The 56763-nt window shown below is 71.3% G+C and carries 55 protein-coding genes and 2 tRNA genes (2 of these 57 running past the window's edge); 41 read left to right on the top strand and 16 right to left on the bottom strand.

Annotation, left to right across the window (positions count from 1 at the left end; genetic code table 11):
- On the top strand, positions 1-133 hold the 3' portion of the coding sequence (locus PVE36_RS12155) for a VOC family protein (protein WP_277452695.1). It extends 227 nt beyond the left edge of the window; only the last 133 of its 360 coding nucleotides appear in the window; its start codon lies off the left edge, out of view; it ends in the stop codon at positions 131-133.
- On the opposite strand, the gene PVE36_RS12150 is transcribed toward PVE36_RS12155, so the two are convergent.
- Positions 134-775 carry a TetR/AcrR family transcriptional regulator gene (locus PVE36_RS12150; protein ID WP_277452694.1) on the bottom strand — a complete coding sequence of 214 codons (642 nt, stop codon included), beginning with the start codon at positions 773-775 and terminating at the stop codon, positions 134-136.
- 70 nt (positions 776-845) lie between these two features.
- Between PVE36_RS12150 and PVE36_RS12145 the strand changes: the two genes are divergently transcribed.
- From PVE36_RS12145 to PVE36_RS12130, 4 genes are all read left to right on the top strand, one after another.
- Positions 846-924, top strand: a tRNA-Gln gene (locus tag PVE36_RS12145).
- A 115-nt stretch (positions 925-1039) separates the two neighbouring features.
- Positions 1040-1948: a hypothetical protein gene (locus tag PVE36_RS12140; protein WP_277452693.1), complete on the top strand. Its 909-nt coding sequence runs from the start codon at positions 1040-1042 to the stop codon at positions 1946-1948.
- Entirely contained in the window at positions 1945-2580 is a 636-nt protein-coding gene (locus PVE36_RS12135) for a hypothetical protein (RefSeq protein WP_277452691.1), read from the top strand. The genes PVE36_RS12140 and PVE36_RS12135 overlap by 4 nt, the downstream gene beginning before the upstream one ends.
- A gap of 31 nt (positions 2581-2611) precedes the next feature.
- A complete protein-coding gene (locus PVE36_RS12130; protein ID WP_277452690.1) occupies positions 2612-3172 on the top strand; it encodes a TOPRIM nucleotidyl transferase/hydrolase domain-containing protein in 561 nt (186 codons plus the stop codon).
- Positions 3173-3187: 15 nt separating this feature from the next.
- On the opposite strand, the gene nagA is transcribed toward PVE36_RS12130, so the two are convergent.
- From nagA to PVE36_RS12115, 3 genes are read right to left on the bottom strand one after another with little or no spacing between them, the layout of a single operon-like run.
- Entirely contained in the window at positions 3188-4351 is a 1164-nt protein-coding gene (gene nagA, locus PVE36_RS12125; RefSeq protein ID WP_277452688.1) for an N-acetylglucosamine-6-phosphate deacetylase, read from the bottom strand.
- Entirely contained in the window at positions 4348-5592 is a 1245-nt protein-coding gene (locus PVE36_RS12120; protein WP_277455828.1) for a PTS transporter subunit EIIC, read from the bottom strand. Before PVE36_RS12120 ends, nagA begins: the two co-directional genes overlap by 4 nt.
- 17 nt (positions 5593-5609) lie before the next feature.
- Positions 5610-6359 carry a GntR family transcriptional regulator gene (locus PVE36_RS12115; RefSeq protein ID WP_277452687.1) on the bottom strand — a complete coding sequence of 250 codons (750 nt, stop codon included), beginning with the start codon at positions 6357-6359 and terminating at the stop codon, positions 5610-5612.
- 52 nt (positions 6360-6411) lie between these two features.
- Between PVE36_RS12115 and PVE36_RS12110 the strand changes: the two genes are divergently transcribed.
- The 7 genes from PVE36_RS12110 (at position 6412) to ptsP (ending at position 13093) form a co-directional block, all read left to right on the top strand.
- A complete protein-coding gene (locus PVE36_RS12110; RefSeq protein ID WP_277452685.1) occupies positions 6412-6735 on the top strand; it encodes a PTS glucose/sucrose transporter subunit IIB in 324 nt (107 codons plus the stop codon).
- 5 nt (positions 6736-6740) lie between these two features.
- Positions 6741-7190 (top strand): PTS glucose transporter subunit IIA, encoded by a 450-nt coding sequence (locus tag PVE36_RS12105; RefSeq protein ID WP_277452683.1) that lies wholly within the window; start codon positions 6741-6743, stop codon positions 7188-7190.
- Positions 7191-7308: 118 nt separating this feature from the next.
- A complete protein-coding gene (locus PVE36_RS12100; protein ID WP_277452682.1) occupies positions 7309-8070 on the top strand; it encodes a DeoR/GlpR family DNA-binding transcription regulator in 762 nt (253 codons plus the stop codon).
- Entirely contained in the window at positions 8067-9026 is a 960-nt protein-coding gene (gene pfkB, locus PVE36_RS12095) for a 1-phosphofructokinase (protein WP_277452678.1), read from the top strand. The genes PVE36_RS12100 and pfkB overlap by 4 nt, the downstream gene beginning before the upstream one ends.
- A gap of 23 nt (positions 9027-9049) precedes the next feature.
- Positions 9050-11053, top strand: a complete 2004-nt coding sequence (locus PVE36_RS12090; RefSeq protein WP_277452676.1) for a fructose-specific PTS transporter subunit EIIC — start codon at positions 9050-9052, stop codon at positions 11051-11053.
- Positions 11054-11126: 73 nt separating this feature from the next.
- Positions 11127-11399 (top strand): HPr family phosphocarrier protein, encoded by a 273-nt coding sequence (locus tag PVE36_RS12085; RefSeq protein WP_277452674.1) that lies wholly within the window; start codon positions 11127-11129, stop codon positions 11397-11399.
- Between the two features lie 5 nt (positions 11400-11404).
- A complete protein-coding gene (gene ptsP / locus PVE36_RS12080; RefSeq protein WP_277452673.1) occupies positions 11405-13093 on the top strand; it encodes a phosphoenolpyruvate--protein phosphotransferase in 1689 nt (562 codons plus the stop codon).
- A 21-nt stretch (positions 13094-13114) separates the two neighbouring features.
- Here the strand turns inward: ptsP and PVE36_RS12075 are convergent, their stop codons facing one another.
- A complete protein-coding gene (locus PVE36_RS12075) occupies positions 13115-13948 on the bottom strand; it encodes a peptidoglycan-binding protein (RefSeq protein WP_277452671.1) in 834 nt (277 codons plus the stop codon).
- Between the two features lie 233 nt (positions 13949-14181).
- On the opposite strand from PVE36_RS12075, the gene glmU reads away from it, so the two are divergent.
- Entirely contained in the window at positions 14182-15666 is a 1485-nt protein-coding gene (gene glmU, locus PVE36_RS12070; protein WP_277452668.1) for a bifunctional UDP-N-acetylglucosamine diphosphorylase/glucosamine-1-phosphate N-acetyltransferase GlmU, read from the top strand.
- Positions 15663-16634, top strand: coding sequence for a ribose-phosphate diphosphokinase (locus PVE36_RS12065; protein ID WP_277452665.1), 972 nt, complete (start codon positions 15663-15665; stop codon positions 16632-16634). The genes glmU and PVE36_RS12065 overlap by 4 nt, the downstream gene beginning before the upstream one ends.
- Positions 16635-16834: 200 nt before the next feature.
- Here PVE36_RS12065 and PVE36_RS12060 read toward each other — a convergent pair whose 3' ends face one another.
- The gene (locus tag PVE36_RS12060) at positions 16835-17377 is read right to left on the bottom strand and encodes a CGNR zinc finger domain-containing protein (protein WP_277452662.1); all 543 of its coding nucleotides are present in this window, start codon (positions 17375-17377) and stop codon (positions 16835-16837) included.
- 73 nt (positions 17378-17450) lie between these two features.
- Here PVE36_RS12060 and PVE36_RS12055 point away from each other — a divergent pair, with 73 nt between their 5' ends.
- The 3 genes from PVE36_RS12055 (at position 17451) to pth (ending at position 19984) form a co-directional block, all read left to right on the top strand.
- Positions 17451-18461: a DMT family transporter gene (locus tag PVE36_RS12055; protein WP_277452660.1), complete on the top strand. Its 1011-nt coding sequence runs from the start codon at positions 17451-17453 to the stop codon at positions 18459-18461.
- A 181-nt stretch (positions 18462-18642) separates the two neighbouring features.
- Positions 18643-19320, top strand: coding sequence for a 50S ribosomal protein L25/general stress protein Ctc (locus PVE36_RS12050; protein WP_277452659.1), 678 nt, complete (start codon positions 18643-18645; stop codon positions 19318-19320).
- A 76-nt stretch (positions 19321-19396) separates the two neighbouring features.
- Positions 19397-19984, top strand: a complete 588-nt coding sequence (gene pth, locus PVE36_RS12045; protein WP_277452657.1) for an aminoacyl-tRNA hydrolase — start codon at positions 19397-19399, stop codon at positions 19982-19984.
- A gap of 3 nt (positions 19985-19987) precedes the next feature.
- Here the strand turns inward: pth and PVE36_RS12040 are convergent, their stop codons facing one another.
- Positions 19988-20704: a PspA/IM30 family protein gene (locus PVE36_RS12040; RefSeq protein ID WP_277452656.1), complete on the bottom strand. Its 717-nt coding sequence runs from the start codon at positions 20702-20704 to the stop codon at positions 19988-19990.
- A 106-nt stretch (positions 20705-20810) separates the two neighbouring features.
- Positions 20811-22781 carry a TPM domain-containing protein gene (locus PVE36_RS12035; protein ID WP_277452654.1) on the bottom strand — a complete coding sequence of 657 codons (1971 nt, stop codon included), beginning with the start codon at positions 22779-22781 and terminating at the stop codon, positions 20811-20813.
- Positions 22782-22904: 123 nt separating this feature from the next.
- Between PVE36_RS12035 and mfd the strand changes: the two genes are divergently transcribed.
- The 9 genes from mfd (at position 22905) to PVE36_RS11985 (ending at position 34147) form a co-directional block, all read left to right on the top strand.
- Positions 22905-26540, top strand: a complete 3636-nt coding sequence (mfd, locus tag PVE36_RS12030; protein WP_277452653.1) for a transcription-repair coupling factor — start codon at positions 22905-22907, stop codon at positions 26538-26540.
- A gap of 49 nt (positions 26541-26589) precedes the next feature.
- Positions 26590-27111, top strand: a complete 522-nt coding sequence (locus tag PVE36_RS12025) for a hypothetical protein (protein ID WP_277452652.1) — start codon at positions 26590-26592, stop codon at positions 27109-27111.
- Between the two features lie 2 nt (positions 27112-27113).
- A complete protein-coding gene (locus PVE36_RS12020) occupies positions 27114-27878 on the top strand; it encodes a MazG nucleotide pyrophosphohydrolase domain-containing protein (RefSeq protein ID WP_277452650.1) in 765 nt (254 codons plus the stop codon).
- Between the two features lie 8 nt (positions 27879-27886).
- Positions 27887-29017: a GNAT family N-acetyltransferase gene (locus tag PVE36_RS16245; RefSeq protein ID WP_346780585.1), complete on the top strand. Its 1131-nt coding sequence runs from the start codon at positions 27887-27889 to the stop codon at positions 29015-29017.
- Positions 29018-29065: 48 nt separating this feature from the next.
- On the top strand, positions 29066-30691 hold the full coding sequence (locus PVE36_RS12005) for a polysaccharide pyruvyl transferase family protein (protein WP_277452648.1): 1626 nt from the start codon (positions 29066-29068) through the stop codon (positions 30689-30691).
- Positions 30692-30797: 106 nt separating this feature from the next.
- Positions 30798-32078: a phosphopyruvate hydratase gene (eno, locus tag PVE36_RS12000; protein WP_277452644.1), complete on the top strand. Its 1281-nt coding sequence runs from the start codon at positions 30798-30800 to the stop codon at positions 32076-32078.
- Between the two features lie 163 nt (positions 32079-32241).
- Positions 32242-32625: a septum formation initiator family protein gene (locus PVE36_RS11995; RefSeq protein ID WP_277452642.1), complete on the top strand. Its 384-nt coding sequence runs from the start codon at positions 32242-32244 to the stop codon at positions 32623-32625.
- Entirely contained in the window at positions 32622-33158 is a 537-nt protein-coding gene (locus tag PVE36_RS11990) for a DUF501 domain-containing protein (protein ID WP_277452640.1), read from the top strand. The genes PVE36_RS11995 and PVE36_RS11990 overlap by 4 nt, the downstream gene beginning before the upstream one ends.
- The gene (locus tag PVE36_RS11985; RefSeq protein WP_277452638.1) at positions 33155-34147 is read left to right on the top strand and encodes a Ppx/GppA phosphatase family protein; all 993 of its coding nucleotides are present in this window, start codon (positions 33155-33157) and stop codon (positions 34145-34147) included. The genes PVE36_RS11990 and PVE36_RS11985 overlap by 4 nt, the downstream gene beginning before the upstream one ends.
- A gap of 60 nt (positions 34148-34207) precedes the next feature.
- Here PVE36_RS11985 and PVE36_RS11980 read toward each other — a convergent pair.
- Positions 34208-34287: transfer RNA gene (locus tag PVE36_RS11980), tRNA-Leu, on the bottom strand.
- Positions 34288-34436: 149 nt separating this feature from the next.
- A complete protein-coding gene (locus tag PVE36_RS11975; protein WP_277452637.1) occupies positions 34437-35264 on the bottom strand; it encodes a siderophore-interacting protein in 828 nt (275 codons plus the stop codon).
- A gap of 68 nt (positions 35265-35332) precedes the next feature.
- Between PVE36_RS11975 and PVE36_RS11970 the strand changes: the two genes are divergently transcribed.
- The 5 genes from PVE36_RS11970 to PVE36_RS11950 all read left to right on the top strand — a co-directional run bounded on the left by PVE36_RS11970 (position 35333) and on the right by PVE36_RS11950 (position 41143).
- A complete protein-coding gene (locus PVE36_RS11970; RefSeq protein WP_277452636.1) occupies positions 35333-36715 on the top strand; it encodes a cystathionine beta-synthase in 1383 nt (460 codons plus the stop codon).
- Positions 36716-36717: 2 nt separating this feature from the next.
- The gene (locus PVE36_RS11965) at positions 36718-37902 is read left to right on the top strand and encodes a cystathionine gamma-synthase (RefSeq protein ID WP_277452634.1); all 1185 of its coding nucleotides are present in this window, start codon (positions 36718-36720) and stop codon (positions 37900-37902) included.
- A 104-nt stretch (positions 37903-38006) separates the two neighbouring features.
- Positions 38007-38921: a Bax inhibitor-1/YccA family protein gene (locus tag PVE36_RS11960; RefSeq protein WP_277452633.1), complete on the top strand. Its 915-nt coding sequence runs from the start codon at positions 38007-38009 to the stop codon at positions 38919-38921.
- Between the two features lie 6 nt (positions 38922-38927).
- On the top strand, positions 38928-39188 hold the full coding sequence (locus PVE36_RS11955; RefSeq protein ID WP_277452632.1) for a hypothetical protein: 261 nt from the start codon (positions 38928-38930) through the stop codon (positions 39186-39188).
- A gap of 176 nt (positions 39189-39364) precedes the next feature.
- Positions 39365-41143, top strand: coding sequence for an S-layer homology domain-containing protein (locus tag PVE36_RS11950; RefSeq protein ID WP_277452630.1), 1779 nt, complete (start codon positions 39365-39367; stop codon positions 41141-41143).
- A 59-nt stretch (positions 41144-41202) separates the two neighbouring features.
- Here PVE36_RS11950 and PVE36_RS11945 read toward each other — a convergent pair whose 3' ends face one another.
- On the bottom strand, positions 41203-42198 hold the full coding sequence (locus tag PVE36_RS11945) for an SGNH/GDSL hydrolase family protein (protein WP_277452628.1): 996 nt from the start codon (positions 42196-42198) through the stop codon (positions 41203-41205).
- Positions 42199-42330: 132 nt separating this feature from the next.
- On the opposite strand from PVE36_RS11945, the gene PVE36_RS11940 reads away from it, so the two are divergent.
- Together PVE36_RS11940 and PVE36_RS11935 are read left to right on the top strand one after the other, a co-directional pair.
- Positions 42331-44343 carry an NADPH-dependent 2,4-dienoyl-CoA reductase gene (locus PVE36_RS11940; protein WP_277452627.1) on the top strand — a complete coding sequence of 671 codons (2013 nt, stop codon included), beginning with the start codon at positions 42331-42333 and terminating at the stop codon, positions 44341-44343.
- Positions 44344-44365: 22 nt separating this feature from the next.
- Positions 44366-44854, top strand: coding sequence for a DUF1992 domain-containing protein (locus PVE36_RS11935; RefSeq protein ID WP_277452626.1), 489 nt, complete (start codon positions 44366-44368; stop codon positions 44852-44854).
- 9 nt (positions 44855-44863) lie between these two features.
- Here PVE36_RS11935 and msrA read toward each other — a convergent pair whose 3' ends face one another.
- The 3 genes from msrA to PVE36_RS11920 form a co-directional block, all read right to left on the bottom strand.
- Positions 44864-45553, bottom strand: coding sequence for a peptide-methionine (S)-S-oxide reductase MsrA (gene msrA / locus PVE36_RS11930; protein ID WP_277452624.1), 690 nt, complete (start codon positions 45551-45553; stop codon positions 44864-44866).
- Positions 45554-45682: 129 nt separating this feature from the next.
- Positions 45683-46177, bottom strand: coding sequence for a transcription elongation factor GreA (greA, locus tag PVE36_RS11925; RefSeq protein WP_277452622.1), 495 nt, complete (start codon positions 46175-46177; stop codon positions 45683-45685).
- 175 nt (positions 46178-46352) lie between these two features.
- Complete coding sequence (locus tag PVE36_RS11920) at positions 46353-46775, bottom strand: DUF4307 domain-containing protein (protein WP_277452620.1); 423 nt, start codon at positions 46773-46775, stop codon at positions 46353-46355.
- A 164-nt stretch (positions 46776-46939) separates the two neighbouring features.
- On the opposite strand from PVE36_RS11920, the gene mca reads away from it, so the two are divergent.
- The gene (gene mca, locus PVE36_RS11915) at positions 46940-47872 is read left to right on the top strand and encodes a mycothiol conjugate amidase Mca (RefSeq protein ID WP_277452617.1); all 933 of its coding nucleotides are present in this window, start codon (positions 46940-46942) and stop codon (positions 47870-47872) included.
- A complete protein-coding gene (locus PVE36_RS11910) occupies positions 47869-48147 on the top strand; it encodes a hypothetical protein (RefSeq protein ID WP_277452615.1) in 279 nt (92 codons plus the stop codon). The genes mca and PVE36_RS11910 overlap by 4 nt, the downstream gene beginning before the upstream one ends.
- Here PVE36_RS11910 and PVE36_RS11905 read toward each other — a convergent pair.
- The gene (locus PVE36_RS11905; protein WP_277452614.1) at positions 48094-48819 is read right to left on the bottom strand and encodes a hemolysin III family protein; all 726 of its coding nucleotides are present in this window, start codon (positions 48817-48819) and stop codon (positions 48094-48096) included. The genes PVE36_RS11910 and PVE36_RS11905 overlap by 54 nt on opposite strands.
- Before the next feature lie 127 nt (positions 48820-48946).
- On the opposite strand from PVE36_RS11905, the gene PVE36_RS11900 reads away from it, so the two are divergent.
- The 3 genes from PVE36_RS11900 (at position 48947) to PVE36_RS11890 (ending at position 52448) form a co-directional block, all read left to right on the top strand.
- On the top strand, positions 48947-49702 hold the full coding sequence (locus PVE36_RS11900) for an isoprenyl transferase (RefSeq protein ID WP_277452613.1): 756 nt from the start codon (positions 48947-48949) through the stop codon (positions 49700-49702).
- Between the two features lie 330 nt (positions 49703-50032).
- Positions 50033-51415, top strand: coding sequence for a PhoH family protein (locus PVE36_RS11895; protein WP_277452612.1), 1383 nt, complete (start codon positions 50033-50035; stop codon positions 51413-51415).
- A gap of 370 nt (positions 51416-51785) precedes the next feature.
- Positions 51786-52448, top strand: coding sequence for a hypothetical protein (locus tag PVE36_RS11890; RefSeq protein WP_277455826.1), 663 nt, complete (start codon positions 51786-51788; stop codon positions 52446-52448).
- A gap of 72 nt (positions 52449-52520) precedes the next feature.
- On the opposite strand, the gene coaA is transcribed toward PVE36_RS11890, so the two are convergent.
- On the bottom strand, positions 52521-53486 hold the full coding sequence (coaA, locus tag PVE36_RS11885) for a type I pantothenate kinase (RefSeq protein WP_277452610.1): 966 nt from the start codon (positions 53484-53486) through the stop codon (positions 52521-52523).
- Between the two features lie 58 nt (positions 53487-53544).
- Here coaA and glmS point away from each other — a divergent pair, with 58 nt between their 5' ends.
- The 3 genes in view from glmS to PVE36_RS11870 are tightly spaced (at most 27 nt apart) and all read left to right on the top strand, a layout consistent with a single transcriptional unit that may run on beyond the window.
- Positions 53545-55404, top strand: coding sequence for a glutamine--fructose-6-phosphate transaminase (isomerizing) (gene glmS, locus PVE36_RS11880; protein ID WP_277452609.1), 1860 nt, complete (start codon positions 53545-53547; stop codon positions 55402-55404).
- 16 nt (positions 55405-55420) lie between these two features.
- The gene (locus PVE36_RS11875) at positions 55421-55774 is read left to right on the top strand and encodes a holo-ACP synthase (RefSeq protein WP_277452606.1); all 354 of its coding nucleotides are present in this window, start codon (positions 55421-55423) and stop codon (positions 55772-55774) included.
- Between the two features lie 27 nt (positions 55775-55801).
- Positions 55802-56763, top strand: the 5' portion of a protein-coding gene (locus PVE36_RS11870; RefSeq protein WP_277452604.1) for a bifunctional ADP-dependent NAD(P)H-hydrate dehydratase/NAD(P)H-hydrate epimerase. The gene runs 505 nt beyond the window's last position; the window shows 962 of its 1467 coding nt (coding positions 1-962); its start codon is at positions 55802-55804; its stop codon lies off the right edge, out of view.

Genomic DNA, 56763 nt, shown 5'->3' with positions numbered 1-56763 from the left:
GGACGTTGATGCGGTGGCGAAGGGGGTGACCTCCGCCGGCGGCGAGGTCTGGTGGGACGACTCCATCCCCGGTGTCCGGCGCTTCCACACCGACGACCCGGTGGGCAACCGGGTGGAGCTGCAGCAGTCCTGACTAGCGGTGGGTGCGCAGGTCGGGCTCGGTCTCGAGGCCGCCCAGGCCGTTCCACGCGAGGTTGACCACGTGGGCGGCCACCTCCTCCTTGGCGGGGGTGCGGGTCTCGAGCCACCACTGTCCGGTGAGGGAGAGCATCCCGACGAGCATCTGCGCGTACATGGGTGCGTGCGTCGTGGCGATCGAGCGACGCTCGAAGGCGTCGGAGAGCATGTGCGACACCTGGGCGGCGACGTCGGAGAGCAGTGACGCGTAGGTGCCGGTGGGCGCGGTCCCGGAGACGTCCCGCACGAGGATGCGGAAGCCGTCGGGTGAGCTCTCGATGTAGTCCAGGAGGGCGAGTGCGGCCCGCTCCAGCGTCACGCGCTCGCTGCCGTCCGGGACCAGCGCGACGGTCACCGCATCGGTCAGCGCCCGCAGCTCACGATCGACGACGACGGCGTAGAGCCCCTCCTTGCCGCCGAAGTGCTCGTACACGATCGGCTTGGACACCTCGGCCGCTGCGGCGACCTCCTCGACGGAGGTGCCGTCCACCCCCTTCGCCGCGAAGGTCCGACGCCCCACGGCCACGAGCTGCTCGCGTCGCGCCGCCCCCGTCATGCGTGCTCGCCGTGGGCGCTCGACGTCCTCGTGTTCGGTCATGGACCCATTGTCCGTGACCGGCGCTGCACGCGCGTGGACTACCCTGTCCCGTGCCGCCGATGGGCGGCGTTCCCCGGTTGGTCTGTCGGCAGGGCCCGCCTGACTTTGAATCAGGACAAGCGACGTAGGTTCGACTCCTACCCGGGGAGCAGGTGTCAGCAGAGCCGAACTGCCTCGCCCCGATCGGTCGGTGCGGCCGTGGAACGGACGTAGCCTCAAGGTGAAGGCAATGCCCCGCAGGGTGGGGCAGAGGAGGGCATCCTGATGTCCCGAGACACCGCGTTCGACTCTTCCGACCATGCGACCCGGCCAGGCGGGGCCGCATCGAGCGGGTCTCCTCGGATGTTCGCGTGTGGTCTGTTCACACTCGCCGCCGTGCTCCTCGTGAACACGGTTGTCGGCCCGCTCGGTACCGAGATCATCCGGCACCCGGTCAGCGGGACACTGCTGAACCAAACCATCGGCCTGGAAGTGGTCACCCTCGGCCTCGTCGTACCGCTCACCCTGATCGCCGGTCTGGTGGCGCTACGAGGAGGTGCTGCGGCACCGTTCCTTGGTTTCGGGCCAGCGGCCTACAGCGCCTACATGTTCGTGCAGTACGTCCTGGGCCCCGAGTATGCCGGTTACACCAGCACGGTCCTCTTCCACACCGTCATCGTCACCCTGTCCGGTGCCCTCGGCGTGTGGGCGTGGGTCCTGGCATCTCGGCAGTCATTGCCGCAGCTGACCAACCGCAGGCGGCGCGCCTCCGGAGTGATCCTGCTGCTGCTCGGGTCGTTCATCATCACGCGTTACCTGCCCGTCCTCCTGGGCGGGGCGTTGCCGTCGGAGTTCGCCGACGCGCGCACCTTCTTCTGGACCATCTTCCTGCTCGATCTCGGAGTCGTCGTACCGGCGACCTTGGTGGCGGGCCTCGGACTGCTCCGCGGCACACGTCTCGCACACACGGCCCTGTACGGGCTGATGGGGTGGTACGCGGTGGTCCCCCCGAGCGTGGCCGCGATGAGCGCCACCATGGTCATCAACGACGACCCCCACGCTGTGCCCGGTCAGGCAATCATGTTCGGCGTGGTCGCCGTCCTCTTCGCGGGCCTCGCCGTGTGGGTCTTCCTGCCCTTGCTTCGCCCTCACCCAACCGCTCGTCAGCTGACACACACGGCCTGGTTCGAATGACTGCCCCACACGCTGCCCCGCACTCCGATGCCCGTGGCGCCGGGGAAGCGGGGGCGGTCGTGCTGTGGTGGCTCCCGGTCGGTGCCGGTGGGCATGTCGTCCGGCACACGAGCCGGTGGTGGGAGCTGGTCGACGCGTGTCGCGCGCACAGGGCACCGCAACCGCTCTTCCACGCCGCGCTGGAAGCATCGACCGACGGGCACCGCTACATCATCGAGATGGCTCCCCAATGGGCAGGGCCGAAGGACGAGGACCGAGGGGTCGTGGTGACCGGTCCCGTTGGGCTGCGAGTGCTCGGCCGATCGAGCCTCTTCCGCTACGAAGTGCGGTGTTGGCGCGACGGCACCCTCCCGGACCGGGAGTGGGCCGTGGGCGGCCCCGTCACCGTCGCCGACGACGAAGGGACCGCACGATCACTACTTCGACACACCCGCGAGGTCCCCGCGCTGACCTGGGGGCGGCAGGTACCGCCGACGAAGGACATGTGGAACTCGAACTCGCTGGTCTCCTGGTTGCTCCGGGTTTCTGGGGTTCCCCTCGCCGGCCTGTCCCCTCCAACGGGTGGGCGGGCCCCCGGCTGGGCCGCCGGACTCGCACTCGCGGCGGGCGAGCGCGCCGGACCGACCGATTGACACGTGAGGCAGGGCGACGCCAAATGGTCCGGTGAGCGCACCGCACGCAGTCGTCCTCGTCGAGGGCAACAGTGACCGGGCGGCCCTGCACGCCCTCGCCCGGCGCCTGGGGCGTGACCTGGCGGGCGAGGGAGTCGAGGTCGTCGCCATGGGCGGCATCGGCAACGTCCGCACGTTCGCGACGACGTACGGGCCGCGCGGACTCGATGTCCGCCTCGCCGGCCTCTACGACATCGGCGAGAAGCGGCAGCTGCGGGTGGGGCTCGCAGCCGCTGGCGTCACGCGCGAGCGTGAGATCGACGCCTTGGCAGCGGTCGGCTTCCACGCCTGCATCGTTGACCTGGAGGACGAGCTCGTGCGCTCCCTCGGAGTCGGGCATGCCGTGGCGGTGGTCGAGAAGGCGGGGGAGGGTCGCTCCCTGCGTCGTCTCGCGCACATGCCGGAGCACCGTGGACGACCCACCGGAGCGGTGCTGCGACGATTCCTCTCGGCGCAGTCGGGACGCAAGGCCAAGTACGCCGAGCTCTTCGTCGAGGCCATGGAGCTCGACGAGGTGCCCGAACCGCTCATGGCCGTGCTCGATCGCGCGTGAGCGCAGCGATCGAGGTCACCGGCGCGTGTCCCAGGCGCCGGCGCGCATCACGTCCGTGACCCCGAGATCGTCGTCGAGGACGACGAGGTCAGCACGCGCACCCGCCCGGATCTCGCCGACGTCGGTCAGGCCCAACGCCGCTGCCGGAGCCCGGGTGGCGGCGTCCACGGCCTGCTCGAGCGTGAAGCCGCTGGCCACGCTGTGCCGCACCGCTCCCGCCATGGTCAGCGTGGATCCCGCGATGGCGCCCGAGGGCGTGCGGGCGACCCCGTCGCGCACCTGCACGTGGATGGGCCCGAGGTGGTAGTCACCGTCGTCCGCTGCGGCAGCACCCATCGCGTCCGTCACGAGCATGATCCGCTCGGGTGCGGCCGCGCGGGCCAGGCGCAGCATCGCCGGGTGCACGTGGACGCCGTCGGAGATCAGCTCGATCCACACGCGCTCGTCCTCGAGCAGGGCCGCGATCGGTCCGGGCCGGCGGTGGTGCAGCCCGCGGATCTGGTTGAAGAGGTGCGTGGCCACGGTGGCGCCCGCGTCGATCGCCTCGCGCGCCTGCTCCCACGTCGCGTCGGTGTGGCCGATCCCGACGACCACCCCCGCCTCGCGGATGCGACGCACCGCGTCGATCGCGCCGTCGAGCTCTGGCGCCACCGTGACCATCCGCACGGTCCCGTCACCCGCCGCAAGCAGCCGGTCCACCTCCCGGCGCGAAGGGGGCCGCACCAGTGTCGGCTCGTGGGCACCGCAGTAGTCGCGGGACAACCAGGGCCCCTCGAGGTGGATCCCGGCGAGCAGTCCGTCCCGCACGAGCTCGCCGAGGGACCGCACCGCGCGCTCCAGCTCGTCGCCCTCGTCCGTCACCAGACTGGCGACGAGGCTCGTCGTGCCGTGCCGCAGGTGCGCCGCGGCCACGCGCCGCGCCTCGGCCGGATCGCCGACGGTGAACGAGGCGCCGCCACCGCCGTGGCAGTGCACGTCGACGAAGCCGGGGACGAGGGTCCCCGACAGGTGGCGTGGCTTCGACGCTGCGGCCGTGGACGGCCTTCGCTCCTGACCCGTCGGGGGAGGTGCGGGGGACCCCCCTTCGCCCAGATCGACGAGGCGATCCCCCTCCACGCGCACCCACCCCGGGGCAAGGACCTGCCCCGGGGTGACGATGCGGTCCGCGGTGAGGATCACGCGCTGTCGTCCGCCGTGACGATGGACTCCTGGTCCTCGTCCTCGCGACCGGGGGTCTTGAGGTTCCACTTGCGGATGACGAACCGGAAGAGGACGTAGTAGACCACGGCGTACGCGAGGCCGATGGGGATGATCAGGAGCGGCTGCGTGGCGATGTTGTAGTTCAGCAGGTAGTCGAAGAGGCCCGCCGAGAAGCCGAACCCGTCCTTGATGCCGAGCGCATTCGTCAACGCGAGTGACGACCCGGTGAGCAGCGCGTGGATGACGTAGAGCGGCCACGCGACGAACATGAAGGCGAACTCCAGCGGCTCGGTGACACCGGTGAGGAAGGACGTCAGGGCCGCCGAGAACATGATGCCGCCGACGACCTTCTTCTGCATCGGCCGAGCCTCGTGGTAGATCGCCAGGGCCGCCGCGGGGAGGGCGAACATCATGATCGGGAAGAAGCCGGTCATGAAGGCCCCGGCCGTCGGGTCGCCGCTGAGGAAGCGCTCGATGTCGCCGGTGACCGTGCTGCCGTCCGGCGTGGTGAAGGAGCCGATGAGGAACCACGGCGGGTTGTTGAGCACGTGGTGCAGACCCAGCGGGATGAGCAACCGGTTGAGCGTGCCGTAGACGAAACCGCCGAGCACCGAGTTCTCCGTCACCCACTCGCCGACGGCGGTGAGCCCGGTGTCGAAGGGGATGTAGAGGAAGCTCATCGGGACGGAGATGATGATGGCGACCGTGGCCGTGATGATCGGCACGAACCGCCGCCCACCGAAGAAGGCGAGGTAGGACGGCAGCTTGATCCGGTGGTACCTCTGCCACAGCCACGCCGCGACCAGTCCCATGACGATGCCGCCGAGGACCCCGAAGTTGACCAGGGCCTGCTCCTCTCCCTCTGCGGCCTGACCAAGGACCGTGGGCGACATCGCGTCGCCGACACCCTTGAAGACCAGGTAGCCGACGACCGCGGCCAGTGCCGTGGAGCCGTCGGCCTTGCGGGCCATGCCGATCGCGATGCCGACGGCGAAGAGGAGTGGCAGATTGTCGAAGAGTGCGCCACCGGCCGCTCCGACGACGGCCGCCACGCGCTCCCATCCCAGACCGTCCGCGCCGAGCATGTCCGGCTGGCCGAGCCGCAGCAGCAGGGCCGCCGCGGGCAGCGCGGCGATCGGCAGCATGAGGCTGCGACCGAACTTCTGCAGTGGGGCGAGGTTCATCTTCCTGCGGCCGGGCTTGTCCCCCGGCACCTCCATGGAGCCGTCTGCTGTGGTCACGGCGTTGATCCTTCCTGTGGCGCCGGCGTTGGGAGGTCGTCCCGGCTCAACGACATGTGGATCTGGTACCGGTCGCCGCGGTAGCGGGACACGACGTGCTCGACCGGTCGCCCCCGGCTGGTGGACAGGCGGCGGAAGACGAGGAGAGGCGTGTGGTCGGGGGCGTCGAGGAGGTCGGCGGTCCGGAGGTCGGCGACCTCGCCCCACAGGGTCTGCTCGGCCGCGTCGATGACGATGCCGTACCGGTCGGCGAGGAGCGCGTAGAGCGAGTCCCCGAGCGGGTGGGCGTCCAGGTTCGGCAGCAGACTGCCCGAGTACCAGCTGTGCTCGAGGGCGATCGGCTGCCCGTCCGCGAGACGGAGACGGTCGACGCGCCACGCCGGGCCCGGACCGAGGAAGTCGGCGACCTCGGTGGGGGCCTCCTCCCGGGACAGCCCGAGCAGACGACTGGACGGTTCGAGACCACGACGACGCATGTCCTGGCTGAAGCTGGCCAGGTGCAGCCGGCTCTCCAGCCGGGGGCGCGCGACGAAGGTGCCCTTCCCGTGGACGCGGTGCAGCAGACCGTCGGCGATCAGGGCCTCGATGGCCCGTCGCACGGTGGCGCGGGAGACGTCGTAGGTGGCCATCAACTCGCGCTCGGAGGGGATCGCCGATTCCGGGCCGAGCCCGGCGGCGTGGTCGGCCAGCCGGTCGCGCAGCTGTGCGTGCTTCGGTCGGGCGCCGGTGAGCCTCTCCCGGGACACTTCCGCTCACCTCGCCTCGTTGGTACGGTCTGGTCCGTACCAGTGAGGATCCATGGCGGGGAGGACGGTGTCAAGCACTTCCGGGTGCTGGCCACGGACACCCGGTCCGACGGACACTGAGGCACCAACGAGAGGAAGCATCATGGCCAGCAAGGCGGAGCAGATACTCGCCGCACTCGGCGGGGCGGACAACATCATCGAGATCGAGCCGTGCATCACGCGGCTGCGGACCGAGGTGCACGACGGGTCGAAGGTCGACCAGTCCGCCCTCAAGGCCGCGGGCGCCCACGGCGTCATGGCCCAGGGCCAGGTCGTCCAGGTCGTCGTCGGTCCCGAGGCGGACAACCTGGCCGATGACATCGAGGACCTGATGTGAGCGACGTGCTCGCACCTTGCGCAGGCCGCGTCCTGCCGGTGACCGACTGCGTCGACCCGGTCTTCGCCGGACAGCTCGTCGGGCCCGGCGTCGTCATCGACCCACCTGACGGCGAGACCACCGTGACCTCACCGATCGAAGGCACGGTCGTGAAGGTCCACCCGCACGCCTTCGTCGTCGCCGGTGGTGCGACCGGGGTCCTCGTCCACCTGGGGATCAACACCGTGCGCCTCGAGGGGCGCGGCTTCGAGGTGCACGCCACCCAGGGCGCGAGGGTCACCGCCGGCGATCCGATGGTCACCTGGGATCCTGCCGCGCTCCCGGACGAGGTTGCCGGAGAGGCGATCTCGCGCCAGGTGCCCGTCGTGGTGCTGGACGTCCCGGCCGACTCGCTCGACCTCTCGGCCCTGCCGGAGAAGGTCGGCGGGGGAGACGTGCTCTTCACCACGGAGTAAGTTCCAACATAAAACCAACTGCATATCTATTTACTTGTGTGGTTTTCGCTTCTAGAGTGGTGTGCACCACCACCACTCGGGCGCCCGGCGCGCCCACGGGACGAAGGAGTCCAGGGCGATGTACGCACCGGAACGCCAGCAGCGCATCCTCGAGGTCGCGCGTGCGCAGGGCCGCGTCGAGGTGCTCGCCCTCTCCGCCGACCTGGGGGTGACGACCGAGACCGTCCGACGCGACCTGACCGCGCTCGAGCGTCGAGGCGCCGTGCGTCGTGTCCACGGGGGAGCACTGCCCGTCGAGCGCCTCGAGGTCGAGCCCCCGCTCGCGACCCGCACGAGCCGCAATGCCGAGGCCAAGCGCCGCATCGCCGCCCGGGCGCTCGACGAGGTGCCCTCCGAGGGCACTGTCCTCCTCGACGGCGGCACCACGACCAGGGCGCTGGCCGAGCTGCTCCCCGACCGCTCGGGACTGACGGTCGTCACCAACTCGATCGACACCGCTGCCGTCCTTCAGTCGCACGAGCACACCGACCTCTACGTCCTCGGCGGCCGCGTCCGCGGTCGGACCGGTGCGACCGTCGGTGACTGGCTCGTCTCCGCACTCGCCGATGTCTGCGTCGACGTCGCGCTCATCGGCGCGAACGGCTACTCCCCGTCTCGCGGGATGACCACCCCCGACCAGGCCGAGGCCGTGGCCAAGCGCACCATGGTCCGTGCCGCCCGGCGGACCGTCGTCCTCGCGGACTCGACCAAGGCCGGGGACGACCACTTCCACCGCTTCGCCGACACGGAGTCGATCGATCTGCTCGTCACCGACACGGACCTGGACGACGACACCGCGGCCGAGCTCGCCGCCGAGGGCATGGCGGTGGTGCGGGCATGATCATCACGCTCACCCCCAACCCCAGCATCGACCGCACGGTCGCCTTCACCGAGCTGCACCGCGGCGCCGTCAACAGGGCCGTGTCGAGTCGCGTCGACCCGGGCGGCAAGGGAGTCAACGTCGCCAGGGCCCTGACCGCCAACGGCGTCGCAGCGACGGCCGTCCTGCCGGTCGGCGGACCGGAGGGGCACCTCATGGAGAAGCTCCTCACCGATGCCGGCGTGGACCGGCTCGGAGTTCCGATCCACCAGTCGATCCGCCTGAACGTCACCGCCGTCGAGCCCGACGGGACGACGACCAAGCTGAACGAGCCCGGTCCGCGCCTCGACGAGGAGGAGCTGCGTCTGCTCCTCAAGGCGGTCACGACGGGCGTCGAGTCCGCCGTGGGCGGGGACGTGTGGGTCGTGGCCTGCGGTTCGCTCCCGCCCGGCGCGCCGGAGGACCTGTACGCACGGCTCGTACGGTCCGCCCGCGAGGCCGGAGCGAAGGTCGCCGTGGACTCCTCGGGTGCCCCCCTTCGTCCTGCGGTGGCTGCCTCGCCCGACCTGATCAAGCCCAACCGGGTCGAGCTCGAGGAGCTGGTCGGGACGAGCCTGACCACACTCGGTGAGGTCGTCGACGCAGCCGCCGGCCTCGTCCGCGGTGGCGTCGGCGTGGTCGCCGTCAGCCTCGGCCGCGACGGAGCCGTGCTCGTCGACGGTGACACGGCCGTGCACGCCCACGCCTCGATCGAGCGTCCCCGCTCGACCGTCGGCGCCGGCGACTGCATGCTCGCCGGCCTGCTCCACGGCCTGTCCACCGGAGCCGACGCCGCGAGCGCACTGCGCACCGGGGTCCTGTGGGGAGCCGCGGCCGTGCGGCTGCCCGGCAGCCGGGTCCCCGGCCCCGCCGACCTCGACGGCATCCCCGCCACCCTGACCACGACTCCCGACCGCTCCCTCGCCGTCCGCGACTGAGCACCCCCCTGAAAGGACCCGAGATGGCGCTGATCAACGAGGCCCAGGTCGTGCTCGACCTGGCCGCACCGGACCGGCACGCGGCCACGCGCGTGCTCGCCGAGACGCTGGCGAGCACCGGACGTGCGACGGACGTCGAGGCCTTCCTCGACGACGTGCGTGCCCGTGAGGAGAAGATGGCCACCGGGCTGCCCGGAGGCATCGGCATCCCGCACGCCCGCAGCGCTGCGATCACGGAACCCTCCCTCGTCTTCGGTCGGCCCACCGAGGGGATCGACTGGGGCGCCAAGGACGGCCCGGCCACGCTCGTCTTCCTCATTGCCGCCCCCGAGAGCGGCGGGGACGCGCACATGCAGATGCTGCCCAAGCTCGCCAAGGCGTTGATGGACAAGGAGTTCCGCGCATCGCTCGAGGCGGCGAGCACACCGGCGGAGGTCGTCGAGATCGTCAACTCCCGCGTCTCGCTGGACGAGGAGCCGGCGAGCGAGGAGACGAAGGGGGCGACCGCCGGCCTGCACCTCGTGGCAGTCACCTCGTGCCCCACCGGGATCGCCCACACGTACATGGCGGCCGAGGCTCTGGAGGTCGCCGCCAAGGAGGCGGGGCACACCATCGCCGTGGAGACCCAGGGCTCGGCAGGCTCGACGCCCCTGTCGCGCAGCGAGATCGAGCGTGCCGATGCCGTGATCTTCGCCCACGACCTCGAGGTCCGGGACAAGGGACGCTTCGCCGGCAAGCCCACGATCGACGTGGGCGTGAAGAAGGCCGTGTCCGACGCCCCCGACCTGGTCGAGCGAGCAGCGACGGCCGCGCGCGACGGGTCGCACGTCCTGAGCGTCGGGTCGTCCGAGCAGCCGAGTCGCTCGGAGGGGGAGCACGAGCGTGCGTCGACGGCCACGAAGATCCGCCAGTGGCTCATGACCGGGGTCAGTTACATGATCCCCTTCGTCGCCGCGGGCGGCATCCTCATCGCGCTGTCCTTCATGCTCGCCCAGGTCGCGCTCGGTGAGCAGGGCGCCATCGAGATCACGAAGTACGCCCTGGGCGCCGAGGGCGAGTACGACGTCGCCAACAGCTTCAGCCTGCTCAGCCTCACCTCGTGGGCCGCGCTCCTGTACGTCATGGGCAGTGCCGCCTTCAGCTTCCTCGTGCCGATCCTCTCCGGCTACATCGCCTTCGGCATCGCCGACCGTCCCGGCCTCGTCCCCGGCATCGTGGGCGGCTGGATCGCCGCGACCATGGGCGCCGGCTTCCTCGGCGGTCTCGCCACCGGGTTCCTCGCCGGCTTCGTCGCCCGCTGGGTCTCCGGGTGGAAGGTGCACGCCGGCGTCCGCGGCGTCATGCCCGTGGTGGTCGTCCCGCTGCTGTCGACCTTCATCACCGCCGGGCTCTTCATCACCGTCCTCGGCCGTCCGATCACCTGGCTCATGGACAACCTCACCGAGGCGCTGCAGGGAATGGGCGGTACGAGCGCGCTCGTCCTCGGCCTCGTCCTCGGCGCGATGATGGGCTTCGACCTCGGAGGTCCGGTCAACAAGGTCGCCTACGTCTTCGCCACCACCGGGCTCACCGCGGCGGGCACGGCCACCGACGCGATCCAGCTGAAGGTGATGGCAGCGGTCATGGCCGCCGGCATGGTCGCCCCGCTCGCCATGGCCCTGGCGACGACCGTCCGACCGCGCCTGTTCTCCGAGCCGGAGCGCGAGAACGGCCGTGCCGCATGGCTCCTCGGCGCCTCGTTCATCTCGGAGGGGGCCATCCCCTTCGCCGCCGCAGACCCGATCCGGGTCATCGCCGGCTCCGTCGTCGGCTCGGCCGCCACCGGCGCGATCGCCCTCGCGGCCGGCGTCACCCTCCGCGCTCCCCACGGAGGCATCTGGGTGCTGCCCCTCATGGGCAACTTCCTGATGTTCGTCGTCGCCCTCGTCGTCGGGGTGCTCGTCATGACCGCCATCGTCGTCGCCCTCAAGACCATCGGCTCCCGCACGTCGTCCTCCGACGCCGGCGCGCAGCGGGTCGCTGCCTGACAGAGTGGGATCCCGGACGTCCCCGATGGACCCCGGGCGCCTGCCGATCACCACCACACCACCAGGAGAAACCATGGCCAGTCGCACCACCACCATCGCCTCGTCCGTCGGCCTGCACGCCCGCCCCGCCGCGCTCTTCGTCGAGCAGGCCAGCGAGTCGGGCCTCGACGTCGAGATCGCCCGCCCGGGCGAGGAGCCGGTCGACGCGACGAGCATCCTCGGCGTCATGGCGCTCGGCGCCAAGCACGGGGAGACGGTGGAGCTCACGGCGGAGGGCGAGGACGCGGATGCCGTCCTCGACGGGCTCGTCACCCTCCTCGAGACCGACCTCGACGCGCAGGAGTGAGTTCCATGGGCGAAGGGGGTCGCGGCACCTCCCGCGGGATCGGCGTCTCCCCGGGCAGCGCGTACGGCCCGGTGGTCCTCGTGGCCCCACCGGTCCGCGCGCCCGAGGGTGAGCCGGCGCCGAAGGACCCCGACGCGACCCTCGTCGAGGTGAAGGTGGCCTTCGAGGCGGTCGCCGTCGACCTCGAGGAGCGGGCCGGGCGTGCGGAGGACACCGCTGCCCAGATCCTCTCCGCCACCGCCCTCATCGCCCGCGACAAGAGCCTGCACAAGGCCGCCGGGAAGCACCTCACAGCGGGCAAGGGGCCGGCCAGCGCGATCGAGGCCGCGATCGAGGAGTTCGTCGTGCAGTTCGAGGCGCTCGGCGGCTACTTCGCCGAACGCGTCGCCGACCTGCGGGACGTGGGGGCGCGAGCCGTCGCGGCCGTCCTCGGCGTCCCGGCGCCGGGCGTGCCCTCGCTGACCGGCCCGAGCGTCATCGTCGCCGAGGACCTCGCGCCCGCCGAGACGGCCGTGCTCGACCGCGCACTCGTGCTCGCCATCGTCACCAGCGGCGGCGGGCGCACCAGCCACACCGCCATCCTCGCCGCACAGCGGGGCATCCCCGCGGTCGTCCAGTGCGAGGGTGCCCTCGCACTGCCCGCCGGGACCCCGGTGGCGGTCGACGGTGACACCGGGGCGGTGACGATCGAGCCGAGCGAGGCCTTCGTCGCCGACCTGGCGAGCCGCCGGGAGCGCCGGACCACTGCGCTGGCCGGCTCGTCCGGTCCGGGGCGCACCCTCGACGGCCACGGCGTGCCCCTGCTGGCCAACATCGGCGACGTGGAGGACGCGGTCGCCGCCGCCGCCGAGGACGTCGAGGGCGTGGGCCTCTTCCGTACCGAGTTCGTCTTCCTCTCGGCCGCCACGGCCCCGACCGTCGAAGAGCAGGCAGAGGTGTACCGCAGGGTCCTCACCCCCTTCGGCGATCGTCGTGTCGTCGTACGCACCCTCGACGCCGGCGCCGACAAGCCGCTCGCCTTCGCCGACCTCGGTCCGGAGGAGAACCCCGCCCTGGGGCGGCGCGGTCTGCGGCTGTCCGCCGAGCGCCCCGACCTGCTCGACTCCCAGCTCGCGGCCCTCGCCGTCGCGGCGACGGACACCGGCGCGGACGTGCGCGTGATGGCACCGATGGTGGCCACCGCCGAGGAGGCCGACTGGTTCGCCCGTCGCGTCCGCGAGCACGGGTTGGCCAAGGCCGGCGTGATGATCGAGGTGCCGGCCGCCGCGCTGCGCTCCCGGCACGTGCTCGCCGATGTCGACTTCGCGAGCATCGGCACCAACGACCTGTCCCAGTACACCCTGGCAGCGGACCGGATGCAGGGTGCGCTCTCCGACCTCCTCGACCCGTGGCAGCCCGCGGTCCTCGACGTCGTCGCCGCTGCGTGCGACGGGGGAGCGGTGACCGGGACCCCCATCGGCGTGTGCGGCGAGGCGGCCGGGGACCCGCTCCTGGCGCTCGTCCTGGTGGGACTCGGCGTCTCGAGCCTGTCGATGGCGCCCAGCAAGGTGGCTCTGGTCCGGTTCGCACTGTCCACGCACTCGCTGCCGGACTGCCAGCGGTTGGCCGCCGTCGCACGGGACGCCAGGACCGCCGCCGAGGCCCGGGCAACGGTGGCCGGGCAGGCGGCCGGGGAGCTGACGAGCATCCTGTGATGCGCCGACGCGGGGAGCGCGTCACTCCGACTTCGGCACGACGAGCACGTGCCAGGTCCGCGGTCCGACGATCCCGTCGGCGGGCGGGAGGAAGACCGACTGGACGTCCCTGACGGCCTGCTCGGTCACCGGGCCGAAGTCACCGTCCTCGGTGACGGACACCAGGGACTGCGCCGCCGCGACGGCAGCACCGGTGTCACCGGGGCCGACGGTGACGACCAACGCCGGCCAGTCGAGCTGGCCCGTCGTGGTGCTGACGTACCGCGCTCTCAGATCCAGCTGGAACTGGCGCATCGCCTCGCCGGTCGCGGGACCGTAGTCGCCGTCGACGGTCAGGCCGGCACCGTGCCGGACCAGCAGGTGCTGCACCGCGCGCAGCCGCCAGTTGCCGGTCATGGTCTGCCCGACCTTGGCGAGCGGCCACAGGTCACGCGACGGGGCCGAGACGAAGCTCCAGGTCTCCGGCCCCGCGATGGCGTCCCGGTTCAGGCCCCACATCCGCTGGAAGCGACGGACCCGCTCCTTTGTGACCGGACCGAAGTCCCCGTCGACCAGCAGCAGCGGCTCGTCGATGAACGACCCCGGCTGGGTCGCCTGGATCGCCATCACGGCTTCACCGGAGTCCCCGGGGCCGGTCGGGACCACCACCTGCGGCCAGGTGTCCCGGTCGAGCTCGCCGGTGGACGGCAGCCCGGCGGACGTCTGGACGTCGCGCACGGCCGATTCGGTCGCGGGACCGAAGATCCCGTCGGCGACGATCGGGTGCCCCGAGTGCCGCAGCAGGTGCTGTACCCCGATGACCAGCCCCGAGCGCCCGTCCCCGGCGCTGAGTGGATACCACGGCGTGACATTCATGACGAACCCCCGAGCCCGTTGGCGGAGCGCGCTCCCCTGTGCGCGTCACAGCCAGTCTCCTCCCGTACGCCACGGCGGGCACCCCCTTCGATCCGACCGTGCGGCGAGCGGCACGGCGAGCCGCCGGACAGCAGAGCGTGGGTCCCCGTGGCACGCCACCCGCCGAGAGGCGGATACAGTGGCCGGGCGGCCCAGACGTCCAGCCGCACACCCGAGCTCCCGGAGAACATCGCGTGAACGACGTCCGCCCCGACGCAGTCATCATCCTCGCCGCGGGCGAGGGCACCCGGATGAAGTCGACCCTCCCCAAGGTCCTCCATCCCATCGGGGGGACCCCGCTCCTCGGTCACGCGATGCGAGCCGCCTCGGCCGCGGGGGCCGCGCAGACCGTGGTCGTCATCCGCCACCAGCGAGACCGCGTCGCCGCCTTCGTCGAGGACTTCAGCGCCCGCGTCGAGCGGGCGTGCACCATCGCCGACCAGGACGAGGTCAAGGGCACCGGCCGCGCAGTCGAGTGCGGACTCAGCGCGCTGCCCGCCGACCTCACCGGGACCGTCGTCGTCACCATGGGTGATGTTCCGCTGCTGTCCGCGGAGACGCTCGGCGACCTGACCCGCGCCCACGTCGAGGCCTCGGCCGCCGTCACCGTCGTCACCTCGGTCCTCGACGACGCGAAGTCCTACGGCCGGATCGTGCGCGACGCGGACGGCAACGTCGAGCGGATCGTGGAGTTCAAGGACGCGACCGAGCACGAGCGGGCCATCACGGAGATCAACTCGGGGATCTACGCCTTCGACGCCGCCGTCCTGCGTCGCGAGCTGGCCAACGTGACCACCGACAACGCCCAGGGCGAGAAGTACCTCACCGACGTCCTCCAGCTCGCTCGTACCGCGGGTGGCCGGGTGGCCGCGCACGTGCTGACCGACCTGTGGCAGACCGAGGGCGTCAACGACCGGGTCCAGCTCGCCGAGCTCGGCAAGGAGCTCAACCGCCGCACCTGCGAGCGGCACATGCGCGCCGGCGTGACCATCGTCGACCCGGACACCACGTGGATCGACGTCGACGTGAGCATCGGCCAGGACACGACCGTCCTGCCCGGCACGCAGCTGGTGGGTGCCACGTCGATCGGCGCGGAGGCCGTCATCGGCCCGGACGTCACCCTCACCGACTGCGAGGTCGGGGACGGAGCCGAGGTCAGGCGCGCCGAGGGCACCCTCGCCGTCATCGGTGCCGGCGCCACCGTCGGCCCCTTCTCCTACATGCGTCCCGGCACCGTGCTCGGAGCGAAGGGGAAGATCGGCGGCTTTGTCGAGACGAAGAACACGACCATCGGTGAGGGCGCCAAGGTGCCCCACCTGACCTACGCCGGCGATGCCGACATCAGGGCGGGGGCCAACATCGGCGCCGGCACGATCGTCGCCAACTACGACGGCGTCGGCAAGCACCGCACGGTCGTCGGCCGGCACTCCTTCGTCGGCTCCAACTCCGTGCTCGTCGCCCCCGTCGAGATCGGGGACGGGGCCTACGTCGCGGCCGGCTCCGCCGTGATCGACGACATCGGCCCGGGCCAGCTCGGCGTGGCCCGCGGCCGACAGCGCAACATCGAGGGCTGGGTCGACCTGCGACGCGCCGGCACCTCGACCGCGGCCGCCGCGCACGCCGCAGCACAGCTCCCTTCGCCCGAACCCACCCCCGACAGCAGCGAGGACACCCAGTGACCGGCATCCACAAGACTCCGGAGAAGAACCTCATGGTCTTCACCGGACGCACCCACCCGGCTCTGGCCGACGCCGTGGCCGCGGAGCTCGACACCGAGCTGGTGCCGACGAGCGCGTACGACTTCGCCAACGGTGAGATCTACGTCCGCTACGAGGAGTCGGTCCGCGGCTGCGACGCCTTCGTGCTGCAGAGCCACTCCACGCCGATCAACGAGTCGATCATGGAGCAGCTGCTCATGGTCGACGCGCTCAAGCGCGCCAGCGCCAAGCGGATCACCGTGGTCATGCCCTTCTACGGCTACGCGCGCCAGGACAAGAAGCACCGCGGCCGCGAGCCGATCTCCGCGCGCCTGATGGCCGACATGTTCAAGACGGCTGGGGCCGACCGCCTGATCACGGTCGACCTGCACACCGACCAGATCCAGGGCTTCTTCGACGGCCCGGTCGACCACCTCATGGCCCGTCGCATCCTCGCGAGCTACGTCAACGAGAAGTACGGCGACCGCAAGCTCTCCGTCGTCTCCCCGGACGCCGGCCGGATCAAGGTCGCCGAGCAGTGGTCGCGGCAGCTCGGGGGAGTGCCGCTGGCCTTCATCCACAAGACGCGCGACATCGACCGGCCCAACGAGATGGTCGCCAACCGCGTCGTCGGTGAGGTCGAGGGCCGGTGGTGCGTGCTCGTCGACGACATGATCGACACCGCCGGCACGATCACCAAGGCCGCCGACGCCCTCATGGCCGACGGCGCCGCCGGCGTGATCATCGCCGCGACGCACGCGATCTTCTCCGGCCCGGCCGTCGAGCGGATGGAGTCCTGCGCGGCCGAGGAGATCATCGTCACCGACACCCTCCCGCTCACCGAGGAGCAGCGCTTCGACTGCCTGACCGAGCTCTCGATCGCGCCGCTCGTCTCCCGCGCGATCCGTGAGGTCTTCGAGGACGGTTCGGTCACCAGCCTCTTCACCTGATCCACGAGCGCGAAGGGGGGGGCCGGTCGCCGCACGGTGACCGGCCCTTTCGCTGTGCTGCCCGGGCGTCGCGGCCGACAAGCTGGGGCGGGCACTTGGCGCAAAGCCCGGACGACTCGACGTTCGAGCGCACCTCGACCCCGCGGTCCGGGCTTTGGCCTGAGTCGTGCCCATCCCCACCTTGTCGTCCGCTCCGCAGGTCAGCCCTCACGCCGGGAGCGGTAGGCCGCGGCGGCGAGCCGGTTGCCGCAGCCGCCCTCGCAGTAACGGCGCGAGCGGTTGCGGGAGAGGTCGACCAGGACGTTCTGGCAGTCCTCGGCGGCGCAGGTGCGCAGCCGGGAGCGCTCGTCGGCGCGGACGACGTCGACGAGGGCCATCGCCGCCTCGACCTGCATCCGCACGGCGAGCGGTGCGTCCGACGGCGTGGCGTGGATGTGCCAGCCGTAGTCACCGTGGGTGACGACCTGGGGGAGTGCCCGGCCCTCGCGCAGGAGCGTGTTCACGAGCTCGGCAAGCTCCTCGTCGGACCCAGCGCCCCACGCCGCGCGCAGCCGCGGCCGCAGCGCCCGCACCTGGTCCAGCTCCTGCGCATCCCCAGTGACCCGCCCGGTCCAGCCCCACTCCGTGTAGAAGTCCCGCAACCCGTCCGTCGTGGTCAGCGAGTCCTCGTCGTCGCCGGCGGCGGTGTTCACCAGCGCCGCGGCGGTCCGCAGCGCGACCTCCGTGTCATGGGCAAAAGTCATGTTGACTCCTGATGCTGGGTAGGTCTAGCGTCATGGGCAACAGGCTACTTCACTCATGATCCAAGGACCGCCCGTGTCATCCATCCAGGCCGCCCCGCGGCAGACGCCCTTCGTCCTCGGCCTGATGGTCGCCCTCCTCTCGGCGGCGACCTTCGGCTCGTCGGGGACCTTCGGCTCGGCGCTGATGGCGACCGGGTGGAGTGCCGGCGCGGTCGTCACCGCGCGGATCGTCGGTGCGGCGCTGCTCATGGTCGTCCCCGCCGCGCTCGCCATGCGCGGGCACTGGCACCTGGTGCGCCGCAACGCCGGCCGGATCGTCGCCTACGGGTTCTTCGCGGTCGCCGGGTGCCAGTTCGCGTACTTCATGGCGGTGGAGCGCCTCTCCGTCGGCGTCGCACTGCTGCTGGAGTACCTCGCGCCGGTGCTCATCGTCGCGTGGATCTGGCTGCGCCACGGTCGACGGCCGTCGGGCCTGACCGCGTTCGGCGTCGTCGCCGCCGTCCTCGGTCTCGTGCTCGTGCTCGACGTCTTCTCCGGGGCCCAGGTCGATGTCGTCGGCGTCGTGTGGGGTGTCCTCGCGGCGGTCGGTCTCGTCGTCTTCTTCCTCGTCTCCGCACAGGAGGAGGAGGCACTGCCGCCCATCGGGTTCGCCGGCGCCGGACTGGCCGTCGGTGCGCTGGTGCTCGTCATCGGCGCTGCGCTCGGGTGGTTGCCCATGAGCGCGTCGACCGAGCCCGTCGAGCTGGGGGCGTGGTCCGTGCCGTGGTGGGTCGCGGTCGTCGAGCTGGCCGTCGTCGCGGGAGCGGTCGCCTACGCGGCCGGCATCGCGTCCGCCCGACTGCTCGGGGGCACCGTCGCCTCCTTCGTCGGCCTGAGCGAGGTGCTGTTCTCGATCGCCTTCGCCTGGGTGCTCGTCGACCAGTCCATGTCCCTCGTCCAGGTCCTCGGTGGAGTGGCGATCCTCGCCGGCGTCGTCGCGGTCAAGCTGGGCGAAGGGAGGGCCCCGGCAGCGCGGCCGGTGCCCGCCGACGACGTCGACCCCGCCGTCCTCGCCGAGTTTGGTGCCTCCGAGGAGGTCCACTAGGATCAACGGGTTGCCTCGGCGAGGGACGCTGCACGGTCGCAGTGGTCCGTGATCGACGCGGTGCCGCCCCGTGGGTTCGCCCGCGCGTCGACATCCGTCCGCGCCGTGTCCCGCGTCGAGGCCACCGCCCACGAGACACGCCCGCTCCCTGCGCGGGCACCCGCCCCCACAAGGAGTTCCCATGGTCAAGCACGACGAGATCCGTCTCGCCAGCGACAAGCGCACCGAGTTCGGCAAGGGCGCGGCCCGCAAGCTGCGTCGCGCCGACAAGGTCCCGGCCGTCCTCTACGGCCACGGCGAGGCCCCGATCCACCTCGCCCTGCCCTTCCACGACACCTTCCAGGCGCTGAAGAACCCCAACGCCCTGCTGACGATCGCCGTCGAGGGCGAGAAGGACCAGCTCGCCCTGGCCAAGGACGTCCAGCGCGACCCGATCAAGCCGATCATCGAGCACGTCGACCTCGTCATCGTCAAGAAGGGCGAGAAGGTCGTCGTCGAGGTCCCGGTCCACGTCGAGGGCGAGGCCGCCCCCGAGACGGTCGTCACCGTCGACGCGCAGACCCTCGAGATCGAGGCCGACCCGATGAACCTGCCGGACAACCTCGTCGTCTCCGTCGAGGACGCGGAGATCGGCACCATGATCCACGCGAGCGACGTCACCATGCCCTCGGGCGCGACGCTCGTCTCCGACCCGGAGACCCTGGTCGTCAACGTCACCCAGCAGATCTCTGCCGAGGCGCTCGAGGCCGAGCTCGCCGAGGCCGAGGAGGAGGCCGGTGTCGAGCACGACGAGCCCGAGACCGAGGCCGCCGAGGCCCCGGCCGCCGAGGGTGGCGAGGAGTCCTCCGACGAGGAGTGACCCACTCGACCGCCACGACAGGGCGGGATCCCCGACACCGGGGGTCCCGCCCTTCGTCATTGCCTAGAGTGACCCCGTGACCGACGAGACGTGGCTGGTGGTGGGCCTGGGCAACCCGGGACCGAAGTACGCGGGCAACCGCCACAACGTGGGGGCCATGGTCGTCGAGCTGCTCGCCGAGCGCGCCGGGGTCCGCCTGCGGGCGCACAAGGCGGGTGCGAGCGCCGAGTCCGTGCGGCTGGGCCCGGTGCCCGGCACCCGCACGATCATCGGCATCCCGCACTCGTACATGAACCTCTCCGGTGGCGCGACCAAGGGTCTGGCGACCTTCTTCTCCGTCCCCCCGGAGCGCACCATCGTCATCCACGACGAGTTGGACATCCCCTTCGGCCAGGTGCGCCTCAAGCGGGGTGGGGGCGAAGGGGGTCACAACGGGCTGCGCTCGATCACCGCCTCCTTCGGGACGAAGGACTACGTGCGGGTGCGCGTGGGCATCGACCGCCCGCCGGGCCGGATGGACGCGGCCGCGTACGTGCTCAAGGACTTCTCCTCCACCGAGCGCAAGGAGCTGCCCTTCGTCCTCGACGACGCCGCCGACGCGGTCGAGCTGGTCATCGAGAAGGGGCTGACCGACGCCCAGCAGGTCGTCCACGCCCCGCGCTGAGGGTCAGGAGTCGTTCTTCAGCGCAGCGAGTCGGGCCTCGATCTCCGAGTCCTGGCTGTGGTCCTCGAGCTCCGCGAACTGGTCCTCCAACGAGGCGGACTGCACCTCCGCGCGGCCCTGCACCATGGCCTCCTGCTCACGGATCTGCTCCTCGAAGCGACCGAGGTCGCTGGTGGGGTCCATGACGTCCAGGGAGCCGACGGCCTCCTGGACCTTGGCCCGGGCCTCGGCGGAGCGGGCTCGGGCGACCAGGGCGGAGCGGCGGGACTTCAGGTCCTCGAGCTTGCTCTTCATGTCGACCAGGCCGGACTTCAGCTGCTCCACGGTCGCGTTCTGGCTGGCGATGAGCGGCTCGGCGTCCTTGACCTCGTTCTCGTGCGTGATCTGGCGCTTGAGGGCCACCTTGGCGAGATTGGTGAACTTCTCGGCCCCGGCGGTGTCCCCGGCGGCGGTGAGCTCCTCGGCCTTGCTGACGGCGGCGGCGGCCTTGCGGCCCCACTCTGTCGCGGCCTCCCGGTCGCTCTGCAGGTCGCTCTCCGCCATCCGCACGTGGGCGATCGTCTGCGCGACGGCTTCCTCGGCCTCGGCGATGGAGTTGCTGTAGTCCCGGACGAGCTGGTCGAGCATCTTCTCCGGGTCCTCGGCGCGATCGAGAAGGGAGTTGATGTTCGCCTTGGCCAGCTGGCTGACGCGGCCGAGGATGGTCTGCTTCGTGGTCATGGTGCTCTCCTCCTGGCGGTGGGACCGCCGGTCGTGGTGCGGATCGATCGTGTCGGTCCGGGCGAGCGTTGGCCGCTGGACCGTGCTGGTCGCTGTCGTCGCCCGGTCAGAAGCGGCCACCTCCGCCGAAGCCGCCCCCGCCGAAGCCGCCCCCGCCGCCGAGGCCGCCGGAGGAGCCGCCCCAGCCCCCACCGCGACCGCCGAAGCCGCCGCTGAGGATGCCGCCGAGGACCAGGGAGCCGATGTCGATGCCGCCACGGCGGCCGCCGTACCCGCCCCCGGGTCCACCGCCGAACCCGCCTCCGTCCCACGGGTCCCGGTGCTGCTGCGACCGGATGGCCTGCAGTGCCTGGTCGGCGTGCGCCTCCGCCTGGCTCAGCTGGTCGGCAGCGAGGTCCCGGTCGTGCGGGCGGGACTCCTCGGCCTCCCGCAGCAGGCGCTGGGCCTCGCGCAGCTGGGTGCGGGGTCGGGCATCGACCCGGCCGCGGTGGGTGTTGAGCTCACTCTCGACGGTGGCGATGCGTGAGCGCACGTGCTGGAACCGACGGTCGAGCAGCTGGGCGCGCTCGGCTCGGCGGTCCTCCTCCGCGCGGTAGCGCATCAGGGCGTTGTCGAGGTAGTGCTCGGCCCGTTCCAGGGCGGCCAGGGCTGCGAGCACGTCCCCGCCGCCCCGGGCCGCGGTGCCCGCGCTGACGGCCTGCTCGGCCTCGCCCACGGCCGAGATGGTGACCTGGTCGTTGGCCTGCAGCCGCTTCGCGTCCGCAAGGTCGGAGCTGATCGAGGCCAGTGCCTCGTCCAGGGCTGCCACGGCATCGTCGAGCGTGGCCCGGGCGGTGAGGATGAACTCCAGGCGGGAGTCGGCCTGCCCCAGGGCGTCCTCGGCGGCGCGGGCCGCCGCGACCGCGGACGGACGGTCGTCGGCGCTGACGTGGTCCTCACCCCTGACGACGAATCCCTCGGCGGAGTCGATGAGCTTGCGCGCGCGGTCGAGGTTTGCGCGCAGGGTCGTCAGCGACTCGCGGGGATGGGTGGCCGCGAGACCGGCGAGCTCCTGCTCTGCAGCGGGAATCCGGTCGGTGACCTCCGAGATGCGGGTGCGTAGCGACGCGAGGAACTGGGGAACCGTCGCCTGCAGGTCCCGCAGTCGTGCGAACTCGCTCTCCTGGGCGTCCAGCTCGTCGTCGGCCGCCGCCGTCAGCTCCAGGATCTCGGCCAGGCGGGCCCGCTCGTCCGACTCGAGCATCCGGTCGGCGCCGCGGGCGACGTCGACCTCCTGCTGGATGCGGAAGGCGTCGTCGGCCTTCGCCCTGGCCCGCTCGAGGGCGGCGGTGAACTGCAGTGTCGCCTGCTGGCCGAACTGGGCCTCGGCGAAGGCGAGCTCGTCCGCGGACGAGCGGATGGCGTTGTCGAGGTCGACGAGCGCCGACGAGGCGTCCCGACGCAGCTGGTCGGTGCTCACCCCGGTCATCACCGGCTGGGGCGCCCCCGGGGCCGGCGCCGAGGATCCCTTCCTCCGGAGGGACAACACGACCGGGACGGCGACGAAGACGAGGAAGAGCCCGCCGACGACCAGGTAGAAGATCGTCGAGAAGCCGGGGCCGCCCCCTTCGCCCAGACCCTCGGCAGCGGCGGTCACGGCACCGTCCCAGTCGTCGTCGGCCAGCGCCGGCTCGACGAAGTCGGTCTGCACCTCGGAGATGTCGGACGGCTCGAGGCCCGAGGCCTGCGTCGTCCACATCGCGTAGCGCCGGTCCGCCACGGCGACGGCGAGCAGGACGTCGTTACCGCCCATGCCGGAGGTCTCGTAGGTCGCCCGGGCCCACTCCTCGGGGCTCTGGCCGTCGAAGGAGTCGACGTACACCGCGAAGAGCTGGAGGTTCTCCTCCGCAGCGAGCTCATCGAGGTCCGACTGGAGGCCGTCGGGGTCCTGCAGCACGTCGGCCCGGTCGGTGATCTGGGCAGGCAGGTCGAAGGGGGCCTCGACCGGCGCGGCGGCGGCGGTCAGGGCGCCGCACCACAGCAGGCAGACCGCCGCCACGAGTGCCGGCAGTGTCCGACGTCGCCTGCGGTTGGTCATTCGTGTGCCCCGATCCGGGTCCCCGTTGTCTGTGCAGCCTGCCACTCGTACGTTGCCACATCGGGAGTGTTGCGGGCAGGGCTGGAAGGCCACCGCTGTGGATACGGCAGAATCGACCCCAGCATGTCTTCCTCCCTCGCCCCGCTCCTGAGCGCGATCGCCGGTCTGCCCGGCCTCGCGGACATCCCCCGACACCGCACCGCCACCGATCAGCTCGACATCGTCGCGCCGACCGGCCTGCGGGCGCCGACCGTCGCCACGATCGGCGGCGCCACCCCCGGTGACGCGCCCCAGCTGATCATCACCTCGACCGCCCGCGAGGCCGACGACCTGTCGGCCGCGCTCGCCGAGTTCGTCGACCCCGAGCTCATCGCGACCTTCCCCAGCTGGGAGACCCTGCCGCACGAGCGGCTCAGCCCGCGCAGCGACACCGTCGGCCGTCGCCTCGCCGTGCTGCGCCGTCTGTCGCACCCCCGGGAGCAGGGCGCCGGTCACGGTCCCCTCGGCTACGTGATCGCCTCCGTGCGCGCGGTCCTCCAGCCGATCGCCAAGGGGCTCGGCGACCTCGAGCCGGTGGCGCTGCGCGTCGGGGACGAGCGGCCCCTGGCCGACATCGCCGAAGCCCTGACCAATGCCGCCTACGTGCGCACCGACCTCGTCGACCGCCGCGGCGAGTTCGCCGTCCGCGGCGGGATCCTCGACGTCTTCCCGCCGACGGAGGAGCACCCGATCCGGGTGGAGTTCTTCGGCGACACCGTCGACGAGATCCGTTGGTTCAAGGTCGCCGACCAGCGCAGCCTCGACGCGACCGAGGTCCTCTGGGCCCCACCGTGCCGCGAGGTCCTGCTCACCGACACCGTCCGGGAGCGGGCCGCCGCGCTCGCCGGGGACCTGCCCGGTGTCGCCGACATGCTCCTGAAGGTGGCCGAGGGCATCGCCGTCGAGGGCATGGAGTCCCTGGCGCCGGCTCTCGTCGACGGGATGGAGTCGATCCTCGACGTGCTGCCGAAGGAGGCCGGCGTCATCGTTCTCGACCACGAGAAGGTCCGGGCCCGTGCCCACGACCTCGTCTCGACGAGCGAGGAGTTCCTCCAGGCCAGCTGGGCCAACGCCGCGGCCGGCAACGTGGTGCCGATCGACCTCGAGGGAGTCCTCGGCACCGCCTCCCACTGGACGCTCGCCCAGGCCCGCGAGCACGCGCTCGAGCTGGGCCTGCCGTGGTGGAGCATCACCCCCTTCGCCGTGGACGAGGAGCTCGACGCGCTGGCGGCCGACATGGACGACCGGGTCGCGCACGACCACGTCGGGCTGCGGGTCCCCGCGGCGGAACCGCCGAAGTTCCGGGGCAACACCGAGGCCGCGGTCGCCCAGCTCGCCGAGTGGACCGCCGCGGGCCGGCGGGTGCTCATCGCCACCGACGGCGCCGGGCTCGTCGCGCGCGTCGCCGAGGTGCTGCGCGGCGCCGACGTCCCCACCCGCGTCGCCGACGAGGACGAGCCGGTCGAGCTCGCCGACGGTGTCGTCACGATCACCCGCGCCAGCCTGGGAACCGGCTTCGTCGCCGAGGACCACCGGCTCGCCGTGCTCACCGAGGCCGACCTCCTGGGGTCGAGCGGGGCCGCCAGCACCCGGGACATGCGGCGGATGCCGTCGCGCCGCCGCAAGCAGGTCGACCCGCTGCAGCTGCGTCCGGGGGACCACGTCGTCCACGAGCAGCACGGTGTCGGGTCCTTCGTCGAGATGATCCAGCGCACCATCGGCGGTGCCACCCGCGAGTACCTCGTCATCGAGTACGCGCCCTCCCGTCGCGGCCACCCCGGCGACCGGCTCTTCGTCCCCTCCGACCAGCTCGACCAGGTCACCCGCTACGTGGGCGGTGACGCGCCGGCGCTGAACAAGATGGGTGGCAGTGACTGGCAGAAGACGAAGTCGAAGGCCAAGCGGCACGTCCGGCAGATCGCGGGTGAGCTGATCCGCCTGTACAGCGCTCGGATGGCCACGCCGGGCCACACCTTCGGGCCGGACACCCCGTGGCAGCGTGAGCTCGAGGACGCCTTCGCCCACATCGAGACGCCGGACCAGCTGAGCACCATCGACGAGGTCAAGGCCGACATGGAGAAGTCCTTCCCCATGGACCGGCTCATCTGCGGTGACGTCGGCTACGGCAAGACGGAGATCGCGGTGCGTGCGGCCTTCAAGGCCATCCAGGACGGCAAGCAGGTCGCCGTGCTCGTCCCGACCACGCTGCTCGTCCAGCAGCACCTCAACACCTTCTCTGAGCGGTACGCCGGTTACCCCGTGACGGTCAAGGCACTCAGCCGCTTCCAGACCGACGCGGAGGCCAAGGCGGTGCTGGAGGGGATGAAGGACGGGTCCGTCGACCTCGTCATCGGCACCCACCGCATCCTCGGCAACGAGGTGAAGTTCAAGGACCTCGGGATGGTGATCATCGACGAGGAGCAGCGCTTCGGGGTCGAGCACAAGGAGCAGCTGAAGGCCCTGCGCACCGACGTCGACGTCCTCGCGATGTCCGCGACCCCGATCCCGCGCACCCTCGAGATGGCCGTCACCGGCATCCGCGAGATGTCCACGCTCGCGACGCCGCCCGAGGAGCGCCACCCGGTGCTCACCTTCGTCGGGCCGTACGAGGAGAAGCAGGTCGCCGCAGCGATCCACCGCGAGATGATGCGCGAGGGGCAGGTCTTCTTCGTGCACAACAACGTCAGCACGATCGAGCGGACCGCCGCCCGCATCCGCGAGCTCGTGCCGGACGCCCGCGTCGAGACCGCCCACGGCAAGATGGGGGAGCACCGGCTGGAGCAGGTCGTCCTGGACTTCTGGGAGCGGCGCTTCGACGTGCTCGTGTGCACGACGATCGTCGAGACCGGGCTGGACATCTCCAATGCCAACACGCTCATCCTGGACCGGGCGGACAAGTTCGGCCTGAGCCAGCTGCACCAGCTGCGTGGTCGTGTCGGTCGTGGCCGGGAGCGCGCCTACGCCTACTTCCTCTACCCGCCGGACAAGCCACTGACCGAGACGGCGCACGACCGGCTGACGACGATCGCGAGCAACACCGACCTCGGCTCCGGCATGCAGGTCGCGATGAAGGACCTCGAGATCCGCGGTGCCGGCAACCTGCTCGGCGGCGAGCAGTCCGGCCACATCGCCGGAGTCGGGTTCGACCTGTACGTGCGGATGGTCGGCGAGGCGGTCGCCGACTTCAAGGGCGAAGGGGAGGCCGCGCCGTCCGAGGTCAAGATCGAGCTGCCCGTGGACGCCCACCTGCCGCACGAGTACGTGCCGGGCGAGCGGCTGCGCCTCGAGGCCTACAAGAAGCTCGCCTCCGCGGAGACCGAGGAGGACCTCACCGAGATCGTGGAGGAGCTCACCGACCGCTACGGCGAGCCGCCCGAGCCGGTGCGCAACCTCGTCGCCGTCGCCCGGCTGCGCATCGTCGTGCGCGCCGCGGGTCTGAGCGACGTCGTGGTGCAGGGCAAGAACGTGCGCTTCGCCCCGGCACAGCTGAAGGAGAGCCAGCAGCTGCGCCTGGCCCGCCTGTACCCGAAGTCGAGCTACAAGGAGGGCACCCAGACGGTGCTCGTCCCCAAGCCGATGACGGCGCGGGTCGGAGGCAGCCCCCTTCGCGACACGGAGGTGCTGCAGTGGGCCACCGACCTGGTCAACCAGATCATGCTCGACAATGTCATCGTGGACACTGGGGCGAACCCGCCCCGCGACACCTCGCGCTCCCGTTGAGGACGTGATGAAAGGACAGGCCGTGCCCGGCAGCAGACAACGACGTTCCGTGCGGATCGCAGCACTCGTGCTCGGCGGTGCCCTGACCCTGGGTGCCTGCGGTGGCACCGACGGGCTCGAGGACCCCGGCATCACCGCGCCGGCCGCCATCGTCGAGGGCCACGAGATCACCGTCGCCCAGGCCCAGCAGAGCAGCCGCGAGGTCGGGCAGGTCGTCGCAGCGCAGGCGGAGGCCAGCGGCCAGCCGCCGCAGGAGGTGGGCCCCGACCAGCTGATCAGCAGCCTCATCCAGGTGCCGACACTGCTCGCCTACGGCGAGGAGAACGACATCCAGGTGCCCTCCGCCGCGACGATCGAGAAGCAGCTCGACGAGGCCGTCCCGTCGCCCTCCGAGACGACGGTGGACTTCTTCCGGGCCAATGCCGTGTACTCGCAGCTGGACCAGAAGCAGCAACAGGAGGTCGCTCAGCAGGTCCGGGACCTCGACGTCACCATCAGCCCGCGCTATCGCCCCGACGGCGAGAGCCCCAACTGGCTGAAGTCCCCGAGCACCACGCCGGAGATGCCCTGACGGTGCCGCGCCTGATCCTGCTGGCATCGAGTCCACGGGTCCCGGCAGGGCTGCTCAGCCGGGACGCGTGGCGCGCCCTCGACGGCGCCGATCTCGTCCTGGCCGCCGACGTCGCGGAGGACCTCCCGTTGGCGCTCGCCGACGACGGGATCGCGGTGACACCGATCGGCCGCGAGTCGGCGACCGAGCGGGCGCGCGCGCTCGTGGAGTCGGCGGGGGAGCAGGAGACGATCTGGCTCGGCTCGGCCGACGGGGACCCCGGGCTGAGCGACGCGATCGCCACCGAGGTCTCGCGGCTCGACGAGGGACCCGAGGTCGAGGTCCTCGTGGGGTCGTGGGACGTCGAGGGTGGTCGCCTCCTCGACGCCGTCGCGGTCATGGACCGGCTGCGCGCACCCGGAGGGTGCGCCTGGGTGGCGGCGCAGGACCACGCGAGCCTGGCCCCCTTCGTCCTGGAGGAGGCGCAGGAGGTGCACGAGGCGCTCGACGCGGTCATCGCCGACCCCGACGACCCCCGGCTGCGCGAGGAGCTGACCGACGAGCTGGGCGACCTGCTCTTCCAGGTGCTCTTCCACGCCCGGGTCGCCGCGGACCACGCGCCGGACCCCTTCGACGTGGACGACGTGGCCGCTGCCCTGGTGGACAAGCTCGTGCGGCGCAACCCGCACGTCTTCGCCGACGCGAGCGCCGGGACCCTCGAGGAGATCGAGGCCCAGTGGCAGGCGATCAAGGCGCAGGAGAAGGCCGCTCGCGACAGCGAACTGTGAGGAGTGCCATGGACCAGCGGATCAGCTTCGTCACCCTCCCCGTCGCGGACCTGGCGACGACGCGTCGCTTCTACCTCGACGGGCTGGGGTGGAGCGCGGAGCTGGAGGTCCCGGGCGAGGTCCTCATGATCCGCGTCGGTGAGCACCTCGTGCTCTCGCTGTGGGACGAGGACGAGTTCGAGGGTGAGGTCGGCGCGATCCGCGGCGGGCCGGGGATCGCCCCCGTCACCCTCGCGCACAACGTCGCGACCCCGGCCGACGTCGATGCCGTGCTCGACCTCGCCCGCCGGGCGGGGTCCGACGACGTCTCCGCCGGGCAGGCGCGGGACTGGGGCGGCTACACCGGGTACTTCGCCGACCCCGACGGGTTCCGCTGGGAGGTGGCCCACAACCCCGGACCCATCGGTCAGGTCGTGCTGCCGCCGGCGAGCCGGGACGAGGTGCGCACGAATGAGCAGGGCCAGCCGGTCGGTCCCGACGTGCCCGACTGGACCCCACCACCGCGCCCGGAGACGGGCACCATCACCGGCGGCCACTGCACCCTCGAGCCGTTGACGCCCGCGCACGCCGACGAGCTCTTCGCCGAGGTCGGCGGCCGGCGCAATGCCTCCCTGTGGACCTGGCTGGGGCAGGAGCCGGTCACCGAGGCGGCCCCCTTCGCGGAGTACATCGCGGGGCGGCTGGCCGCCGACACCGTCGAGGTGGTGGTCCGCGACGGGGACGGCGTGGCCTGCGGGCTCGTCGCCCTGATGCGGATCGACCCGGCGAACGGCTGCGTCGAGATCGGCAACGTCCTGCTCGGGCCGCGTCTGCAGCGCACCACCGCCTCCACCGAGGCGATGGTGCTGCTCGCCCGCCACGTCTTCGATCTCGGCTACCGCCGGTACGAGTGGAAGTGCGATGCGCTCAACGCCGCCTCCCGCCGGGCCGCCGAGCGCCTCGGGTTCACCTACGAGGGCACCTTCCGGCGGCACGTCGTGACGAAGGGCAGGGCCCGCGACACCGCCTGGTTCGCGATGGTGGTCGACGACTGGCCGCGGATCCGGGCCGGCCACGAGGCGTGGCTCGCTCCGGGCAACTTCGACGCGGGGGTCCAACGCCGGCGGCTGGCGGACGTGGTCGCCGTGGCGGGACGTTAGGCTCCCTGAGCCAGCCCAACCAGTGTCCTGACGTCAGGGGTCGTACACATGAAGGTCGTAGTCATCGGCGATGTCAGCTGGGCTGGGCAGTACCACCTGGGTGACGAGGCCATGACGGAGGCCGCCATCGCCCAGCTGAAGCGGCACGGTGCCGACGTCACCCTCGTCGCCGGTGACCCGGAGCTGTCGGCCGCGCACTACCGGGTGGACACCATCCGCAGGCTCGGCTTCCGGGGCGTGCCGCGGCCGAAGAAGGTCACCCTGCTGTCCGCGCTCGAGTCGGCCTTTGCCGGCGAGGTGGACTTCCCCGAAGCCATGGCACCCGCCGTCGATGCGGTGCGCCGGGCCGACGCGGTCGTCATCGCCGGCGGCGGGAACCTCAACGCGAACGGTGAGCACCACCTCTTCGAGCGTCTGGCCCTGACGCGGATCGCCGAGTTCTTCGAGGTCCCCCTCTACGTCTCCAGCCAGTCGGTCGGCCCACACCTGTCGGAGGACGACGAGGAGATCGTCAGGGAGATCGCTGACTACGCGGCGGTGTTCGGTGTGCGGGAGCGCTCCTCCGCCCACCTGGTGAGGTCCCTGTGCGCGGAGCCCGACAAGGTGGTGCTGACCTTCGACGACGCACTCCTCATCCCGCAGGTGGAGGGCTCGAGCGTGCCGGAGGTGGAGCTGACCCTGCCACGCACCTTCGTCGTGGGCAGCTTCGCCCACGACCCGGGGGTCCCCGAGATGCCGGCCACCGAGTACCACCGCACGATCGCCATGGCCCTGGACGAGATCGTGGCCACCTGTGACGTCGACATCGTGCTGGTGCCGCACATGGGAGTTCTCGGCGTCGGTGACGAGGACGACCGCGACTGCCTGGCCCATGCGCGCATCGCCGAGCTCATGACGAGTCCGCGCGTGCACCAGCTGCCGGTGATCTCCGCCGCGCAGGCCCTCGCCGTGACCGCCAGAGCCGAGTTCACGATCTCCACCCGCTACCACCCGGTCGTCTTCGGTCCTGCGGTCGGCGTCCCGGCGATCGGCCTCGTGACGAGCCACTACGCGATGATCCGCATGCACGGGGCCCTGGAGCACGTGGGAATGAGCGCTCTCGCCGTGCCGTACGAGGCGTGGAACGGACTCTTCGGTGCCACGGTCGTCGGCGCACTGTCGCGCGACCGCGTCGAGCTGGCGGCCCACATGGAGACGATGGGCACGGCATCGACCCGGTACCAGACCGCGTGGTGGGACGGCATCGCTGCCGGCATCCGCGGCACCGGGGACCTGATGACGGAGGACGCGCCGACACCCCGGGCGTACCACTGGGGCACACCGGCGGAGCAGGAGTCCTTCTCGGTCTTCACGAGCCTCTACGAGATGCTCAACAGGACCAGGGACCGCATCTCCCTCGAGGCCAAGGAGCGGCGGCGGCAGGAGAAGGAGCTGAAGCAGCAGATTCGTCAGCAGGCCCGGGAGGGTCAGCGGCTCGAGGACGAGTGTCAGCAGCTCCGGAAGGAGGGCGAGCAACTGAGGCAGGAGCTCGCCAGGACCTCCGAGAAGGCGTTGGCGTCCCAACGAGCCCTGCAGCGACAGATCGACGAGATCCGCTCCAAGCAGCGACCGCCCGGCGCGGCCCTCAGGGACGGGGTGCGGCGCCGAGTGCGTCGTTGGCGCAGTCGCCGGTAGCCGTCATGGATGCGCGACTCGGCTCGGTGGGTCGCTCGACCGAGCGCCGCCTCGGAGCCGATACCCTCGGGGGACCAGTCATCACGCACCAATCAAGGAGCCGGTAGTGGCCAGCATCGAGGCAGTAGGCGCGCGCGAGATCCTCGACTCCCGCGGCAACCCCACGGTCGAGGTCGAGGTCGCCCTCGACGACGGCACCATCGCCCGTGCCGCGGTCCCCAGCGGCGCCTCGACCGGTGCCTTCGAGGCCGTCGAGCGCCGCGACGGCGACAAGAAGCGCTACCTGGGCAAGGGGGTCGAGGACGCCGTGCGGGCCGTCGAGGACGACCTGATGCCGCGCGTCCTCGGCTTCGAGGCGAGCGAGCAGCGTCTCGTCGACGCCGAGATGATCGCCGCCGACGGCACCGACAACAAGGGCTCGGTCGGCGCGAACGCCATCCTCGGCGTGTCCCTCGCGGTCGCCAGGGCAGCAGCCGAGTCCGCCGGGCTGCCGCTCTTCCGCTATGTCGGTGGTCCGAACGCCCACGTGCTGCCGGTGCCGATGATGAACATCCTCAACGGTGGCTCGCACGCGGACTCCAATGTCGACATCCAGGAGTTCATGATCGCCCCGATCGGCGCGCCCTCCTTCCGTGAGGCCCTGCGCTGGGGCACCGAGGTCTACCACTCGCTCAAGGCGGTCCTGAAGGCCAAGGGCCTCTCGACCGGACTCGGTGACGAGGGGGGCTTCGCGCCGAACCTCGGCAGCAACCGCGAGGCGCTCGACCTGATCATCGACGCGATCAAGAAGGCCGGCTACAAGCCCGGCACGGACATCGCGCTCGCCCTCGACGTGGCCGCCAGCGAGTTCCACACCTCCGGGAAGTACACCTTCGAGGGCAAGAAGAAGAGCGCCAAGCAGATGGTCGACTACTACGCCGGCCTCGTGGACGCCTACCCGCTGGTGTCCATCGAGGACCCGTTGGACGAGGACGACTGGAAGGGGTGGCAGGAGATCACCGCCAAGCTCGGCGAGAAGGTCCAGCTCGTGGGCGACGACCTGTTCGTCACCAACCCCGAGCGCCTCGCCCGCGGCATCGCCGACGGCGCGGGCAACGCGCTGCTGGTGAAGGTCAACCAGATCGGCTCGCTGACCGAGACGATGGACGCGGTCGACCTGGCCCACCGCAACGGCTTCCGCTCGATGATGAGCCACCGCTCCGGCGAGACGGAGGACGTGACGATCGCGGACCTCGCCGTCGCCACCAACTGCGGCCAGATCAAGACCGGCGCCCCGGCCCGCTCCGAGCGCGTCGCCAAGTACAACCAGCTGCTGCGCATCGAGGAGGAGCTCGACGACGCGGCGGTCTACGCAGGCGCGGGTGCGTTCCCGCGCTTCTCGGGCTGAGCCACGGATGGCCGGCACCCCGCGACGTCGCCCTTCACGCCTCGGCGTGAAGGGCGCGACGCGGCGCCCCCCGGCTCGCGACCGGCCGCGCCGGTACACCTCGCGGGGGCCCATCGGCGGCCCGGGGGCGAAGCCGGGTCGGGACCCGCGGCGCAGGGCCGTGATGACCACCCGCCGGTGGGTGGTCCTCGGATCACTCACGACCCTGCTGGCGCTCATGCTCGTGCCCACCGGTAAGTCCTGGTACGACCAGCAGCAGCGTCTGGACGAGCTGCACTCGCAGGTCGCGGCGCAGGAGGCTGCCGTCGAGGATCTGCGGCGGGAGCGCGAGCTGTGGCAGACGGACGAGTACGTCGAGGCCCAGGCCCGCAAGCGACTGAAGTTCGTGCGACCGGGGGAGAAGACCTACACCGTGGTCGACCCCGACGAGACGATCGCGGACGTCGACCCCGAGACGGGGACCGTCACCTCGTCCAACACCCAGCCCTGGTACGAGAAGATGGCCGACTCGGTGACCACGGCCGACACGGCGGAGAAGCAGCAGTGACCATCGACGAGCGCGGCAACGACCTGGACCGGGTCGCCCCCGAGGACTTGGGGACCATCCACGATCAACTCGGCCGACCCGCCCGCAGTGCCGTCGACATCGCCCACCGGTGTCCCTGCGGTGGTCCCACCGTGGTCCGCACGGCTCCGCGCCTCCCGGGAGGTACCCCCTTCCCCACGAGCTACTACGCCACCTGCCCACGACTGACCGGAGCCATCTCGACGCTCGAGTCCAGCGGGTTGATGGCGCAGATGTCGCAGCGACTGCTCGAGGACGAGGACCTGGCGATGCGGTACCGCGCCGCCCACGAGGACTACCTCGCCCGTCGTGCGGAGCTCGGCGACGTCCCGGAGATCGAGGGGATCTCCGCCGGCGGCATGCCCACGCGTGTGAAGTGCCTCCATGTTCTCGTGGCACACTCCTTGGCTGCCGGTCCCGGGGTCAACCCCCTGGGGGACGAGGCACTTGACCTGCTGCCCGAGTGGTGGCGCGCCAGCCCGTGCGCGAGCACGGACGAAGGGAGCGACCGATGAGAGTCGCAGCAATCGACTGTGGGACGAACTCGATCCGCCTGCTGATCGCAGACCACGACCCGGGACGCAACGTCCTCACCGACGTGACCCGTCGGGTGGAGGTCGTGCGCCTCGGGCAGGGGGTCGACACGACCGGTCGGCTCGACGACGAGGCACTGCGCCGCACCCTCGACATGTGTCGCGAGTACGCGGAGCAGTGCCGCCACGAGCACGTCCCACCGGGCAACGTGCGTTTCGTCGCCACCTCCGCCACCCGTGACGCGAGCAACTCCGAGGACTTCGTCCAGGGTGTGCGCGAGGCCTTCGGCGAGCTGGACGTGACCCCAGAGGTCGTCGACGGGGACGAGGAGGCGCGGCTGGGTTTCATCGGCGCGACCGGTTCCCTCGCCGAGGAGGGCTTCGAGGGGCCCTACCTCGTCGTCGACATCGGCGGCGGCTCCACCGAGGTCGTGCGGGGCACCCGTGAGGTGGTCGCCTGCACCTCGCTGGACATCGGCAGCGTGCGCCTGACCGAGCGCCACCACCGCACCGACCCGCCGACCCAGGAGATCATCGACGCGGCCCGCTTCGACATCGCCGAGGCGCTGGACACCGCCGAGGCCGAGGTCGGGCTCGGGGGTATCAAGACGGTCATCGGGCTGGCCGGATCGGTCACGACTGTCACCGCGCAGGCACTCGGCCTGACCTCCTACGACCCTGCGGCCATCCACTTGGCCGACCTGACGGTCGAGGAGTACATGGAGGCCTGCGAGCGCCTCATCCTCAGCACTCGGGCCGAGCGCGCCGCGCAGCCCTTCATGCACCCCGGCCGCGTCGACGTCATCGGCGCCGGGGCGCTGATCTGGTACGAGATCCTCGACCGGGCGCGCGGAGCCAACGGCCCCGACCTGGTCGTCACGACGTCCGAGCGCGACATCCTCGACGGGATCGCCCTGTCGATCGTGGTGCCGGACGAGCCGGAGGACGAGCAGCAGCAGCCGACTGGCTAGACCGACGCGCCGTCGCACCCACTCGCGGGGTCGGCGGTGCCGAGGTCCTGTGGCAGGACATGGTGCGGGCGGTGGGATTCGAACCCACACGTTCGACAGGAATTTTAAGTTCCCCGGCTCGCCAGTTGGCCTACGCCCGCTTGCGGTTGCGACTGCGACACGTCGGAGTCCGAGCATGGCAGTTGGGACAGAGTAGCCCCAGCGTGCTGAGCAGGTTGTCCTCGGGCCCAGAGCCCCGCGAGTCGATCACCTGTTCATCAGTCGCTTGGTGTGCGGGATGTGGCGTGGGTCAATCCTCGATCTTCCCCACCGGCGTCATCTTCTCTGCCTGGAAGGCGTCCTCGGTGCGTCCACGCGCCCAGTAGCCCGAGATCGAGATCGCTTCACGCGGGACCTCGCGATGCTTGAGCACCCTCCGCACCGCCTTGATCGACTCGCGCTCGCCGTGGGCGAAGATCTGCACCGCCCCCTTCGCCACGTCCCTTGGCCACGCGGCCGCGTCCACCGCGCGGGCGAGGAAGGCGACGTCGTCGGTGTCGGGGTTGACCAGCCACGACACCTCGACGCCCTCCGGGGCGGTGAGGTCGAGGACGTCCGCGTCGGCCTCCACCTCGAGCAGAGCGACCCCCTTCGCCGACGAAGGGAGTGCCTCCAAGGCGGCGGCGATGGCCGGCGTCGCCGACAGGTCGCCGGCGAGGAGGTGCCAGTCGACCGTGGGGTCGGGGGAGTAGCCGCCACCCGGCCCCAGGAGGACCGCCCGGTCGCCGGGTCGGGCGCCGATGGCCCACGGCCCGGCGCACCCGGTGTCGCCGTGGGTGACGAAGTCGATGGTCAGGCGCCGGGCGGACCGGTCGATGGCCCGCACCGTGTAGGTGCGGCTCACGGGCTGCAGGTCGGCGGGCGCGCTCTCCCGGATCCCCGCGAGGTCGTAGGGCGGCTCGCCCAGCGCCGGGTCGACGAAGAGGAGCTTGACGTAGGCGTCGGTGAACTCGGCGGCACCGAAGTCGGCGAGGGAGTCGCCGGTGAGGACGATGCGTACCAGGTGCGGTCCGAGCCGATCGGTCGACTCGACGGTGAGGGCGTGCTGGGGCTTGGGCTTTCGGGCGGGCGGAGCCATGTACTGAGGGTACCCTTACCTCCCGGGGCGGTGTCGCCGCCGCGGTGATCCGTGCCACGATGCTGGACATGCAGATCGCGGACCACATCTCCGACCTCATCGGTCACACCCCTCTGGTCAAGCTCTCCTCCGTCGTCCCACCCGGATCGGGTCTGGTGGCGGCAAAGATCGAGTACCTCAACCCGGGCGGCAGCATCAAGGACCGCATCGCGAAGAAGATGATCGAGGCGGCCGAGGAGTCCGGCGAGCTCCAGCCCGGCGGCACCATCGTCGAGCCGACCTCCGGCAACACCGGCGTCGGTCTCGCCCTCTTCGCCCAGCGCAAGGGCTATCGCTGCGTCTTCGTCTGCCCGGACAAGGTCGGCAAGGACAAGATCGACGTCCTCAAGGCCTACGGCGCGGAGGTCGTGGTCACCCCGACGTCGGTGCCCCCGGAGCACCCCGACAGCTACTACTCGGTCTCCGACCGGCTCGCCGAGGAGCTGCCCGGCGGGTGGAAGCCGAACCAGTACTTCAACCAGAACGGCCCGCTCAGCCACTACGAGACCACCGGCCCGGAGATCTGGGAGCAGACCGACGGGGAGATCACCCACCTCGTGGCGGGGATCGGCACCGGCGGCACGATCACCGGCACCGGCCGGTACCTCAAGGAGGTCTCCGAGGGCCGCGTCACCGTCGTGGGCGTCGACCCGGAGGGCTCGGTCTACTCCGGCGGGTCCGGCCGGCCCTACCTCGTCGAGGGCGTCGGCGAGGACATGTGGCCCGGTGCGTACGACCCGTCCGTGCCGGACGAGGTCATCGCCGTCACCGACCAGGAGTCCTTCGCCATGACCCGGCGCCTGGCGCTGGAGGAGGGCCTGCTCGTCGGTGGTTCCTGCGGGATGGCCGTCGTCGCGGCGCTCCGGGTCGCCGAGCGCGAGGGCCCCGACGCGAAGATCGTCGTCCTCCTGCCGGACGGCGGCCGCGGTTACCTCGCCAAGATCTTCGACGACGAGTGGATGGCCTCCTACGGCTTCCTCCCGAGCGATGACGCCAGCGAGGGCAGCGTCGGTGACGTCCTCCGCGGCAAGAGCGGCGAGCTGCCGGCGCTGGTCCACACGCACCCCAACGAGACGATCCGCGAGGCGATCGACATCCTGCGCGAGTACGGCGTCTCCCAGATGCCGGTCGTCGGCGCCGAGCCGCCCGTCGTCATCGGTGAGGTCGCCGGAGCCGTCACCGAGCGCGACCTGCTCACCGCCGTCTTCGAGGGGCATGCCTCGCTCGCGGACCCGGTGAGCAAGCACATGGGGGCCGCCCTCCCGCAGATCGGCGCCAACGAGCCGGTCTCCGCCGCGACCGAGGCGCTCGAGCAGTCCGACGCGCTGCTCGTCGTCGAGGGCGGCAACCCGGCCGGCGTCATCACCCGGCACGACCTGCTGGGCCACCTGTCCCACCGAGCGAAGGGCTGATCATGGGCGAGCAGAAGAGCGCTGCGGACGCACGCGCGAGCCAGGGGTTCTCCACCCGGGCCATTCACGCCGGCTACGAGCCGGACCCGCTGACGGGCGCGGTCAACGTCCCGATCTACGCCAGCTCGACCTTCGCCCAGGACGGCGTCGGCGGGATGCGCGGCGGGTTCGAGTACGCCCGTACCGGCAATCCCACCCGCCAGGCGCTCGAGGCGAACGCGGCCTCCATCGAAGGGGGGTCGTACGGTCGGGCCTTCGCCTCCGGGATGGCGGCGACGGACGCGATGCTGCGCGCCGCCCTTCGCCCCGGTGACCACCTCGTCATCCCGGACGACGCCTACGGCGGCACCTTCCGCCTCATCGACAAGGTCTTCACCCACTGGGGGATCGAGTACACGCCGGCACCCGTCGTCGACGTCGACGCGATCCGTGCGGCGATCCGGCCCAACACCAAGCTCGTGTGGCTGGAGACGCCGACCAACCCGCTGCTGAACATCGGCGACATCGAGGCCGTCGCCGAGGTCGCCCACGCCGCGGGCGCGAAGCTCGTCGTCGACAACACCTTCGCCAGCCCCTACCTGCAGCGACCGCTCGCCCTCGGCGCGGACGTGGTGCTGCACTCGAGCACGAAGTACCTCGGCGGCCACAGCGACGTCGTCGGTGGCCTCCTCGTCACCGACGACGAGGAGATGGACGCCGCGATCGCCTTCCTGCAGAACGGGTCCGGGGGCGTCCCCGGACCCTTCGACGCGTACCTGACGATGCGCGGCATCAAGACGCTCGGCGTGCGCATGGAGCGACACTGCGACAACGCCGAGGCCGTCGTGGACATGCTCTCCGCCCGCCCCGAGATCACCTCCGTGCTCTACCCGGGCCTGCCCGGGCACCCGGGTCACGAGGCGGCCAAGAAGCAGATGAGTCGCTTCGGCGGGATGCTCTCGGTGCGCATGGCCGGGGGCATCGAGGCGGCCCAGCAGCTCTGCTCGCGGGTGGAGGTCTTCACCCTCGCCGAGTCGCTGGGCGGCATCGAGTCGCTCATCGAGCACCCCGGTGCGATGACCCACGCCTCGACGGCCGGGTCGATGCTCGAGGTCCCCGAGGACCTCGTGCGGCTGTCCGTCGGCATCGAGGACGCCGGTGACCTGCTCGCCGACCTCGAGCAGGCGCTCGACGGCCTGCGCGCCTGACAACTGTGGACAGTCCCTACGGTGCCGCGCGGGCGGCACCGTAGGCTGGTCCTGTCAGACACTGCGGCCGCCGGTCGCGCAGAGTCCCCAGGAGGGCCCACCCCATGAGCAACCCGCTTCTCAACCGGGTCACGAACGACGCGCAGCGCGGCTACGCGGGCTTCCGCGAGTCCGGTGTGCGCAGCCAGCAGGGCTTCGGAGGTCAGGGCTACGCGCCCCAGCAGCCGGGCCAGTACGGTCAGCAGGGCTACGGTCGGCCCCAGCCCGGCTTCGGCGAGCCCGGGTCCGCTCCCGGACTCGGCGGCGACGGTGGCGGCGGTCGGGCCATCACGCTCGACGACGTGATCATGCGCACCGGCGCGCTCTTCGCGGTCCTGGTGGCCGTGGCCGCGGCCGCGTGGGTCGCCTCCGCCGTCTCGCCCGCCCTCGGCGGCATCCTCTTCATGGTCGGTCTCGTGGGCACGCTGGGCCTGGGCCTGTACATCGCCTTCCGGCGCAAGCCGGTCGGCCCCACCCTCGCGATGGTCTACGCGGTCGTCGAGGGCGTCTTCGTCGGCGCGATCAGCCAGACCTACCACGTGATGTTCGACGCCTCGGGGGGCAGCGTCTTCGAGTCGATCGTCACGCAGGCGGTCCTGGCGACCCTGTGCGTCTTCGGCTCGATGCTGCTGCTGTACAAGACCGGCGTGATCAAGGTGACCGACAAGTTCCGCTCGATCGTCTCCATGATGGTCATGGGCTACTTCGTCTTCTCGATGATCAACCTCGGCTACATGCTCTTCTTCAACGGCTCGCCGTTCGGATTCGGCGGTACCGGCTGGCTGGGCATCGGCATCTCGCTCTTCGCCATCGGTCTGGCCGCGGTCATGCTGACGCTCGACTTCGACAACATCGACAAGGCGATCAGCGCCGGCCTCCCGGCCTCCTTCGCCTGGACGCTGGCGATCGGTCTGGTCATCACCCTGGTGTGGCTGTACCTGGAGATCCTGCGCCTGCTGGGTCGCCTGCGCTCCGAGTAACACCGCGTGATCCCGCCGGAGATCGAGAGCGAGCTCGGCCGCGCGGTCCGCAGGTGGCGTCAGCTGCCGCTGGACCGCGCGGTCGCCGCGCTCCCGGGGGTGCACGCGCTCCTCGCAGATCTCGCGGGGGAGCAGCTGCCGGACCTCGGCCCGGCCGTGGTCATGGACCAGCTGCGCGTCGTGGTCTTCGACGCCTGCGTGAGCGAAGGGGGCGGTGCCGGGCTCGCGGAGCGGCTCGCCGCCCTTCGCCTCGGCTGGAGCGGTTGACGGCGGACGAGCGTCCGTCGTGCACTCGGCGTGCGTGCGTGCTGTTCCGCCCACATCCGGGGAGAGGGGCAGGTCGGCGTGGGACGCCCGAGCGCCACGCCGTCGCCGCACTGCACAAAAGTTTGCCGTCAGGGTAATCTTCGGGGGACCGTCCCCCTTTCGAAAGTCCTCCCCTCATGAGCAATACACGCACGCGCCCGCATGTCGCCCGTGTCCTCGCCCTTCGACTGCCCCTGGCTGCTGCCGTCGCCGCGGCCCTCGTCATCGGCCCGACGGCCATCGTGGGCGCCAGTGGCGACGAGGCCGACCCGATCGACACCGCGATGGAGAAGGTCTCGGTCGAGGGCGTCAGCGAGCAGGCCGTCAGGAACACGTCCGACGTCGAGTTCAACCTCCCGGAGAGCGCGCAGGACGCGCAGACCCGTACCCCCTCGTCCGAGCACGGTCACGGTCCGGTCGAGCCGGAGGACGACGAGGTCGTCGCGCTGACGAAGAAGCGCGGCACGCGGGACTTCTCCGCGCTCGGACTGACCTGGGAGAGCGAGCAGGAGCCGGTCACCGTGTGGGTGCGCACGAAGACCGCAGGCACGAAGTGGTCCGACTGGGAGTACGTGCCCTCAGCCCACGGTCACGGCCCCGATGCCGGGACAGGCGAGGCGCAGGACGGAACCCGGGCGGGCACGGACCCGTTGATCGTCCCCGAGTCGGACGGCGTGCAGGTGCGGGTCGAGGCCGAGGACGGCACGGCACCGCGGGGGATGAAGGTCAACCTCATCGACCCGAAGAAGGCGGGCCAGGACGCGCGGATGGGGCAGGAGTCGGCTCCCGCAGGCAGCGCGGCTGCAGCCGCAACCAAGCCGAAGATCATCACTCGCGCCGAGTGGGGAGCGGATGAGTCCATCCGTCGGGGGGAACCGTCGTACGGCGAGATCAACGGCGGGTTCGTCCACCACACGGCGGGGACGAACTACTACAGCCGGAGCGAGGCCGCGGGGATCGTCCGCGCGATCTACACCTTCCACGTCGAGGGTCGTGGCTGGAACGACATCGGCTACAACTTCCTGGTCGACAAGTTCGGCCGCATCTTCGAGGGGCGCTACGGCGGGGTCGACGAGCCCGTCGTCGGAGCCCACACGCTCGGCTACAACTCCGAGTCCTTCGCCATGAGCGTCCTCGGGACCTACCAGAGCAAGACGGCGAACACAGCGGTGCTGGACGCCTACGCCGAGCTGTTCGCGTGGAAGCTCGGTCGGCACGCGGTGGACCCCACCTCCAGGGTGACCATCAACGGCGAGCGGTTCAACGCGATCAGCGGGCACCGGGACGGCTTCGCAACCACCTGCCCGGGGGACGCGCTCTACGCCCAGCTGCCGAAGATCCGCCGGGACACCGCCGCCCTGGTGCCCGACCAGGAGCCGCCGTTCCCGGACGTGACCCCGTACACGACGAACTTCACCACGGAGATCACCTGGCTCAAGGACGAGGGGATCACCACCGGATATCCCGACGGGACCTTCGGCCCGAAGGACCGGATCTCCCGTGAGGCCATGGCGGCGTTCTTCTACCGGATCGCCGGTGAGCCCGCGGTCACGAGTGACCCCGACTTCACCGATGTGGACGCGTCGAGCAAGTTCGCCAGGGAGATCGCCTGGCTGCAGGACGAGGGCATCACCACGGGCCACCCCGACGGGAGTTTCGGCCCGAAGGAGCGGATCTCGCGTGAGGCGATGGCTGCGTTCATGACGCGGTTCGTCCTCGAGGGCCAGCCTCCCAGGAGCAGTGCCCCCTACGCGTTCACCGACATCGAGGGGACCCCGTTCGCGGACCACATCGCCTGGCTCGCGGACCAGGGGGTCACAAACGGGTATCCCGATGGGAGGTTCGGCCCGAGGGACCGGATCTCTCGTGAGGCCGTCGCGGCCTTCCTGTACCGCTCGCAGGGCCTGATGAACTGAGTCGACCGTCGCGTCGACACTCCGCCGCCTCCGACCCCGTGGTCGGAGGCGGCTGCGGTCTAGAGGTCGGTGACCTCGTGCCCGCCGCGTCGGCGCAGCATCGCCCACGGGCCGCGGGGGCCGGCGCGGTGACCCTTGAACTCCGCGGGTCCCACCTCGGTGCCGGGGGAGGAGGCGGCGCGCTCGGCGGCGTCGTCGAGGGCCCCGATGCCCTCGCCGCGGCTCGGCTCCGGCTCGGTGTCGCCCAGGGCGTCCTCCGGCCAGGCATCGACCGCGGCTGCGACGGTCGGCAGCAGGGCCGAGGCGACGCGGGCGTACCCGGCGGCCGAGGGGTGGAAGCGGTCCTGGCTGAACATCACCGACGGGCTCGACTCGAACTCCGGCCCGAGGAGGTCGGCCAGCGACACCGTGCGCGCGCCGGCCTCGACCGCGGCGACCGTCTGCGCGGCGGCGAGGTCGCGGCTCCACTGGCGCAGCAGCCTGTTCAGCGGGAAGGGGACCGGCTCGACCGTGCCCAGGTCCGGGCAGGTGCCCACGACGACGGGGGTGTCGAGGGTGCGCAGGTAGCGCACCGTCCGCTTCAGGTGCTGGACGGACACGGCCCGGTCGATGCGGTGGGTGACGTCGTTGGCGCCGACGAGGACGACGGCCACGTCCGCATGGTCGATGCGGGCCAGGCCGTGCGAGAGCTGGGCACTCAGGTCCGAGGACTGCGCCCCGACGACGGCCTCGTTGGTCAGCTCCACCGGCCGGCCCATGATCGCCGCCAGCCCGGTCGCCAGGATCGCGCCGATCGTCTGGTACCGGAGGTCCGCGCCCATCCCCGCTGCGGTGGAGTCCCCGAGGACGAGCAGGCGCACCGGCTCGCCGGGGGCGGCGCCGTAGACGCCGTCGTCGTCGGGCGCTCCGTCGAAGGGGTTGCCGACGATCCGGCGGGTGATCTTCGCCTCGGCCTGGATCAGGCCGTAGGCGAGCCCGGCCATGCCGGCCCCGACGACGAGGGTGCCCAGGGCGCCGACGAGCACCCGACCTGCCGTCCTGCCAAGATGCGCCATCACTCTCCTCGTCCTCGCTGGTGTCCCGGAGCCAACCTTGTCATCCCCACGTGACATTGCCAACGAATGGCGGCAGGAATGCGTGCATCTGGCATCCTTCGACGCAGACCCGAAGCCGGACCCGAGGACGCCATGACCGAGTACCCCACCCTCTTCGCCCCGCTCGACCTGGGGTTCACCACCCTGCGCAACCGCACGATCATGGGCTCGATGCACACCGGGCTGGAGGACAAGGCCAAGGACTTCGAGCGACTGGCCGCGTTCTACGCCGAGCGGGCGAAGGGGGGCGCCGGGTTGATCGTCACCGGTGGCTTCGCCCCGAACATCGAGGGGACCCTCTACCCCTTCGCCTCCAAGATGACCACGAGCCGCGAGGCGCGACGGCACCGGCAGGTCACCGACGCCGTGCACCGCGAGGGCGGCAAGATCGCCCTGCAGCTGCTGCACGCCGGTCGCTACAGCTACCACCCGTGGTCGGTCTCGGCGTCACGGACCAAGGCCCCGATCAACCCGTTCACCGCGCGTGCACTGAGCGAGAAGGGGGTGCGTCGCCAGATCCGCGCCTTCGCCCGGGGGGCCCAGCTGGCGCGTGAGGCGGGCTACGACGGGGTCGAGGTCATGGGCTCCGAGGGCTACTTCATCAACCAGTTCCTCGCGCCGCGCACGAACCAGCGCACCGACGGCTGGGGCGGGACGCCGGCCAACCGTCGACGGGTCGCCACCGAGATCGTGCGAGCCGTGCGGGCCGCCGTCGGCGAGGACTTCATCATCGTCTACCGGCTGTCGGTCCTCGACCTCGTCGAGGGCGGGCAGACCTGGGAGGAGATCCAGGCGCTGGCCACCGAGATCGAGGCTGCCGGCGCGACGATCATCTCCACCGGCATCGGCTGGCACGAGGCGCGCGTGCCCACGATCGTCACCTCGGTGCCGCGGATGGCCTTCACCGAGGTCGCCGAGAAGCTGCGCCCGCACGTGGGCATCCCCGTCGTCACGAGCAACCGCATCAACATGCCCGACCAGGCCGAGCGGGCGCTCGCCGACGGCCAGGCCGACCTGGTGCAGATGGCGCGCCCGTGGCTCGCCGACCCGCAGTGGGCCGTGAAGGCGCAGGACGGTCGCGGCGAGGAGATCAACACCTGCATCGCCTGCAACCAGGCCTGCCTCGACCACACCTTCCAGCGCACGGTCGCCTCCTGCCTGGTCAACCCGCGCGCAGGCCACGAGACCGAGCTGGTGCTCTCCCCGACGGCACGGCGCAAGCGCGTCGCCGTGGTCGGTGGTGGCCCCGCCGGGCTCTCGGCGGCGGTCTCCGCGGCCGAGCGCGGCCACGCCGTCGAGCTCTTCGAGGCGGGGGAGGAGATCGGCGGGCAGTTCGCGCTCGCGATGCGCATCCCCGGCAAGGAGGAGTTCGCCGAGACCATCCGCTACTTCAAGGGCGAGCTCGACCGCCGTGGCGTCGCCGTCCACCTGGGGCGCCGGGCCGACATCGCCGACCTCGAGGGCTTCGACGAGGTCATCGTCGCCACCGGCGTCACCCCGCGCATCCCGCAGATCGAGGGGATCGACCACCCGATGGTCGTCAGCTACCCCGAGGCCGTCCTGGGCACCCGCGAGGTGGGGGAGCGCGTCGCGGTCATCGGAGCCGGGGGGATCGGCGTCGACGTCACCGAGCTGCTCACGACCGTGGAGTCGCCGACGCTCGACATCAAGGAGTGGCAGGACGAGTGGGGCGTGGACCCGACGTCCGCGGAGCGGGGTGGCCTCAAGGAGGCCCACCCCCAGGCATCGCCGCGCACCGTCTACCTCGTCCAGCGCAAGGAGACGAAGATCGGTGCCGGTCTGGGCAAGACGACCGGCTGGGTGCACCGCCTGGCGATCAGGGCCAAGGGTGTCCACCAGATCACCGGTGCGACGTACGAGCGGATCGACGACGCCGGGCTGCACCTCACCGTGGACGGCAAGCCGCGCACCCTCGAGGTCGACACCGTCGTCGTGTGCACCGGGCAGGAGTCCGTGCGTGACCTCGTCGAGCCGCTGCGGGCGAAGGGGGTCGACACGCACGTCATCGGCGGGGCCGACGTCGCCGCGGAGCTGGACGCCAAGCGCGCGATCCGTCAGGGCACGGAGCTCGCCGCGGCACTCTGACCACTGCCACACTGGAGGGGTCATGAGCGTGCCCTCCCACGAAAACTGGATCGACCGCCAGATCCGTGAGGCGATCGAGCGCGGCGAGTTCGACGACCTGCCCGGCGCCGGGAGACCGTTGCGCGGGCTCGACGACCGCGACCCGGACTGGTGGGTCAAGCGGATGATGGAGCGCGAGGGGCTGGACTCCTCGGATGCGCTGCCACCGGTCTTCCAGCTGCGACGCGAGCACGCCACCTTCCCGGAGTCCCTGGCGGACATCGCGACGGAGGAGGGCGTGCGCGAGGTCCTGCGGGACTACAACGAGCGGGTCCTGGCGGAGCTGCGCCGACCCACCTTCGGCCCGGCCTCGCCGCCGATCGCCCCGAGGGCCGACGTCGAGGTGCTGGTCGAGCAGTGGCGGCGGCTGCGTGCGCAGCGCGCCGAGGCCCCCGCCGACGAAGGGGCACCGGAGCCCCCTTCGCCCCCCTCGCGCCGACGGTCGTGGTGGCGCCGCCGGCGACGCCGCTGACCCCTCGGGTCAGCTCGGGGGCATGATGTCGGTCTGCGCCGGCAGGTCCGCCACACCGACGGGGCAGGTCAGGCCGTTGGGGCCGTGGTTGCAGTACCCGCCGGGGTTGTGGTGCAGGTACTGCTGGTGGACCGCCTCGGCGTACCAGAACGGCCCCGACTCCCGCGTCGAGACGATCTCGGTGGCGGCCGGCGGGAGATCCCGCTTCGCCAGCTCCCGACCGAAGGCCTCCGCGGTCGCCTCGGCCGCGGCCCGCTGCTCCGGGGTGTCCCAGAAGATCGCCGAGCGGTACTGGGTACCGACGTCGTTGCCCTGCCGGTTGGCCGTCGTCGGGTCGTGGTTCTCCCAGAAGGCCTTGAGCAGCTGCTCGGGGTGGATCACCGCCGGGTCGTAGGCGATCAGCACGCTCTCGGCGTGGCCGGTGAGGCCGGTGCAGACCTCCTCGTAGGTGGGGTTGGGGGTGAAGCCGCCCATGTACCCCGCTGCCGTGGTCACCACGCCGGGCAGCTGCCAGAAGATCCGCTCCACACCCCAGTAGCACCCCATGGCCACGTGCAGCACCTGGGTGCCCTCCGGCCACGGGCCCTCGAGCGGGGTCCCGAGGACCGCGTGCGTGGTCGGGACGGTGAAGGGCCTCTCATCGCGCCCGGGCAGGGCGGTCTCGGCGGTGGGCATGGGCGGGAGCTGGCGACCGAACATGCCTCGATTGTCTCAGGAGAGTGCCGGAGTGGACACAGCACGAGAAACCCCGGCTTCGCAAGGGTCAGGAACCGTTGCAGAGCCGGGGTTGTTCGGGTCACCCGGGAAATCGGGGACACGTGAGGTGGATCAGGCCGAGTAGGGCTTCGCCTTGAGGATCTTGACCTCGATCGTCTTGCCGGTGGGGGCGAGGTAGGTGCACGTCTCGCCCACCGTCTGGCCGTTGATGGCCTTGCCCATGGGGGACTGCTCCGAGTAGACGTCGAGCGAGTCGTCACCGTCGGCGATCTCCCGCGAGCCGAGGAGGAAGGTCTCCTCCTCGCCGAAGAGCTCGACGGTCACGACCATGCCCGGCTCGACGACACCGTCGTCCGGCGGGGCCTCGCCGACGGAGGCGTTCTGGAGGATCTGGGTCAGCTGGCGGATGCGGGCCTCCATCTTGCCCTGCTCCTCCTTGGCCGCGTGGTACCCGCCGTTCTCCTTGAGATCGCCTTCCTCGCGAGCGGCCTCGATGCGCTTGGCGATCTCGACCCGGCCGGGACCGGAGAGCTCGCGCAGCTCGGCCTGCAGTCGGTCGTACGCCTCCTGGGTCAGGTAGGTCGCGTTGGGCGCGGTCTGGGTCACGGGATACTCCTTGCCTTGGGCCGCGGCGGCGTTGGTGGGACGTCCCGCGGGTGGTCACCGTGGCGCACCATCCATCGAATCGGACGGTGATGCACAAAGGTCTGGACCGAACGGCCCAGACCCACGGTTGCGTGTAAAGGCCCAGTCTAACGCCAATGACCGCAGGATGCAGGTATCACTCGAGGGCCGAGCACTGCTTCACGGTCGCAGTGACGGCCTGTGTCGTCGTGCGCACGGGGGCCCGGACACGGGTGGTGCGCTCCTCGCTCGCCGGGACCTCGTGCTGGGCGGTGCCGACCCGCCCGTACTCCCCGTCCATCGCCGTGATCGTGCAGGAGACCGCCGTGCCGGGCTCCCGGGTCACGTCGAAGATCATCGTGATCTCGCGCTCGCCCGTGTGCTCGTAGCCGATGTCGGTCGCCTTCACCGCGCCCTGCGTGCTCGCGATGGCGAACCACACCACCAATGCCGACGCGAACGCGACGAAGAGCCCGCCGGCGACCCACCAGCGTCGGCTGCCCCGGTCGGGGGCGGCCTCGGCGGCGGCCTCCTCGCGCTCGGGGTCCCAGTGGTGGGGTTCCTGCGCGTCGGTGCTCATGGTTCTCCTGCGGGCGAAGGGGGGCGCCACCGGTCACGTCGAGGGCTCCCGGTGCTCGGTGAGACAATGCCTTCATTGTCCGTGACACCAGACCGCGGCGGCACACCGGGCCGCGCGGCACACACCTGTCCGGGAGGACACCACCCGTGGAAGCACTCAGGCTCATGGCTGTGCACGCCCACCCCGACGACGAGTCGAGCAAGGGGGCGGCGACGACCGCCAAGTACGTTCGTGAGGGCGCCGAGGTCCTCGTCGTCACGTGCACCGGCGGCGAACGCGGCGACGTCCTCAACCCCAAGCTGAAGGACGACCCGCACATCCTGCGCGACATCTCCCAGGTGCGACGTGACGAGATGGAGGAGGCCCGTCGGATCCTCGGCGTCCAGCAGTCCTGGCTCGGCTTCGTCGACTCGGGCCTGCCCGAGGGGGACCCGCTGCCGCTGTTGCCGCGCGGGTGCTTCTACCTCGAGCCGCTGGACATCGCCACCGAGGCCCTCGTGCGCGAGATCCGCCGCTTTCGGCCGCACGTGATCACCACCTACGACGAGAACGGCGGTTACCCCCACCCGGACCACGTGATGACCAACCGGGTCTCCGTCGCCGCCTTCCGGGCAGCGGGCGACCCGGACCGCTTCCCCCGCGCCGGTGAGCCCTGGCAGCCGCTGAAGCTCTACTACAACGGGGGCTTCAGCCTCGCGCGCATCCAGGCCTTCCACGACGCGCTGGTCGCCCGGGGCCAGGAGTCCCCCTTCGTCGAGTGGATCGAGCGTGCCGGCCGGCGCCCCCAGCGCAAGGTGACCACGAGGGTGCACGCGGCGGACTACTTCGACGTGCGCGACGACGCCCTGCGGGCGCACGCGACGCAGGTCGACCCGGACGGGTTCTTCTTCGCCGTCCCCAACTCCCTGCAGGCCGAGATCTGGCCGACCGAGGAGTACGAGCTCGCGATGAGCCACGTCGAGACCGATGACGACGAGGACGACCTCTTCGCGGGCATCCCGGGCTCCGTGGTCGAGGCGGACGCGCTCGGGCGCCGGACCGACCTGGAGCTGGTGCGCGACGACCGCGCCGCACCGACCGTGAAGGAGTGGACATGAGCGCACCCAGCACCGAGGTGGGTCCGGGCTTCCTGGCCTTCGTCGTCTTCTTCTTCCTCGCGGTCGTGCTGTGGCTGCTGATGCGCAGCATGTTCACGCGGGTGCGGCGGATGAACCTCGCCCAGCGGGCACAGGAGAAGCAGGATCAGGAGGCGGCCCGCGGCGCGGGCACGCCGACGTCAGCGGAGGCGGCCGACGAGCGACCGGCGGGGGAGCGGGGCTCAGGTCTGGGCGATGGGGCCGAAGAGGGCCAGCGTCGCGGCGACGAAGTGTGAGATGAAGGCCAGCACCGTCAGCGCGTGGAAGATCTCGTGGAAGCCGAACCAGCGCGGTGACGGGTTGGGGCGCTTGAGCCCGTAGACGATGGCTCCCGCCGTGTAGAGCGCTCCGCCGGCGAGGACGAAGCCGAGGATCGTCCATCCGCCGTGGGTCAGCAGCGGCTTGATGTAGAAGACCGCGACGAAGCCGAGGGCCACGTAGACGGGGACGTAGAGCCAGCGCGGGGCGTCGACCCAGAAGACGCGGAAGATCACACCGAGGATCGCGCCGGTCCAGACGGTCGCCAGCAGCGTCACCGCCTGGGATCGCGGGAGCATCAGTGCGAAGGGGGTGTAGCTGCCGGCGATGATGAGGAAGATGTTCGCGTGGTCCCACCGGCGCAGGGCCGCGCCCATCTTCTCCCCCCAGCTGCCGCGGTGGTAGAGAGCCGAGGTGGCGAAGAGGAGGCCGGCGGTGACGGTGAAGACCATGGCCGCGATCCGACCGGCCTGGGTCGGGGCCATCGAGGTGAGGACGAGGCCGCCGATGAGCGCCAAGGGTGCCATGACGAGGTGGAGCCAGCCGCGCAGGTGGGGCTTGACCGCTTCGACGAAGGCGTCAACGTGCTCGCCGACGTCCGAGGCGAGCTCCTTGGCGCGTGACGAGTGCACGGTGCGGGGGGACTCCATCGGTCCACGGTAACTTACGGCAGCGTAGGTTCGCCATGGTCGGGCCGGGGGGTCCCCGTGTGGGATCGGACACCGGATGCGGCGGTAGGTTGTCTCGGGTCGAGATCGCGCCAAGGAAGGACAGCGAGTGCGCAACCCGCTCTACAGCGCCTACGAGCGACGTCTCGTCCGGCGGCTCAACCGCGATGCCGTGCCTCGGCACGTGGGGATGATCGTGGACGGCAACCGACGGTTCGCGAAGGCGCGTGGACGCAATGCCGACGACGGGCACCGCGCGGGTGCGGCGAACATCGCCGGCTTCCTGGAGTGGTGTGAGGACGCGGGCGTCGAGGTCGTCACCCTGTGGCTGCTCTCGACGGACAACCTGACCCGTCCCCCCGACGAGCTGGACCACCTGCTGCGGATCATCGAGGGCCTCGTGGCCGACCTGGCCTCGGCCGGCCGCTGGCAGCTGCACTCCGCCGGTGCCCTGGAGATGCTGCCGGTGCAGACCGCGGCGGCCCTGCGCCGGGCGGAGGAGGAGACGGCCGGGGTCGACGGGCTCGTCGTCAACGTCGCCGTCGGTTACGGGGGACGCCAGGAGATCTCCGACGCCGTCCGATCCCTGCTGCGCACCCGCGCCGCGGAGGGCGCCAGCCTCGACGAGGTCGCCGCGGAGCTGACCGCCGAGGACATCGGCGACCACCTCTACACCAAGGGGCAGCCCGACCCGGACCTCGTCATCCGCACGTCGGGGGAGCAGCGGCTCTCCGGCTTCCTGCTGTGGCAGTCCGCGCACAGCGAGTACTACTTCTGCGAGGCCTACTGGCCCGAGTTCCGCCGGGTGGACTTCCTGCGGGCCCTGCGCGCCTACGCCGACCGGCACCGACGCTTCGGCGGCTGACCCCCTTCGCAGCTGCTTGGGCTCGTGCGACGGGGGTGGGGTGAGTGGGGCACGAGTGACGGGTGCGACCAGTGGGGTTGCCGGGAGGTGAAGATCTCGTGCTCCGCGCGGACACGCCGCAAGGCTCCCTCACCATCCGCCCAGCCGGTCCTAGCGTGATCCCTGACGGGTCGCACCCCGCGGCCCCGGCGGGAAGGCCGACATGGGGCTGCTGATCAGCAGGAGGAGCCGCTCACGGCCCCTGCCCATGCCTCGGATCCCATCCCGGCACCAGCACCGAGAGTAGGCGCGCAGGCGCCTTCGGGGCGCGGCGCCGACGAGGAGACCGACGTGGACGACCTGATGACCCAGACCGTCACCCCCTCAGGCACGCAGCCCGACGGAGCGCCTGACCCGGTGACCCTCCCGCCCCAGGACGAAGGTCGACGCACCTACGTCATCGACACCTCGGTCCTGCTGTCCGACCCGCGGGCGGTGCTGCGCTTCAAGGAGCACGAGGTGGTCCTGCCCGTCGTCGTCGTGACCGAGCTCGAGGGCAAGCGGCACCACCCGGAGCTGGGGTACTTCGCCCGCACCGCGTTGCGCCTCCTCGACGACCTGCGCGTGCGGGCCGGCCGCCTCGACGCACCCGTCGCTGTCGGGGACGACGGCGGGACCCTGCGCGTCGAGCTCAATCACACCGACCCCGCCTCGCTGCCGTCGGGGTTCCGGCTCGGTGACAACGACACCCGCATCCTCGCGGTGGCCAAGAACCTCTCCCTCGAGGGCGCCGACGTCACGATCGTCTCCAAGGACCTGCCGATGCGCGTCAAGGCCTCCGCCGTCGGCCTGGACGCGCAGGAGTACCGCCACGAGCAGACTCGCGCCGACTCCGGGTGGACGGGGATGGCCGAGCTCGAGCTGAGTGGCGAGGAGGTCGACCACCTCTACGAGACCGGGCGCGTGGAGAACCTCGCCGCCGCCGAGATGCCCTGCCACACGGGGCTGAAGATCATCTCCGAGCGGGGCAACGCCCTCGGTCGCGTGGGTGCGGACAAGCAGGTGCGGCTCGTGCGCGGCGACCGTGACGCCTTCGGGCTGCACGGCCGCTCCGCCGAGCAGCGCATCGCCCTCGACCTGCTCCTCGACCCCGACGTCGGCATCGTCAGCCTCGGTGGTCGCGCCGGCACGGGCAAGAGCGCGCTGGCGATGTGTGCCGGTCTCGAGGCGGTCATGGAGCGCAGGCAGCACCGCAAGGTCGTCGTCTTCCGCCCGCTGTACGCCGTCGGCGGCCAGGAGCTGGGTTACCTGCCCGGCAGCGAGCAGGAGAAGATGGGGCCGTGGGCGCAGGCGGTCCACGACACCCTCGGCGCGGTCGTGTCCACGGAGGTCGTCGAGGAGATCCTCGACCGCGACATGCTCGAGGTGCTGCCGCTGACCCACATCCGCGGCCGCAGCCTCCACGATGCCTTCGTCATCGTCGACGAGGCGCAGAGCCTGGAGCGCAATGTCCTGCTCACCGTGATGTCCCGCATCGGGCAGAACTCCAAGATCGTGCTCACCCACGACGTGGCCCAGCGCGACAACCTGCGCGTCGGGCGCCACGACGGCGTCGCGGCGGTCATCGAGACGCTCAAGGGGCACCCGCTCTTCTCGCACATCACGCTCACCCGCAGTGAGCGCAGCCCGATCGCGGCGCTGGTGACCGACCTGCTCGAGGGCGGCGACGTGTGACCTCGGCCCCATGACGAGGGCGGTGTACTGAGGTGCGACGAAGGAGCCTCGAAGGGGGGTGCCCCGCCGCGAATCCATGGCGGCGGGGCGCCCCCTTCGTCCGTGGTTACCCGGGGGTTGGCGCCGAGGGCGGGGGTCGGCTAAGGTCTCGACTTGGTAACAGCGGGTTTAGCGCACCATGCCGGCCCGCATCAACAGCCACTCCCTCGGAGTGGCTGTCGTCATGGAAGGAGCTGGTGACGTGGGCTCGACGAGCTACACGCCACGGCACGGAGCACGGCACTCGGCGTCAGCGCGCCCGCGTCGTGGAGCAGCGGCCGTCCGAGCCGCCGTCCGTCGACCCGTCATCGGTGGTGCGGTCGTGATCGCCATGCTGGGTTCGCTCGGTGCCACCGTCGCCATCGGCGACCCGTCCGAGGCCAAGGACGTGGCCTCCGCCGCGCTGGCCGCTCCCCAGCAGGACGTCGCCGGCAGTGGTCCCGAGCGTGCGGGGTCGGACACCGCCGCCCAGGACGCCGCCCGCCTCGCCGAGAGCCGTCGCTCGGCCAATGTCTCCCGGAGCGCCTCGCGCGAGGAGGCACGCCTGGCCGCGGAGGAGAAGAAGGCCAAGGAGAGGAAGGCCGCGAGGGCGGCCAAGGCGAAGAAGGAGGCTGCGCGCGAGAAGAGGGAGGCCGCCAAGCCGGTCAGCGAGCGCGACTTCACCGACGCCCAGATCGCCCGGATCCAGGCCGACCCCAAGCCCTACGCCATCGAGCTGATGCGCGAGTACGGCTGGGACGACGGCCAGTGGAGCTGCCTCGAGCAGCTGTGGATCGGCGAGAGCGACTGGGAGTGGGACGCGACCAACTCCTCCTCCGGGGCCTACGGGATCCCGCAGTCCCTGCCCGCCAACAAGATGGCGTCCGCCGGCAACGACTGGAAGACCAACCCGATCACCCAGATCGACTGGGGTCTGAACTACATCAAGCTCAGCTACGGCAGCCCCTGCGGCGCGCTGGACTTCTGGAACAACCAGAACCCGCACTGGTACTGATCGAGCACCACCGCTCACGCGCCCAGCAGCACCCCGACGAACGCGCGGGGTCGGTCGGCCGCCGGAAGCGGGTCAGAGCTTGCGCAGCCGGATCCGGCGGACCTGGTGGTCCGCCCCCTTCGTCAGCACCAGGCTCGCCCGACCCCGCGTCGGCAGGACGTTGTCGACCAGGTTGGGCTGGTTGATCGTCTCGAAGATGTGCAGCGCGCGGGCCTCGGCCTGCTCGTCGGTCAGCTGCGCGTACCGGTGGAAGTAGGACTGCGGGTCGGCGAAGGAGGTCTGCCGCAGCCGCAGGAAGCGCTCGACGTACCACCGTCGGATGTCGTCGACCTTGGCATCGACGTAGACGGAGAAGTCGAAGAAGTCGCTGACGGCGAGCCCCGTGCGTCCGTCCTGACGGGCGCCGGGAGGCTGGAGGACGTTGAGTCCCTCGACGATGAGCACGTCCGGCTGCCGCACGACGATCTGCCCCTCCGGGACGATGTCGTAGGTCAGGTGCGAGTAGACCGGCGCGAAGACCTCGGGCTGGCCGGCCTTCACAGCCGACATGAAGCGCAGCAGCGCCCGACGGTCGTAGGACTCGGGGAATCCCTTGCGCTGCAGCAGGCCACGGCGCTCCAGCTCGGCGTTCGGCAGCAGGAAACCATCGGTGGTCACCAGGTCGACCTGGGGCGTGTCCGGCCAGCGCAGCATCAGCTCGCGCAGGATGCGGGCGGTCGTGGACTTGCCGACCGCGACCGACCCGGCGACGCCGATGACGAAGGGAGCCTTCGGCGGTCGCTCACCGAGGAAGGTGGACGTGGTCCGGTGCAGCCGCGTCGTGGCCGAGACGTAGAACGTCAGCAGCCGGGAGAGCGGGAGGTAGACCTCCTGGACCTCCTCGAGGTCGATGGGGTCGCTCAGACCCCTCAGCCGGGCCAGATCCCCCTCGTCGAGGTTGAGTGGGTGGTTCTCCCGCAGTCGGGCCCAGGCATCGCGGTCGAGCTCGACGAAGGGGGACGGCACGGTCACCGTGGCGGCGGAGGACGCGGAGGGCACAGCCTCATTGTGTCCCACGTGCTCCGGGCCCGGCACAGGGACGGTTAACCTGTCCCGCATGTGTGGAATCGTTGGATACGTCGGCCCCGACGCGGGCGCCCGCTCCCTGGACGTCGTGATGGAGGGGCTCTCCCGGCTCGAGTACCGCGGGTACGACTCTGCGGGCGTCGCCCTGGTCACGGGGGACACCGTGTTCGCGGAGAAGCGTGCGGGCAAGCTCGCCAACCTGCGGGCGGCACTGGAGTCCGAGGCGATCCCGGTGTCGACGACGGCCATCGGTCACACCCGCTGGGCCACCCACGGCGGGCCGACGGACGAGAACGCCCACCCGCACCGCGGCGGGGGCGACGGGAAGATCGCGGTCGTCCACAACGGCATCGTCGAGAACTTCCACGCACTCAAGGGTGAGCTGCTCGAGCAGGGCGTGGCCTTCACCTCCGAGACCGACACCGAGGTCGCCGCCCACATGCTGGCGGCCGCGTTCACCGAGACCGGTGACCTCACCGAGGCGATGCGCCGGGTGGTCAACCGACTCGAGGGCGCCTTCACCCTCCTGGCGGTGCACGCCGACCAGCCGGACGTCGTCGTGGCGGCCCGTCGTAACAGCCCGCTCGTCGTCGGCCTCGGCGAGGGGGAGAACTTCCTCGGCTCCGACGTGGCGGCCTTCATCGGCCACACCAAGCAGGCCGTCGAGCTCGAGCAGGACCAGATCGTCACGATCACCCCCGACGCCTACTCGGTGATCAACTTCGACGGCACCGACGGTGCGGGCCGCCCCTACGAGGTGACCTGGGACGCGGCTGCCGCGGAGAAGGGCGGCTTCGACACCTTCATGGAGAAGGAGATCCACGACCAGCCGAAGGCGGTCGGGGACACGCTGCTCGGTCGCACCGACGCCGAGGGCCGGCTCGTGCTCGACGAGGTGCGCATCGACGAGGAGAAGCTCCGGGCGATCGACCGCATCACGATCGTCGCCTGCGGGACCGCCGCCTACGCCGGCACGGTCGCCAAGTACGCCATCGAGCACTGGACCCGGATCCCGGTCGAGGTCGCCCTCGCCCACGAGTTCCGCTACTGCGACCCGATCGTCGACGAGCGCACCCTCGTGGTCTCGATCAGCCAGTCCGGCGAGACCGCCGACACCGCGATGGCGGTGCGCCACGCGCGCTCCCTCGGAGCGCTGACGGTCTCGGTCTGCAACACCCACGGGGCGACGATCCCGCGTGAGTCGGACGCCGTCCTCTACACGCACGCCGGTCCGGAGATCGCGGTCGCCTCGACCAAGGCCTTCCTCGCGCAGATCACCGCCTGCTACGTGCTGGGCCTCTACCTCGCGCAGCTGCGCGGCGAGACCTTCGCCGACGACGCCAGGTCCGTCATGGCGGAGCTGCACACGGTCCCGGACAAGATCGCCGAGCTGCTGACGACGATGGACCGGGTCGAGGAGATCGCCCGCTTCATGGCCGACACCCGCGCGGTGCTCTTCCTGGGGCGTCACGTCGGCTTCCCGATCGCGATGGAGGGGGCCCTGAAGCTCAAGGAGCTCGCCTACATCCACGCCGAGGGGTTCGCGGCCGGTGAGCTCAAGCACGGCCCCATCGCGCTCATCGAGCCCGGTCAGCCGGTCTTCATCGTCGTGCCGGGCCCCGACACGCCGAACGACCTGCACAAGAAGGTCGTCTCCAACATCCAGGAGATCCGCGCCCGCGGCGCCCGCACCATCGTCATCGCCCAGGAGGGCGACGAGGAGGTCGTCCCGTTCGCCGACGAGGTGATCCGGGTGCCGCACACCTCGCCGCTGCTCCAGCCGCTCCTGACCGTCGTGCCGCTGCAGGTCTTCGCCCTGCACCTGTCCACGGCCAAGGGGCTCGACGTCGACCAGCCGCGCAACCTCGCCAAGTCCGTCACCGTCGAGTGAAGGTCGGGGGAGCGCCGTGATCGTCGGGGTGGGGATCGACGTCGTCGACATGGTGCGTCTCGGCGCCCGTCTCGAGCGGACGCCGGGCCTGCGCGAGCGGGTCTTCACCGAGCGGGAGCGCGACCTGCCGCTGCGCTCCCTCGCGGCACGGTTCGCCGCCAAGGAGGCCACCGGCAAGGCGCTGTGCACACCCGGCGACCTGCCGTGGCAGGAGGCGGAGGTGACGAAGGGGGAGCACGGCGAGCCGGTCCTCGTGGTCACCGGCGCGGTCGCGGCCCGCGCCGAGCTGCTCGGCGTCACCCGCCTGCACATCTCCCTCAGTCACGACGGCGGCATCGCCACCGCGATCGTCATCGCCGAGTCCGCCTGACGTCCGTGGGGGAGTACGGTCACTGACGTGATCACCGGGTACTCAGTCGAGACGATCCGCCGGGCCGAGGATGCCCTTCCCGAGCTCCTCGAGAGCGGGGAGCTGATGGGCCGGGCCGCCAGGGGCCTCGCCCGGCTGACGAGCGGCCGCATGCGCGACCGCGGCTTCCGTCGGGTCACGGGTCTGGTCGGCCCGGGCAACAACGGTGCCGACACCCTCTACGCGATCGCCCGCCTGGCCCGACGCGGCTTCGATGCCACCGCCGTGTGCGTGGACCCCGAGTCCTCACCCACGGTGTCGGCGGCCGCCGAGCGGGCCCGCTCCCGGGGCGCCCGCGTCCTCACCGGGGACGGTGCCGAGGCGCTCACCGCGATCGCGCGGGCCGAGGTGGTCCTCGACGGCATCACCGGCATCGGCGGACGGCCGGGACTTCCCCCCTTCGCCCGGCCGTGGGTGGACGCGATCCCGGACCGCACCTGGGTGATCGCCGTCGACACCCCGAGCGGGCAGCCCGTCGACGGTGGGCCGGTCGTCGCGGACGCGGTCTTCGCGGACGAGACGGTGACCTTCGGGGCGCCCAAGGCCGTCCACCTGATGCCGTCGACCGAGCCGACCTGCGGGATCCTCACCGTCCTGGACATCGGCCTGGACCTCGAGGACGCCACCCCGATCGTCGTCCGGCTGACCCCGGACGACGTGCCCGCCCTCTGGCCCGTCCCGTCCGCAGAGGACGACAAGTACTCCCGCGGCGTGCTCGGTCTCATCGCCGGAGGCGCGCGGTACACGGGGGCCGCGGTGCTCGCGAGCACCGCGGCGGTGACGGCGGGGACCGGGATGGTTCGCTACGTCGGCCCGCAGGCGCCGACCGACCTCGTCCGACAGGCGGTCCCCGAGGCGGTCCCGGGCGAAGGGAGGGTGCAGGCCTGGTGCATCGGCTCCGGTCTGGACCCGGAGGCCACCGGCGAAGGGGCGGCGGAGCAGCTGGCCGC

Source organism: Janibacter sp. DB-40, from assembly GCF_029510815.1.
Classification (GTDB): domain Bacteria; phylum Actinomycetota; class Actinomycetes; order Actinomycetales; family Dermatophilaceae; genus Janibacter.
The sequence above is the reverse complement of the archived record's forward strand: the minus strand, read 5'-3'. Positions and strand labels throughout refer to the sequence as shown.

Coding starts and splice junctions, on each gene's coding strand:
- PVE36_RS11905 (WP_277452614.1), bottom strand. CDS start 48,819: ATGGAGTCCCCCCGCACCGTGCACTCGTCACGCGCCAAGGAGCTCGCC.
- PVE36_RS12040 (WP_277452656.1), bottom strand. CDS start 20,704: ATGACCACGAAGCAGACCATCCTCGGCCGCGTCAGCCAGCTGGCCAAG.
- PVE36_RS12035 (WP_277452654.1), bottom strand. CDS start 22,781: ATGACCAACCGCAGGCGACGTCGGACACTGCCGGCACTCGTGGCGGCG.
- mfd (WP_277452653.1), top strand. CDS start 22,905: ATGTCTTCCTCCCTCGCCCCGCTCCTGAGCGCGATCGCCGGTCTGCCC.
- PVE36_RS12150 (WP_277452694.1), bottom strand. CDS start 775: ATGACCGAACACGAGGACGTCGAGCGCCCACGGCGAGCACGCATGACG.
- PVE36_RS12075 (WP_277452671.1), bottom strand. CDS start 13,948: ATGAATGTCACGCCGTGGTATCCACTCAGCGCCGGGGACGGGCGCTCG.
- PVE36_RS12085 (WP_277452674.1), top strand. CDS start 11,127: ATGGCCAGTCGCACCACCACCATCGCCTCGTCCGTCGGCCTGCACGCC.
- PVE36_RS12005 (WP_277452648.1), top strand. CDS start 29,066: ATGAAGGTCGTAGTCATCGGCGATGTCAGCTGGGCTGGGCAGTACCAC.
- PVE36_RS11960 (WP_277452633.1), top strand. CDS start 38,007: ATGAGCAACCCGCTTCTCAACCGGGTCACGAACGACGCGCAGCGCGGC.
- PVE36_RS12090 (WP_277452676.1), top strand. CDS start 9,050: ATGGCGCTGATCAACGAGGCCCAGGTCGTGCTCGACCTGGCCGCACCG.
- PVE36_RS12120 (WP_277455828.1), bottom strand. CDS start 5,592: ATGGAGGTGCCGGGGGACAAGCCCGGCCGCAGGAAGATGAACCTCGCC.
- PVE36_RS12060 (WP_277452662.1), bottom strand. CDS start 17,377: ATGACTTTTGCCCATGACACGGAGGTCGCGCTGCGGACCGCCGCGGCG.
- PVE36_RS11910 (WP_277452615.1), top strand. CDS start 47,869: ATGAGCGCACCCAGCACCGAGGTGGGTCCGGGCTTCCTGGCCTTCGTC.
- PVE36_RS12135 (WP_277452691.1), top strand. CDS start 1,945: ATGACTGCCCCACACGCTGCCCCGCACTCCGATGCCCGTGGCGCCGGG.
- PVE36_RS11950 (WP_277452630.1), top strand. CDS start 39,365: ATGAGCAATACACGCACGCGCCCGCATGTCGCCCGTGTCCTCGCCCTT.
- mca (WP_277452617.1), top strand. CDS start 46,940: ATGGCTGTGCACGCCCACCCCGACGACGAGTCGAGCAAGGGGGCGGCG.
- PVE36_RS11890 (WP_277455826.1), top strand. CDS start 51,786: ATGCTGGGTTCGCTCGGTGCCACCGTCGCCATCGGCGACCCGTCCGAG.
- PVE36_RS12050 (WP_277452659.1), top strand. CDS start 18,643: ATGGTCAAGCACGACGAGATCCGTCTCGCCAGCGACAAGCGCACCGAG.
- PVE36_RS11970 (WP_277452636.1), top strand. CDS start 35,333: ATGCAGATCGCGGACCACATCTCCGACCTCATCGGTCACACCCCTCTG.
- PVE36_RS11945 (WP_277452628.1), bottom strand. CDS start 42,198: ATGGCGCATCTTGGCAGGACGGCAGGTCGGGTGCTCGTCGGCGCCCTG.
- PVE36_RS11985 (WP_277452638.1), top strand. CDS start 33,155: ATGAGAGTCGCAGCAATCGACTGTGGGACGAACTCGATCCGCCTGCTG.
- msrA (WP_277452624.1), bottom strand. CDS start 45,553: ATGTTCGGTCGCCAGCTCCCGCCCATGCCCACCGCCGAGACCGCCCTG.
- glmS (WP_277452609.1), top strand. CDS start 53,545: ATGTGTGGAATCGTTGGATACGTCGGCCCCGACGCGGGCGCCCGCTCC.
- pfkB (WP_277452678.1), top strand. CDS start 8,067: ATGATCATCACGCTCACCCCCAACCCCAGCATCGACCGCACGGTCGCC.
- PVE36_RS11935 (WP_277452626.1), top strand. CDS start 44,366: ATGAGCGTGCCCTCCCACGAAAACTGGATCGACCGCCAGATCCGTGAG.
- PVE36_RS11975 (WP_277452637.1), bottom strand. CDS start 35,264: ATGGCTCCGCCCGCCCGAAAGCCCAAGCCCCAGCACGCCCTCACCGTC.
- PVE36_RS11920 (WP_277452620.1), bottom strand. CDS start 46,775: ATGAGCACCGACGCGCAGGAACCCCACCACTGGGACCCCGAGCGCGAG.
- PVE36_RS11965 (WP_277452634.1), top strand. CDS start 36,718: ATGGGCGAGCAGAAGAGCGCTGCGGACGCACGCGCGAGCCAGGGGTTC.
- PVE36_RS12100 (WP_277452682.1), top strand. CDS start 7,309: ATGTACGCACCGGAACGCCAGCAGCGCATCCTCGAGGTCGCGCGTGCG.
- ptsP (WP_277452673.1), top strand. CDS start 11,405: ATGGGCGAAGGGGGTCGCGGCACCTCCCGCGGGATCGGCGTCTCCCCG.
- PVE36_RS11940 (WP_277452627.1), top strand. CDS start 42,331: ATGACCGAGTACCCCACCCTCTTCGCCCCGCTCGACCTGGGGTTCACC.
- PVE36_RS12140 (WP_277452693.1), top strand. CDS start 1,040: ATGTCCCGAGACACCGCGTTCGACTCTTCCGACCATGCGACCCGGCCA.
- PVE36_RS16245 (WP_346780585.1), top strand. CDS start 27,887: ATGGACCAGCGGATCAGCTTCGTCACCCTCCCCGTCGCGGACCTGGCG.
- PVE36_RS12110 (WP_277452685.1), top strand. CDS start 6,412: ATGGCGGGGAGGACGGTGTCAAGCACTTCCGGGTGCTGGCCACGGACA.
- PVE36_RS11995 (WP_277452642.1), top strand. CDS start 32,242: ATGACCACCCGCCGGTGGGTGGTCCTCGGATCACTCACGACCCTGCTG.